At 73.6% G+C, this 55,127-nt stretch carries 51 protein-coding genes and 3 pseudogenes (1 of these 54 running past the window's edge); 24 read left to right on the forward strand and 30 right to left on the reverse strand.

Going from position 1 to position 55,127, the window contains the following annotated elements:
• Window positions 1-402 precede the first annotated feature (402 nt).
• The 4 genes and pseudogenes from IQ279_RS17075 to IQ279_RS17090 form a co-directional block, all read right to left on the reverse strand.
• A complete protein-coding gene (locus tag IQ279_RS17075) occupies window positions 403-777 on the reverse strand; it encodes an ArsR/SmtB family transcription factor (protein ID WP_206349419.1) in 375 nt (124 codons plus the stop codon).
• 19 nt (window positions 778-796) lie between these two features.
• Entirely contained in the window at window positions 797-1,105 is a 309-nt protein-coding gene (locus tag IQ279_RS17080) for a hypothetical protein (RefSeq protein ID WP_241028277.1), read from the reverse strand.
• A 135-nt stretch (window positions 1,106-1,240) separates the two neighbouring features.
• Window positions 1,241-2,050 (reverse strand): transposase, encoded by an 810-nt coding sequence (locus IQ279_RS17085; RefSeq protein ID WP_241028285.1) that lies wholly within the window; start codon window positions 2,048-2,050, stop codon window positions 1,241-1,243.
• A pseudogene (locus tag IQ279_RS17090) lies at window positions 2,024-2,610 on the reverse strand (transposase); the annotation flags it as partial. The gene IQ279_RS17085 and the pseudogene IQ279_RS17090, both read right to left, overlap by 27 nt.
• Before the next feature lie 533 nt (window positions 2,611-3,143).
• On the opposite strand from IQ279_RS17090, the gene IQ279_RS17095 reads away from it, so the two are divergent.
• The 3 genes from IQ279_RS17095 to IQ279_RS17105 all read left to right on the forward strand — a co-directional run bounded on the left by IQ279_RS17095 (window position 3,144) and on the right by IQ279_RS17105 (window position 5,467).
• Window positions 3,144-3,533 (forward strand): ArsR/SmtB family transcription factor, encoded by a 390-nt coding sequence (locus IQ279_RS17095; protein WP_206349420.1) that lies wholly within the window; start codon window positions 3,144-3,146, stop codon window positions 3,531-3,533.
• A 320-nt stretch (window positions 3,534-3,853) separates the two neighbouring features.
• A complete protein-coding gene (locus tag IQ279_RS17100; protein WP_206349421.1) occupies window positions 3,854-4,747 on the forward strand; it encodes a permease in 894 nt (297 codons plus the stop codon).
• A gap of 150 nt (window positions 4,748-4,897) precedes the next feature.
• Window positions 4,898-5,467, forward strand: a complete 570-nt coding sequence (locus tag IQ279_RS17105) for a thioredoxin family protein (RefSeq protein WP_206349422.1) — start codon at window positions 4,898-4,900, stop codon at window positions 5,465-5,467.
• A 243-nt stretch (window positions 5,468-5,710) separates the two neighbouring features.
• On the opposite strand, the pseudogene IQ279_RS17110 reads toward IQ279_RS17105, so the two are convergent.
• The 4 genes and pseudogenes from IQ279_RS17110 to IQ279_RS28940 form a co-directional block, all read right to left on the reverse strand.
• Window positions 5,711-6,109: pseudogene (locus IQ279_RS17110) on the reverse strand (transposase family protein); the annotation flags it as partial.
• Window positions 6,110-6,323: 214 nt separating this feature from the next.
• Complete coding sequence (locus tag IQ279_RS28930; RefSeq protein WP_307792411.1) at window positions 6,324-6,671, reverse strand: transposase; 348 nt, start codon at window positions 6,669-6,671, stop codon at window positions 6,324-6,326.
• Window positions 6,560-6,937 (reverse strand): helix-turn-helix domain-containing protein, encoded by a 378-nt coding sequence (locus IQ279_RS28935; RefSeq protein ID WP_307792401.1) that lies wholly within the window; start codon window positions 6,935-6,937, stop codon window positions 6,560-6,562. Before IQ279_RS28935 ends, IQ279_RS28930 begins: the two co-directional genes overlap by 112 nt.
• Window positions 6,892-7,107 (reverse strand): helix-turn-helix domain-containing protein, encoded by a 216-nt coding sequence (locus tag IQ279_RS28940; RefSeq protein WP_307792402.1) that lies wholly within the window; start codon window positions 7,105-7,107, stop codon window positions 6,892-6,894. Before IQ279_RS28940 ends, IQ279_RS28935 begins: the two co-directional genes overlap by 46 nt.
• Window positions 7,108-7,670: 563 nt before the next feature.
• Between IQ279_RS28940 and IQ279_RS17120 the strand changes: the two genes are divergently transcribed.
• A complete protein-coding gene (locus IQ279_RS17120) occupies window positions 7,671-9,092 on the forward strand; it encodes an MFS transporter (RefSeq protein ID WP_206349423.1) in 1,422 nt (473 codons plus the stop codon).
• 51 nt (window positions 9,093-9,143) lie between these two features.
• On the opposite strand, the gene IQ279_RS17125 is transcribed toward IQ279_RS17120, so the two are convergent.
• The 3 genes from IQ279_RS17125 to IQ279_RS17135 all read right to left on the reverse strand — a co-directional run bounded on the left by IQ279_RS17125 (window position 9,144) and on the right by IQ279_RS17135 (window position 12,586).
• Window positions 9,144-11,102, reverse strand: coding sequence for a helix-turn-helix domain-containing protein (locus IQ279_RS17125; RefSeq protein WP_206349424.1), 1,959 nt, complete (start codon window positions 11,100-11,102; stop codon window positions 9,144-9,146).
• A gap of 100 nt (window positions 11,103-11,202) precedes the next feature.
• On the reverse strand, window positions 11,203-12,051 hold the full coding sequence (locus tag IQ279_RS17130) for a 3-hydroxybutyrate dehydrogenase (RefSeq protein ID WP_206349425.1): 849 nt from the start codon (window positions 12,049-12,051) through the stop codon (window positions 11,203-11,205).
• A gap of 55 nt (window positions 12,052-12,106) precedes the next feature.
• Window positions 12,107-12,586, reverse strand: coding sequence for an NUDIX hydrolase (locus IQ279_RS17135; RefSeq protein ID WP_206349426.1), 480 nt, complete (start codon window positions 12,584-12,586; stop codon window positions 12,107-12,109).
• Between the two features lie 244 nt (window positions 12,587-12,830).
• Between IQ279_RS17135 and IQ279_RS17140 the strand changes: the two genes are divergently transcribed.
• Entirely contained in the window at window positions 12,831-13,808 is a 978-nt protein-coding gene (locus IQ279_RS17140; RefSeq protein ID WP_307792403.1) for an O-antigen ligase family protein, read from the forward strand.
• A gap of 87 nt (window positions 13,809-13,895) precedes the next feature.
• Here IQ279_RS17140 and IQ279_RS17145 read toward each other — a convergent pair whose 3' ends face one another.
• Window positions 13,896-14,687, reverse strand: coding sequence for a glutamate racemase (locus tag IQ279_RS17145; RefSeq protein ID WP_206349428.1), 792 nt, complete (start codon window positions 14,685-14,687; stop codon window positions 13,896-13,898).
• Window positions 14,688-14,766: 79 nt separating this feature from the next.
• Window positions 14,767-16,008: a TerD family protein gene (locus tag IQ279_RS17150; protein WP_206349531.1), complete on the reverse strand. Its 1,242-nt coding sequence runs from the start codon at window positions 16,006-16,008 to the stop codon at window positions 14,767-14,769.
• A 193-nt stretch (window positions 16,009-16,201) separates the two neighbouring features.
• Here IQ279_RS17150 and IQ279_RS17155 point away from each other — a divergent pair, with 193 nt between their 5' ends.
• Complete coding sequence (locus IQ279_RS17155) at window positions 16,202-16,666, forward strand: DUF6643 family protein (RefSeq protein ID WP_206349429.1); 465 nt, start codon at window positions 16,202-16,204, stop codon at window positions 16,664-16,666.
• 37 nt (window positions 16,667-16,703) lie between these two features.
• Entirely contained in the window at window positions 16,704-17,531 is an 828-nt protein-coding gene (locus IQ279_RS17160) for an MOSC domain-containing protein (protein WP_206349430.1), read from the forward strand.
• A 388-nt stretch (window positions 17,532-17,919) separates the two neighbouring features.
• Here IQ279_RS17160 and IQ279_RS17165 read toward each other — a convergent pair whose 3' ends face one another.
• A complete protein-coding gene (locus IQ279_RS17165; RefSeq protein ID WP_206349431.1) occupies window positions 17,920-19,200 on the reverse strand; it encodes a helix-turn-helix domain-containing protein in 1,281 nt (426 codons plus the stop codon).
• 271 nt (window positions 19,201-19,471) lie between these two features.
• Here IQ279_RS17165 and IQ279_RS17170 point away from each other — a divergent pair, with 271 nt between their 5' ends.
• Window positions 19,472-21,850, forward strand: coding sequence for a phosphoketolase family protein (locus IQ279_RS17170; RefSeq protein ID WP_206349432.1), 2,379 nt, complete (start codon window positions 19,472-19,474; stop codon window positions 21,848-21,850).
• An 81-nt stretch (window positions 21,851-21,931) separates the two neighbouring features.
• Here IQ279_RS17170 and IQ279_RS17175 read toward each other — a convergent pair whose 3' ends face one another.
• Window positions 21,932-22,882, reverse strand: a complete 951-nt coding sequence (locus tag IQ279_RS17175; protein WP_206349433.1) for a universal stress protein — start codon at window positions 22,880-22,882, stop codon at window positions 21,932-21,934.
• Between the two features lie 347 nt (window positions 22,883-23,229).
• On the opposite strand from IQ279_RS17175, the gene IQ279_RS17180 reads away from it, so the two are divergent.
• Window positions 23,230-23,814, forward strand: a complete 585-nt coding sequence (locus tag IQ279_RS17180) for an Rv1733c family protein (RefSeq protein WP_206349434.1) — start codon at window positions 23,230-23,232, stop codon at window positions 23,812-23,814.
• Window positions 23,815-23,979: 165 nt separating this feature from the next.
• The gene (locus IQ279_RS17185) at window positions 23,980-26,442 is read left to right on the forward strand and encodes a right-handed parallel beta-helix repeat-containing protein (RefSeq protein ID WP_206349435.1); all 2,463 of its coding nucleotides are present in this window, start codon (window positions 23,980-23,982) and stop codon (window positions 26,440-26,442) included.
• 28 nt (window positions 26,443-26,470) lie between these two features.
• On the opposite strand, the gene IQ279_RS17190 is transcribed toward IQ279_RS17185, so the two are convergent.
• Window positions 26,471-28,948 (reverse strand): hypothetical protein, encoded by a 2,478-nt coding sequence (locus IQ279_RS17190; RefSeq protein ID WP_206349436.1) that lies wholly within the window; start codon window positions 28,946-28,948, stop codon window positions 26,471-26,473.
• Between the two features lie 245 nt (window positions 28,949-29,193).
• Between IQ279_RS17190 and IQ279_RS17195 the strand changes: the two genes are divergently transcribed.
• From IQ279_RS17195 to IQ279_RS17210, 4 genes are all read left to right on the forward strand, one after another.
• Entirely contained in the window at window positions 29,194-30,072 is an 879-nt protein-coding gene (locus IQ279_RS17195; protein ID WP_206349532.1) for a DeoR/GlpR family DNA-binding transcription regulator, read from the forward strand.
• Entirely contained in the window at window positions 30,069-30,539 is a 471-nt protein-coding gene (locus IQ279_RS17200) for an SRPBCC family protein (protein ID WP_206349437.1), read from the forward strand. Before IQ279_RS17195 ends, IQ279_RS17200 begins: the two co-directional genes overlap by 4 nt.
• A gap of 209 nt (window positions 30,540-30,748) precedes the next feature.
• Window positions 30,749-31,108 (forward strand): hypothetical protein, encoded by a 360-nt coding sequence (locus IQ279_RS17205; RefSeq protein WP_206349438.1) that lies wholly within the window; start codon window positions 30,749-30,751, stop codon window positions 31,106-31,108.
• Between the two features lie 185 nt (window positions 31,109-31,293).
• The gene (locus IQ279_RS17210) at window positions 31,294-31,743 is read left to right on the forward strand and encodes an ATP-binding protein (protein ID WP_206349439.1); all 450 of its coding nucleotides are present in this window, start codon (window positions 31,294-31,296) and stop codon (window positions 31,741-31,743) included.
• A 28-nt stretch (window positions 31,744-31,771) separates the two neighbouring features.
• On the opposite strand, the gene IQ279_RS17215 is transcribed toward IQ279_RS17210, so the two are convergent.
• Entirely contained in the window at window positions 31,772-33,004 is a 1,233-nt protein-coding gene (locus IQ279_RS17215) for an ROK family protein (protein ID WP_206349440.1), read from the reverse strand.
• A gap of 419 nt (window positions 33,005-33,423) precedes the next feature.
• On the opposite strand from IQ279_RS17215, the gene IQ279_RS17220 reads away from it, so the two are divergent.
• Window positions 33,424-34,212, forward strand: coding sequence for an AfsR/SARP family transcriptional regulator (locus tag IQ279_RS17220; RefSeq protein WP_206349441.1), 789 nt, complete (start codon window positions 33,424-33,426; stop codon window positions 34,210-34,212).
• Window positions 34,213-34,410: 198 nt separating this feature from the next.
• Here the strand turns inward: IQ279_RS17220 and IQ279_RS17225 are convergent, their stop codons facing one another.
• Window positions 34,411-35,136 (reverse strand): TetR/AcrR family transcriptional regulator, encoded by a 726-nt coding sequence (locus IQ279_RS17225; protein ID WP_206349442.1) that lies wholly within the window; start codon window positions 35,134-35,136, stop codon window positions 34,411-34,413.
• Between the two features lie 172 nt (window positions 35,137-35,308).
• Here IQ279_RS17225 and IQ279_RS17230 point away from each other — a divergent pair, with 172 nt between their 5' ends.
• Entirely contained in the window at window positions 35,309-35,800 is a 492-nt protein-coding gene (locus tag IQ279_RS17230) for a nitroreductase family deazaflavin-dependent oxidoreductase (protein ID WP_206349443.1), read from the forward strand.
• Window positions 35,801-35,837: 37 nt separating this feature from the next.
• Here IQ279_RS17230 and IQ279_RS17235 read toward each other — a convergent pair whose 3' ends face one another.
• Window positions 35,838-37,004: a geranylgeranyl reductase family protein gene (locus IQ279_RS17235; protein ID WP_372445170.1), complete on the reverse strand. Its 1,167-nt coding sequence runs from the start codon at window positions 37,002-37,004 to the stop codon at window positions 35,838-35,840.
• A 358-nt stretch (window positions 37,005-37,362) separates the two neighbouring features.
• On the opposite strand from IQ279_RS17235, the gene IQ279_RS17240 reads away from it, so the two are divergent.
• A complete protein-coding gene (locus IQ279_RS17240; protein ID WP_206349445.1) occupies window positions 37,363-38,727 on the forward strand; it encodes a dipeptidase in 1,365 nt (454 codons plus the stop codon).
• Between the two features lie 46 nt (window positions 38,728-38,773).
• On the opposite strand, the gene IQ279_RS17245 is transcribed toward IQ279_RS17240, so the two are convergent.
• Complete coding sequence (locus tag IQ279_RS17245; protein WP_206349446.1) at window positions 38,774-39,856, reverse strand: NUDIX domain-containing protein; 1,083 nt, start codon at window positions 39,854-39,856, stop codon at window positions 38,774-38,776.
• Between the two features lie 132 nt (window positions 39,857-39,988).
• Window positions 39,989-40,930: an ROK family protein gene (locus IQ279_RS17250; protein ID WP_206349447.1), complete on the reverse strand. Its 942-nt coding sequence runs from the start codon at window positions 40,928-40,930 to the stop codon at window positions 39,989-39,991.
• A gap of 196 nt (window positions 40,931-41,126) precedes the next feature.
• Between IQ279_RS17250 and IQ279_RS17255 the strand changes: the two genes are divergently transcribed.
• Complete coding sequence (locus tag IQ279_RS17255) at window positions 41,127-42,125, forward strand: LacI family DNA-binding transcriptional regulator (protein ID WP_206349533.1); 999 nt, start codon at window positions 41,127-41,129, stop codon at window positions 42,123-42,125.
• Between the two features lie 83 nt (window positions 42,126-42,208).
• Here IQ279_RS17255 and IQ279_RS17260 read toward each other — a convergent pair whose 3' ends face one another.
• The 5 genes and pseudogenes from IQ279_RS17260 to IQ279_RS17280 form a co-directional block, all read right to left on the reverse strand.
• Complete coding sequence (locus tag IQ279_RS17260; protein ID WP_206349448.1) at window positions 42,209-43,171, reverse strand: electron transfer flavoprotein subunit alpha/FixB family protein; 963 nt, start codon at window positions 43,169-43,171, stop codon at window positions 42,209-42,211.
• Window positions 43,172-43,237: 66 nt separating this feature from the next.
• On the reverse strand, window positions 43,238-44,023 hold the full coding sequence (locus IQ279_RS17265; RefSeq protein WP_206349449.1) for an electron transfer flavoprotein subunit beta/FixA family protein: 786 nt from the start codon (window positions 44,021-44,023) through the stop codon (window positions 43,238-43,240).
• Between the two features lie 177 nt (window positions 44,024-44,200).
• A complete protein-coding gene (locus tag IQ279_RS17270) occupies window positions 44,201-44,734 on the reverse strand; it encodes a flavin reductase family protein (RefSeq protein WP_206349450.1) in 534 nt (177 codons plus the stop codon).
• A gap of 127 nt (window positions 44,735-44,861) precedes the next feature.
• Entirely contained in the window at window positions 44,862-45,278 is a 417-nt protein-coding gene (locus IQ279_RS17275) for a TlpA family protein disulfide reductase (RefSeq protein ID WP_206349534.1), read from the reverse strand.
• A 160-nt stretch (window positions 45,279-45,438) separates the two neighbouring features.
• Window positions 45,439-46,638: pseudogene (locus tag IQ279_RS17280) on the reverse strand (RNA-guided endonuclease InsQ/TnpB family protein); the annotation flags it as partial.
• A gap of 188 nt (window positions 46,639-46,826) precedes the next feature.
• On the opposite strand from IQ279_RS17280, the gene IQ279_RS17285 reads away from it, so the two are divergent.
• Together IQ279_RS17285 and IQ279_RS17290 are read left to right on the forward strand one after the other, a co-directional pair.
• A complete protein-coding gene (locus IQ279_RS17285; RefSeq protein ID WP_206349451.1) occupies window positions 46,827-47,234 on the forward strand; it encodes a DUF4395 domain-containing protein in 408 nt (135 codons plus the stop codon).
• Window positions 47,235-47,368: 134 nt separating this feature from the next.
• Complete coding sequence (locus IQ279_RS17290; protein WP_206349452.1) at window positions 47,369-48,088, forward strand: lysophospholipid acyltransferase family protein; 720 nt, start codon at window positions 47,369-47,371, stop codon at window positions 48,086-48,088.
• A gap of 160 nt (window positions 48,089-48,248) precedes the next feature.
• Here the strand turns inward: IQ279_RS17290 and IQ279_RS17295 are convergent, their stop codons facing one another.
• Genes IQ279_RS17295 through IQ279_RS17305 form a run of 3 tightly spaced genes read right to left on the reverse strand, consistent with a single transcriptional unit; the run spans window position 48,249 to window position 51,558 of the window.
• Entirely contained in the window at window positions 48,249-49,364 is a 1,116-nt protein-coding gene (locus tag IQ279_RS17295) for a threonine aldolase family protein (RefSeq protein ID WP_206349453.1), read from the reverse strand.
• The gene (locus IQ279_RS17300; RefSeq protein WP_206349454.1) at window positions 49,343-50,113 is read right to left on the reverse strand and encodes an SDR family NAD(P)-dependent oxidoreductase; all 771 of its coding nucleotides are present in this window, start codon (window positions 50,111-50,113) and stop codon (window positions 49,343-49,345) included. The genes IQ279_RS17295 and IQ279_RS17300 overlap by 22 nt, the downstream gene beginning before the upstream one ends.
• A 32-nt stretch (window positions 50,114-50,145) precedes the next feature.
• Window positions 50,146-51,558: a DUF6421 family protein gene (locus IQ279_RS17305; RefSeq protein WP_206349455.1), complete on the reverse strand. Its 1,413-nt coding sequence runs from the start codon at window positions 51,556-51,558 to the stop codon at window positions 50,146-50,148.
• 301 nt (window positions 51,559-51,859) lie between these two features.
• Here IQ279_RS17305 and IQ279_RS17310 point away from each other — a divergent pair, with 301 nt between their 5' ends.
• Window positions 51,860-52,543: a glycerophosphodiester phosphodiesterase gene (locus tag IQ279_RS17310; RefSeq protein WP_206349456.1), complete on the forward strand. Its 684-nt coding sequence runs from the start codon at window positions 51,860-51,862 to the stop codon at window positions 52,541-52,543.
• Here IQ279_RS17310 and IQ279_RS17315 read toward each other — a convergent pair.
• Window positions 52,515-53,189: a GNAT family N-acetyltransferase gene (locus tag IQ279_RS17315; protein WP_206349457.1), complete on the reverse strand. Its 675-nt coding sequence runs from the start codon at window positions 53,187-53,189 to the stop codon at window positions 52,515-52,517. The two genes, IQ279_RS17310 and IQ279_RS17315, sit on opposite strands and share 29 nt — an antisense overlap.
• 88 nt (window positions 53,190-53,277) lie before the next feature.
• Between IQ279_RS17315 and IQ279_RS17320 the strand changes: the two genes are divergently transcribed.
• From IQ279_RS17320 to IQ279_RS17330, 3 genes are all read left to right on the forward strand, one after another.
• A complete protein-coding gene (locus IQ279_RS17320; protein ID WP_206349458.1) occupies window positions 53,278-53,670 on the forward strand; it encodes a VOC family protein in 393 nt (130 codons plus the stop codon).
• A 162-nt stretch (window positions 53,671-53,832) separates the two neighbouring features.
• Complete coding sequence (locus tag IQ279_RS17325) at window positions 53,833-54,444, forward strand: DUF5134 domain-containing protein (protein WP_206349459.1); 612 nt, start codon at window positions 53,833-53,835, stop codon at window positions 54,442-54,444.
• Window positions 54,445-54,545: 101 nt separating this feature from the next.
• Window positions 54,546-55,127: the 5' portion of a M56 family metallopeptidase gene (locus IQ279_RS17330; RefSeq protein ID WP_206349460.1), read on the forward strand. The gene runs 363 nt beyond the window's last position; only the first 582 of its 945 coding nucleotides appear in the window; its start codon is at window positions 54,546-54,548; the stop codon falls past the right edge of the window.

Here is a 55,127-nt window from a genome sequence, read left to right on the forward strand (position 1 = left end):
ACGAAGCCAGGTTGGAAACAGCTCGCTGGCGTCGGCGGAAGAAGCGGCGGGTTTCGGCAGCGAGTGCGGCATGAGGGCCTCCTGGTCACCAGGGCGGATGAGGCAATCCACACCGAGCCAAGGTCTTCACCCATTTCAAGATCTCTCAGCCGAGAGTTCCGTCACCAGTCTCTGTGGGCAGAACAGCACAACAGCGAACGTCTACCGACACGTTGCCGTCACGCGTGAGGCGAGTCCGTGCACATCGGCCGGCAGTCCGTGTTCGAACCGGGCTCGCGTCGGCGAGCGCGCGAGAGCCGTCCGCCGGCGTTGGTCGAAGGGACGGGGCCGAACCCCGGGACTGGACTATCCGCCGACTCCGTAGAAGACCGACCGGAGGGAACCACCGCCGCGGGGGATGCGTCAGGCTGTCGATGTAGTGGCCAGTAGCTTGCCCATCGCCGCGAGCACGGATGGCTCGATGCGGTAGTAGACCCAGGTGCCACGCCGCTCGGAGGTGAGCAGGCCGGCCACCTTGAGCCTCTTCAGGTGGTGGGAGACGGTCGACTGGGAGACGCCGACATCGGATATGTCGCACACGCACGCCTCGCCGCTCTCGTGCGAGGCGACCGCGGAGAACAGCCGCAGCCGCACCGGATCACCCAGCGCCTTGAACATCGCGGCGGTCCGCTCAGCTTCCTCGGCCGTCAGCGGGCGCTCGGTCAGCGGCGGACAGCACGACACCACGACCCCGGAGGGGCCGGGTTCCAGCAGCGGCGGCACCTTGACGTTCGACATGCACCTATGTTGACACATGTCAAACCAGCGTGGCCAGGTGTTCGAGGTCAGCGCCCGCACAGACGAGCCGCCGGGCGGTGGGCGACGCGGCGGCGTCCCACGCCGATGCCTTGCAAGGAATTGGACCTGTGCGCTTCAAGCCACCGGTGCAGGTTCCGCCCCAACGTGCGCTGCTGGGCGAAACACACCAGGCGATGTGCGGTGAGAGTGGCACGCGGGCGTGCTCGGCCAATTCGACGGCGATCCGCACCGCGGAGTTCCCGGTCCCCACGGCCACTACGCGTTGCCCGGCGAAGGGCTCAGGTGTGCGGTACTCCGCAGCGTGCAATATCGCGCTGGTGAAGTCCTCCGCCCCCGAGGCTGCTATGTCGCGCCAAGCCGCTTGAGCGAGTTATTCGACGTTGCCGAGTCTTTCCGGTCGGGGTGCTCAAGGAGCTTGAAGATCTGGCGGCAGATCACCCGCTCAGGGATCGAGTCGCATCCGGACCATGGTGATCGTGTGCATGGCCCGGTTGAGCTGCCGGTCGCCGCTGCGGTTGAGACGGTGTCGGTTGGTCGGCTCGGACGAAGCAGGGATCGGCGAAACACCGGCGAAGGCGGCTTCCGAGTGGAATCGTCCCTGGTGGGACCATCTGACCAAGATCTGGGCGGCGGTGGTCGGTCCGACTCCGAGCAAGCCGAGAAGCTCGGGGGCCTGCTGCCGCACCAGGGCGAGGATCTCGTTCTCGAGTTCCTTGGCCTCGGCCTGCAGGACCTGGATGCGCTGGGCCGTGGACCGCATGGCTCGCACCGTCATCCGGTGCTCGAGGTCTTGGGTCGGGCGGTCGCGGAACTGAGCGCAGTAGGCGATCTGGGCGGGGGCTTGAGCTTCCGCAGCTCGGCGCGGAAGCTCATCAGGCGCAGAGACAATCAGGGCCTTGAGCCGGTTGATCGCGGCGGTGGAAGCGAGGACCGCTCCGTGACGGATGGCAAGCAGCACCCGCAGTGCCTCGCGTTCGCCACGGAGGCGGGGCTGGATCAGATGCTCGGCGGCCAGGGTCTCCTTGGCGGCCCGGACGGCGTCGAGCATGTCGGTCTTGCGGCCCCCGCGGTTGGCCGCTGGTTTTAGGCGGTAGACCTCAACGACCTGCTCGCCGGCCTGGTCCAGGAAGGCCGCGAGGCCGGCGCCGTAGATGCCGATGCCTTCCAGGGCCCAGCAGCGGCGGCCGGGAACCTGCTGGCGGGCGAAGTCCAGCAGGCGCCGGTGCTGAGCTTGTCGGCGTGGTGTCGTCAGGGTGAGTCCGGTTGCGGCGAGACATCCGTCGATGGTTTCACCGCGGTACTGGAGTTCGCGGAGGGTGCGACGCAGGACGTGCGTCAGGTGGTCGGGATCGGTGAAGGTGGCGTTGTTCTGGCCTCCTGCGCGTCGGACCAGTGACCAGACGCCTTCGATCGGGTTCAGGTCGGGTGCGTAAGGCGGTGGCTGGTAGGCGGTGATCCAGTCGTGGGTGTCGATGAAGGCCCGCAGCCGGGCGTCCCGGTGCACGTTGAGGTTGTCCCGGACGAGGACGAAGGGGGCGCCGAGTTGCCGGTGGGCGGCGGTCGGCAGGCCGCGGTAGTCGATCCGGGTGAAGCTGCGCCGGCGGCGGCGCTTGTGGTCGATGTGCCGCTTGGGCCGGAAGGCCGGGCGTGAGCGCTCGTCCTGCTTGTAGCAGGCCAGGGCGGCGATCGAGAACCGGCGCTGGGAGCGTCCCCTCACTCGGATCACGGGCGTGTGCCCGCGCTTGGCCCAGGTGCGGGAGGTGGGCAGCGTCATCGAGAAGCCGGCTTCGTCCTCGAAGAGGATGTCGCCGCCAGCACCGACGGCGCCCAAGCCCTGCTGCACCCCGGCCCCGTCGTCCACGTCGTCCGCATGCGCGGCCGCATCGCCCATCAGCCGTTGCGCGAGTTCGAACTGCTTACCCTAGTTGGTGATCAACGCCGAGTGCGTCGTCAGCCGTCGGCAGGTACAAGCCCACGTCCGGCTGACCTGGCCCGGATGACGCCGTTACCTTGGCGTCGGAGCTCGTTTATCTTTCGTCTCCTCCATCGATGGACGATGCCACGCGGGGCAGAGTCAGGCGCGGCCTTGAGCCTCCGGGCCCGTTCGGCCTCGGATCCAACTTGACATGCCCGCATCGGACGTCCTCGTCGACCGGATTGATCATCTACAGCGCTCCGGCTTCACTCACTCGCCGAACGTCTCGAACGCTAATTCGAGATAAACCTGCCGCAATAGGCGACGGGAGCGACCCCGGCCTCGACCACCACGGGCAAGGCGGCCAATCGACCCATGCTACCAATGATCGCTGTTGACGCAAGCATTCCCTGTTAGATATTATTCAACCATGACGGGAGAACTGGATGTAAGCCTCTTTGGGGGCGAGGAGTTGTCGGACCGTGACCGGGCGCGTCGACTCGTACCGAAACTCAAGGCGCTCGCCGACGAGAATCGGGTGGTTCTCACCCTGCTTCTCGCCGAGCGCCCCCGGACGGTCAAGGAGCTGGAGAAAGCCACAGGCCTGAGCCAGACGCTCATCAGCCATCACCTGCGGCCACTCCGGGAGCAGGCTCTCGTCAAGGTCATGCCTCGTGGGCGATCGAACGTTTACGCCCTCTGCTGTGAAGAGTTCGGGACTCCGGTCCGCTGGCTCGCGTCGCTCGCGGCACTGACCCCCGAGGGCGCTCAAGCCTGCTGCCTGAGCGAAGAGGAGGATCGGAACGCCGACGAGGCGTGAGATCGCCTGACACATGCGGGGCACTGCGTGCCGCTCTGCTTCCGCACCCATGCACAACCCCGCACAGCTCGCACCAACTCGGCTCGACATCCGGCACTGGCCCCTCAAGGCGGCGGTACCGATCCACCTGGTGAGTCAGGCTTCCGGGCGTCGCGGGTCACGACGCCACCGGAGCGGCGTCCCTCGCGAGCGACGACAACTTTCAGCATTTGCTGTTGACATGAATAGTTACTGTTGATATCAATGGAGCGTGCGAACCGAATCGACTTACGAAGCGCCCCAGGCCTGTCGCCTGAGCGGAGCTGAGGGGGTGCCCTCCGATGCCTGACAAGGCAATCGAGACGATCAAAACCTTCGGGACGATCACCGCTGAACTCGTCGTCCTCTTCCTGCTCGTAGCCTTCCTGGTCGCTCTGATCCAGCGGCGGATAGGCGAGAAACGACTTCAGGCGTGGATGGAGGGTGGGTCAATCGTGGCCCCCCTCAAGGGAGCCCTGCTGGGATCCGTGACCCCTTTCTGTTCCTGCTCGACCCTTCCCATGCTCATGGGAATGATCAAGGCGGGTTCCCCCTTCACGGGTGCCGCGGCCTTCCTCATCGCCTCCCCGCTGCTAAATCCGATCATCCTCGGGGTCATCTGGATCCTCTTCAGTTGGGAGATCATGCTGGGCTATGCGGCGGTTGTCCTCCCGCTGACCATCATCATCTCCTTGCTGTGGGGCAAGGCGGGCCTGGAGCGTTATGTTCGGCGCGTCAAGGTGTCCGCCGAGGGTCATGATGACTCTCCGTGGCAGGGGCTTCGTCGTGAAGTGCGTCCTGCCGCGCGCCAGTCGTGGTCGTACTTCCAGCCGCTGATGATTCCGCTCCTGATCGGCGTTAGCATCGGTGCCGTTATCTACGGAGTGGTGCCCCAGTCCTTCCTGATCTCCGTCGCCGGTGACGGCAGCATTCTCGCCGTTCCGATCGCAGCTCTCATCGGCATTCCTCTCTACATTCGCACCGAGTCGATTCTCCCGATTGGTCTTGCGCTGAGTTCGGCGGGCATGGGTCTGGGGCCTGTGTTCGCTCTGGTCATCGGTGGCGCCGGGGCGAGCATTCCGGAGTTGACCATGCTGTCGGCGATTTTCAAGCCGCGACTGGTGGCGACGTTCGTCGGCTCAGTTCTCGCCGTCGCCATCGCTGGCGGCCTGATCGTTCCCCTCTTCGCCAGCTGACCCGAGGCGTTCGCCGAGCCAGTATCTCCAGGGCATGGTCCACATGGCGCCGCTATCGCACCGCTTTGGTTGCGACCTGAAACATCGGCCGTTCCAGGCCTCCAGACAGGCCCCTCGCTGGGCGTCGTGAAATTGAAAAGGTTATAGAACATGGTGTTCACCAACTCGTTCATGGCGCCCTTGGGTACTCCTGCCCCGCGCTTCTCCCTGCCCTCCATCAACGGAAACACGGTCTCACTGGACGACTTCGCGAGCGCTCGTGCCCTGCTCGTGATTTTTCTGTCCAACCGGTGCCCATACGTGGTCCACGTGGAGAAGGAAATCGGCAGGATCGCCGAGGAATATCGCTACCAGGGCCTGGGGACCGTCGGGATCTGCGCCAGCGATACGGGAAGCCATCCTGAGGACGCTTCGGAGCACCTGGCGGAGCAGGCCCACCGAGCCGGATTCAACTTCCCCTATCTCGTGGATGATTCCCAGGAGGTAGCCAAGGCCTACCGAGCCGCCTGCACACCGGACTTCTTCCTGTACGACGCCGAGCGGCACCTGGCCTACCGCGGTGAACTCGATCGTGCGCGCCCGGGTAACGAGCAGCCCGTCGACGGGAGTTCTCTCCGTACTGCTCTCGAAAATGTACTTGCTGGACGTCTCGTTCCCGAACCGCACGCGCCCAGCGGAGGCTGCAACATCAAGTGGAAGCCCGGTAACGAACCTGTATGAGGGCGGAGGGACATGCGGTCCCGGCCGGTATCTGCTCCGACCCGCTGCTCCGATGAAGATATGCCGTCGCGGGCCTTCCCGATTTGAAACGGGAAGGCCCGCGACGGTGAAAGAGGGCGCCGGTTAATGAAGTTGAACTCGTGGAGCCATGGGGTCTGACGACTTGTCGTCCATGCGGCATCCAGGGATTCGACGTGAAGCCGTGATGTTCTGTTTCTGGTCACAGAGCCCTTTCCATCCTCGTTCTGAGCTGGTCAGATGAAGGGTGAGGATGGCCTGGACGAGGCCGGTGACGCGGGTGGTCGAGCACCGCAGTTTGCGGAGGAGCCGCCAGGACTTGAGGGTGGCGACGGCGTGCTCGACGAGGTCCCGGATCTTCGCGTGAGATCGGTTGACCGCCTTCTGGCCTGCGGAGAGGATCTCCCACCGTCCCCAGCACGGAATGCGAACCGTGCCGCCGGCACCTCGGTATTCTTTGTCGGCCCAGCACTCGATACCGACGTCCGCGAGCATGCGAATAACGCCATGTCCGCGGGCGGCCCGGACGTCGTGGACGGCACCGGGCAGAGCCGGAGAGGCCCCCAGCAGCCGACCGGACGGATCAGCCAGGATCTGCACGTTCATCCCGTGCTTCTTGTGCTTATACGGATGCGCTCTATTGATCAGAAACTCATGGGGTTCTCGTCCAGGACGTAGTGGACGTGTGGGCCGCCGAAGTAGCCGCGGACGACGCGCGGCTGACGCTGGCGTCGGCGGAAGAAGCGGCGGGTTTCGGCAGCGAGTTCGGCCTGGTTCCGGGCCCGGTGCTGCTTGGGCAGGCTGTGCTTGAAGTCCGCGTTGACCAGTTCTTCGGGGTTCAGCTCGGGCGAGTAGGCGGGAGGAAGTGCAGTTCGACGTCGTCGGGGTGGGCGGCGAGCCAGTCGCGGACCTTCTTGGAGCGGTGGGCGGAGTGCCCGCCGACGACGAGATGGACCTTGTGGTCGAAGTGGCCGGCGAGCCGGTTCAGGAAGCGGCACATCACCTCGGCGGTGAAGTGCTCGGTGAAGACCATGAAGTGCGTCCGGCCCCTGGTACTGATCGCCGACATCGCGTTCACCGAGAACCGGTTTCCGCTGCGCCGCACCACGGGCGTCTTCCCCTTCTCGCCCCAGGTGCGGCCGGTGACCTGGTCGGATCGGGTGCCGGCCTGGTCGGCGAAGAGGATCTCACCTCCTCGGCCTTCGCCTGCGCGCGGATCTGCGGCCAGATCTCCTCGCGCCAGCGCCGCAGGGCCTGCGGGTCCTGCTCGACGGCCCGCTGGTCCGGGCACTGGAAGGTCAGCCCCCACCGCTTGAGGTACTTGCCCACCCCCGGTTCGGTCAGCCGCACCAGGTACAGCTTCGCGATCAGCTCGCCCACCAGCCGTCGCGTCCACAACTGCCCGCTCAGACCAGGGTCGCGGGGCCAGTGGTCGAGGACGGCCTGCCGCACGGCGTGGCCTGCTCGGCCTCCCCGAGCACCTGGTGCACCCCGACCGGCTTGCCCCGCGGCTGCGTGACCAGCGATTCCCGGCCGCCGGCCTGCCACTTCGTCCACCAGATGTCGACCGCCTTCAGCGACACCCCGAACAGCGCCGCGACGTCCCCCACCGGATCGCTCACACACCACCAACGGCCCAGAACCCAAACTGTTTCGGGTCAATGTGAGTTGACGCCTTCCCAGAGGCCACGGCGTTCCCTGGCGGATGCGCAATCGGCGGGAGCGGCACAGCGGCGCGAACAGGCATCCGGCCGCACGCCCCTGGAGGGCTCGGTCCGAAACCGCACCGGGGGCGGTGGCGGACGACCGCCGGGATGGCGCCCGGTTCGCGCACCGGGCGCCGATGCCGCCCGTCGGCCGTGGCTCGCGGGTCGCCGGGGATGCGGAGGCTTCCGGTCTGCGGCTCATGCCGGAGTTATACGCGGCGTAGTCAGCACCGAGTCAGCACGGGAGTCGGCACCGCACTCCCGAACCACACCCGAGCAGGGCAACTCGGGCACCCTCCCGCCCGGCCTCGCCGGCGCCCTCGCGGGGCCGGCGGCCGCGCGCCCGCCCCGCGGCATGGCGGGCGCGCGCACCGCGGCGCGCGGAACTGTGGTGTCCCACCACATACGCCCGCGGCCTGCCCTTTCCTACGGTGTGGCGGCACACGAACGTCCCCGTCGAGTGTCAGGAAGTGGTGCCGATGACGTCGCCCGCAAGCGCCCCACCCGCTCCTTCCAACCTCAGGCGCGTGGTCACCGCGTCCCTGATCGGCACCACCATCGAGTGGTACGACTTCTTCCTCTACGGCTCCGCCGCCGCGCTCGTCTTCGACAAGCTGTTCTTCCCCGAGTCCGATCCGCTGGTCGGCACGCTGCTGGCCTTTGTGACGTACGCGGTCGGCTTCGTCGCCCGCCCCGTCGGCGCGCTGGTCTTCGGGCACTACGGCGACCGGCTGGGCCGCAAGAAGCTGCTGGTGATCAGCCTGCTGATGATGGGCGGCGCGACCTTCGCGATCGGGCTGCTGCCCACCCACGCCCAGCTCGGTTCCGCGGCGGCCGTCCTGCTGACCGTGCTGCGGCTGGTGCAGGGTTTCGCGCTCGGCGGCGAGTGGGGCGGTGCGGTGCTGCTGGTGTCGGAGCACGGCGACGCGCGCCGGCGCGGCTTCTGGGCGTCCTGGCCGCAGACCGGCGCTCCGGCGGGCCAGTTGCTGGCCACGGCCGTACTGGCGGTGCTGACGGCGGTGCTGTCGGAGGACGCGTTCGTCTCCTGGGGCTGGCGGGTGCCGTTCCTGCTGTCCGGGGTGCTGGTGCTGGTGGGCCTGTGGATCCGGCTGTCGGTCGACGAGTCGCCGGTCTTCAGGGCCGCGCTGGCGAAGGCCGAGGCCCGCAGGGCCGCCGAGAGCGCCGAGGCCGCGGCGGAGAAGAAGGCGGAGACCATGCCGCTGCTGGCCGTGCTGCGCCACCACTGGCGCGACGTGCTGATCGCGATGGGCGCCCGGATGGCGGAGAACATCAGTTACTACGTCATCACCGCCTTCGTCCTGGTCTACGGCACCAAGCACCTGGACATGGACAGGCAGACGGTGCTCAACGCGGTGCTGATCGCCTCCGCCGTCCACTTCGCGGCGATCCCGGGATGGGGGGCGCTGTCGGACCGGTGGGGCCGCAAGCCGGTCTACCTGCTGGGCGCCGCCGGCATCGGGCTGTGGGCGTTCCCGTTCTTCTGGCTGATCGACACCGAGTCCTTCGGCGCGGTGCTGCTGGCGGTGACGGTCGGGCTGGTCCTCCACGGCGCGATGTACGCCCCGCAGGCGGCGTTCTTCTCCGAGTTGTTCGCCACCCGGGTGCGCTACTCGGGGGCCTCGATCGGCGCGCAGTTCTCGTCGGTCGCCGCCGGCGCCCCGGCCCCGCTGATCGCCACCGCCCTGCTGGCGGACTTCGGCGGCTCGACGCCGGTGGCGCTGTACGTGATCGCCGCCGCGCTGCTCACCCTGCTCGCGGTCGGGGTGGCCAAGGAGACCCGGATGCGGGACCTGGAGCGGATCGGCGAGCCCGAGGAGCCGGGGGGCTCCGGGAGGATCCCGGCTCCGCGCGGCGGTTCGGTGTCCGCGGACGGTCTCTGACATCCGGCCGGGCAAGGCCGCCCGTCGCCCGCCGGCCGCCCCTCCGGGCGGTCAGCGGGCGACGGCGGCTGACATCCGGTACAGCCGCAGCGCGAGCTGCACCTCCAGTGCCCGCTCCGGGCACTGCCAGTCGCTCCCCAGCAGCCGTCCGACCCGCTCCAGGCGCTGGGCCACGGTGTTGACGTGGACGTGGAGCACGTCCTTGGTGCGGGCCGGGCTGGAGCCGGAGGCGAAGTACGCCTCCAGGGTGCCCACCAGATCCGTTCCGCGGCGCTCGTCGTACTCCAGGAGCGGGCCGAGGGTACGGCCGACGAAGCCGTCGACGTCCCGGCCGTCGGCCAGCAGCAGTCCGAGGAAGCCGAGGTCCCCGGCTCCCGCGCCCTCGCCGAAGCGGCCCAGCAGCCGGAGGGTGTCCAGGCAGCGGCGGGCCTCGTCGCAGGCGGCGGCCACCGCCGCCGGGTCGGCGGCGGGCGCGGGTACCGGCGGTGAGGCGCCGACGGTGACGGGGGCGTGGACGGCCGCGCCGAGCTGGGCGGCGACCTGCCGGGCCGTGCCGCCGGGGTCCCCCGGGGCCCCGTCTCCTTTGGGGCCCTCCCCACCGGCCAGCGGCAGCAGCAGGACGGTGCCGCCTTCGCGGGCGGCGGCCAGGCCGTGCCGGGTGGCGGCCAGGTGGGAGGCGGCCGACCACAGCCGCTGCCGGTCGGTGGTCTCCCGCCGCCCCGTGCCGCCGCCGGTGTCCAGGCGGGCGGCGAGGACGACGTGGGGGACGTCGAGGTCGGCGCCGAGCCGGGCGGCGCGTTCGCGCAGCAGACGGGGGTCGCGGTCGGCGGCGTCCAGCAGGTCGTCCAGGAGTTCGCCGCGCACCCGCTGCTCGGCCTCGCCCGCCGAGCGGCGGGCCAGCAGCAGCAGCGAGGTGACCATGGCGGCGCGCTCCAGGGTGCGCTGGTCGGTGGGGTCGAGTTCGCGGTGGCCGCGCAGCACCAGCGCGCCCAGCAGTTCGCCGCCCGCGGAGACGGCCGCCACCCAGGCGTCGCCGTCGCGCACCGCGTGGCCGTCGCGGCGGGAGCGCTCGACGGCCCGGGCGGGCATGCTTCCGCCTCCTTCGGGAAGCTGCGCGAACTCCACTTCCCCGTCCAGGACTTCGGAGACGGCGGCGGCCACCTCGTCCACGCCTTTGCCGCGCAGGACCAGTTCGGTGAGCCGGTCGTGGACCTCGGAGGAGCGTTCGATGGCGGCGCTGCGGTCGCGGATGATGGCGTTGGCGGCCTCCAGTTCGGCCATCGCCTCGCGGGTCTCGGCCAGCAGCCGGGCGGTGTCGATGGCGACGGCCGCGTGGGCGGCGAAGGAGGCCAGCAGCGCGACCTGCTCGCGGTCGAAGACGCGGGGGCGGCGGTCGGCCGCGAAGAGCACGCCGATCACCTCGCGGCCGAGCATCAGCGGCACCCCGAGGATCGCCACAAGGCCCTCGTCGCCGACTCCGGAGTCGATGTTGCGGGTGTGCAGGAAGCGCTCGTCGCGCATGTAGTCGTCGGTGACGTAGGGGCGGGCGGTCTGTGCGACCAGCCCGCCCAGCCCCTCCCCCATGCCCAGGCGCAGCTGCTGGAAGTGCGCGGAGACCGATCCCTCGGTGACGCGCATGTAGGTGTCGCCGGCCTCGGGGTCGTTGATGGTCATGTAGGCGACCTCGGTCCCCAGCAGGGAGCGGGCGCGCTGGACGATGGCGCGCAGCACGTCGTCCAGCTCCCGCACCCCCGCCAGGTCGTGCGCCGTGGCGAACAGCGCCGTCAGTTCCGCCTCGCGCCTGCGGCGCCCCTCCAGTTCGGAGCGAACCCGCAGGGCGAGGAGCCGGGCACGGTCCGCCGCGGGGGAGCCGTCCGGCCGCCCGGGCCGCTCGTACTCCTCGGCGGGCGCGCCTCGGGCGAGGAGTTCCAGGAACGCCAGGGGCGCGGATTCGGCGGCGGGCTCGGTGGCCGGTTCGGTTGCGGGCTCGGCCGCGTGGTGCTCGGACATGGGCACAGGGATACCTGCCGGTGGTACGGGCGCGCCAGGGTCGGTGCGCGGGCGTGTGCGCCCGGCGCGCCGGGGCGTGGGCCGGTTGCCGGGGCGCGGGTCAGTGCGCCGTCCAGCCGCCGTCCATCACCAGGGACGCGCCGGTGACGAAGGACGCCTGCGGACCGCACAGGTAGGCGACGGCCTCGGCGACCTCCTCCGGCTCGATCAGGCGCTTGACGGCGGCGTCGGCGAGCATGACCTCGGAGACCACGCGGTCGGCGGGGATGCCGTGGGCCTCGGCCTGGTCGGCGATCTGCCGCTCCACCAGCGGGGTGCGTACATAGGCGGGGTTTACGCAGTTGGAGGTGACGCCGTGGGCGGCCCCTTCCAGGGCCACGACCTTGGACAGTCCCTCCAGCCCGTGCTTGGCGCTGACGTAGGCGGACTTGTAGGCGGAGGCGCGCAGCCCGTGGACCGAGGAGATGTTGACGATCCGCCCCCAGCCCCGGCCGTACATGTGCGGCAGGGCGCCGCGCACCAGCCGGAAGGGTGCCTCCAGCATCACCGTCAGCACGGTGTGGAAGACCTCCGGCGGGAACTCCTGGACGGGACGGACCAGTTGGAGCCCGGCGTTGTTGACCAGCACATCGGTGCCGGCGGCGGCCCGCTCGGCGGCGTCGAGGTCGGTGAGGTCGAGGTGGACCGGCTCCAGGGCGCCGGGCAGGTCCTCCGCCCGTTCCGCGAGCCTTCGCAGCCCTTCGGCGTCCCGGTCCATCGCGCGGACCTCGGCGCCCGCGGCGGCCAGCCGCAGGGCGCAGGCCCTGCCGATGCCTCCGGCGGCGCCGGTGACCAGGGCGGTGCGACCGGCGAGGTCCAGCGGCACGGCGGGAGCGCCCGGGGCCGGGCCTGAGGCGGAGGCGGGAGCGGGGGACGGGGGGACGGTACGCGGGGTTCGCGGCGCGGTCATGGCCAGCACCCTAGGCAGCGGCCGCTCCCCCACCGATGTGCGTCGCACCCATACTTCACTCCCCCTCGGTGGTCTGGAACCACGTGGGTCCGTCGCTCCCCGCCCGCTCGATGCGCGTCAGCGCGAACTCCTCCAGCGGGGGCAGCTCGTCCGGACCGAACCACCCCACTTCCAGGGACTCCTCGTCGTTGACCCGCGCCCGCCCGCCCACCGCCCGGCAGCGGAAGGTCATGTCCACGAACTGGCAGACGTCGCCGTTGGGGTAGCGGACCGGGGCCAGCGTCTGCACCAGTACCAGCCGCTCGGGCACGGCCCGCACCGCGGTCTCCTCGTACACCTCGCGCACCACGGCGTCGGCCGGCTGCTCGCCGGGCTCGGGGATGCCTCCGATGATCGACCAGTGGCCGGTGTCGGCCCGCCGCACGAGCAGGACGCGGCCCTCGTCGTCTAGGACGACGGCGCTGGTACCGGGCAGGAAGAGCAGCCGTCGTCCCACGTCGGCGCGCAGGTCGCGGATGAAGTCGGGAGTCGCCATGCCGTGAGCCTACGGACCCGCCGACGCCTGGCGCGGGCGACCGTGCGGATCCGGGGCGGACGCGTTCTCGCCGGGGCGTATCCCGGTGTCGGTCCCAGGGGCTACGGTGTGCTCCACGTCACGGCCCGCGGTGTGCGCCCGGAGGATCTCCGGGCCCGGCGCGGCGGCCGTTTGTCTCGGGGGGTCGCAGACGATGGCTTCACCGGCGCTCGGATCACTGTCCGCCGCACCGGAGCGAAGCGGCGTGCCGGATGCCGCCGGCGCCGCGTTACTGGGCTGCTGCGCCGGCTGGGCGCTGCTGTGCGCGGCCGGGCGGGACGCCCGGCCGGAGGGGGTGCTGCTGGCGGTGCTGGCGGTGGCCGCCGGATACGCCTGCGGGCGGATCGGGGGTTCCCTGCTGCCGGCCGCCGCGCCGGCCGGGGCGGCGCTGGCCGGGCTGGGCTCGCTCCTTGCGTCTCCCGCCCTCCCGCTGCCGGATCCGTCGGCCACCGGGCCGGCCGGGCGGGCGGGCGCCGAGGCCGCGCTGGCGGTGCTGGCGGCGGGCGCGGCGTGCTGCGCCGCGTGGGCGGCGAGAAGCGCGCGGCCGCGGCGGCTGCTGCACTCGCTGGCCCTGGCGGTCGCGGCGGCGGCGCTGGCCACCGGCTCGCCCGCCGGGTGCGCCGCGGCGCTCGGGGTGCTGCTGTGCTCTCAGGTCGCGGGCCGGGTGCGCCGCAGACTCCCGGCACTGGCCGCGCTGGCGGCGGTGGCCGCGGCCGTGGCGGGCGCCGTCTGGGCGGTGGCCGGCGGCACGGGGCCGCAGGCGCTGGAGAAGCCGCTCCGGGAGACACTCACCTCACAGCGGATCGTGCTGTGGCGGGAGGCCGCGGTGCTCGCGGCGGAGCATCCGGTGCGCGGCGCGGGGCCCGACCGGTTCGGCGCCCTGAACCGGGCCGTCGACCAGGGCGCCGCCCCGGACGGCAAGCCGCACTCGGCGCCGCTGCAGACGGCGGCCGAACAGGGGGTGCCCGGTGTGCTGCTGATGGGCGCGGCCTTCGGCTGGGTGCTGCTCGCGCTGTACCGGTCACCGCGCCCGACACCGGTGGTGCTGACGGCGGGCGTGGCGCTCACGGGCCTGGCCGCGGTGGCGAGCGTGGGCAACGCCCTGAGCTTCAGCCAGGTCACCATGGGCGCGGGGCTGCTGGTGGGGCTGGCGACCGCCGGGGAGCGCTGGGACGTCCCGTAGGAGGACCGGGTGGTGGGCCGGGGGCATGAGGGGCACGGTGGGGCGGGTGGGTGGCGGACGTTCGGCCGCCCGGCTCGGCCGCCCCGCTCAGCCGGTCCGTACGGCGCGCTCCACCACCAGCAGCCGCCCCTCGGCGTAGCCGCGCGCGGAGCCGGACAGCTCGGTGGGCCTGCCGCTGTGGAGGACGGTCAGGGCGCCGGTGGAGGGCGCCTTCGGGTCCGGTTCCGCCCCGATGCGCCGCAGCGCCTGGGCGGCGACCGCGGCGGCCGAGCCGTACAGCACCGGCTCGGGGGCCAGTGGGGAGCGGACGGCGGCGCGGATGCGCTCGGCGACCAGTTCGTAGTGGGTGCAGCCCAGCACGACGGACCGCACCGCGCGCGGGGTGAGGGCGGCGGCCGCGGCGACGGCCGCGGCGACGGCGGCCTCGTCCCCCTTCTCCACGGCGTCTGCCAGCCCGTGGCAGGGCACCTCGGTGATCTCGGTGCCGTTGCCGAACCGGTCGATGAGGCGGCGCTGGTAGGGACTGCCGGTGGTGGCGGGGGTGGCCCAGACGGCCAGGGGGCCGCCCTCGGCCGCGGCCGGCTTGACGGCCGGCACCGTGCCGACGACCGGCACCGCCGGCTCCAGTTCGGCGCGCAGCACCTCCAGGGCGTGCACGGAGGCGGTGTTGCAGGCGACGACGAGCGCGTCGGGCCCGTACGCGGCGGCCGCCCGCGCACAGCCCAGGGCGCGGGCGGTGATGTCGTCGGCCGTCCGCGGCCCCCAGGGCATTCCGTCGGGGTCGGAGGACAGGACGAGATCGGCGTCGGGTCTCGCACGCCGTACCGCGGCCGCGGCGGCCAGCAACCCGATCCCGGAGTCCACAAGCGCGATTCTCACGGGTCACAGCGTACGGGCACGGGCGGGCGCGGCGCCCACCGGACGGCCCGGCCGGCCCGCGCGGGAGGCCGCCGGGGGTTCACTTGCGGCCGGGTGTCCACCGCATGCCCCAGCCGTAGGCCTGGTCCACCGTCCGCTGCGGGCTCGTCCCGCGCTCGGGCACCAGGAAGCGCGACTCCCGCCGGACGACGAGGTCGCCTCCGTGGTTGGTGATCAGCGCCAGGGCGCAGACGGTGGAGGGGAGGTCGCACTCGTCGAGGGAGAAGCCGACGGGCGCGCCGTGCTGGGGTGTGAGCGTCACCGTGGCGTTGAGGCCTGCGAAGCTGCGGGCGCCCTCGTAGATCGTGACGAAGATCAGGATCCGTCGGATCCTCTCCTTGTGGTCGAGGTTGATCGTGAGGTTCTCACCGGTCTCCACGGCGCCGGTGCGGTCGTCGCCGTCGAGGTGGACGTACGGCGGCCGGTGCAGCGCGCCGAAGGCGTTGCCGAGTGCCTGGACGACTCCCTTGGTGCCGTCGGTGAGCTCGTACAGGGCGCACAGGTCCAGGTCGAGGCCGGCCTGGGGCGCCAGGGCCCGGCTCAGTCTGCTCCCCCAGCCCCCGGGCTGCCTGCGGGTGCGCCAGTCGAGGTTGACGCGCATCGCGCCGGAGGTGCCGCCCTGTTTGGCCAGGGAGACCGTGGGTGCCTCCTTGGTCAGGGTGACCTTGCTCAGCCGCACCGGCTGAGGCACCGACGGCGGCGAGGGGGCGGCTGCGGGGGCCGGCGGCCGTGACGCGGCGGCGGGGGCCGCCTGCGTCCGCGGCTCGTCGACGGTGATCCCGAAGTCGGTGGCGAGGCCGGCCAGTCCGCTGCCGTACCCCTGCCCGACGGCCCGGAACTTCCAGGCGCCCTGCCTGCGGTAGAGCTCGCCGAGCACGAAGGCGGTCTCGACCGTGGCGTCCCGGCTGTCGAACCGGGCGAGTTCGGCCCCGCCGCCCGCGTCGAGCACCCGTACGCACAGCCCCGGCACCCGGCCGAAGTCCCCGCCGTCCGCGGAGGCGGCCACCACGATCCTCTCGACGGCGGGCTCGACGCGGACGAGGTCCACGGCGAGGGTGTCGGTCACGGCGCCGCCCGCTGCGCGCTTGCCCTCGTGGCGCACGGCGCCCGAAGCGTGGTGCGCCTGGTTGTAGAAGACGAGGTCGTCGTCCGAGCGGACCCTGCCCGATGAGGCCAGAAGCAGCGCCGAGGCGTCCACGTCCGGCACTCCGGGGCCGGCGCGCCACCCCACCTCGACCCTGACCGAGTCCGCGGGGACCGGGACGTTGGCGCCTTTGAGCATCGTCATGCTTCCCTCTTCCGTGCCCGGGCCTCCGCGCCCGCCTTGCTCCGCCGGTCTCCCGGCCCCCATGGAGGCGGGATGACCGCATTTCTTCGCCTTTGGCCGCAGCCGCGGCCGATGACCGCGCAGAGCCCGTCAAATGACCTTCTTTTCGCTCTCCCCAACCAGCACATCGTGGGCTTAACTTATGAGTATGACGTCCCCCCGCAGCACCTATGGCGGTGGCTACTACAGCGCGCCGTCCTTCGCTGACACCCCGATCTACGACAGCCTGGTCGCCGAGCGGGGCACCCCTCAGATCGCGCCCATACGCGTTCCGGCGTCCCCGTACGAGACCTCGGACCACCTGCCCGCCCTCCCGGCCGCGCTGCCCGCGCTGCCGTCGGGGCCCTCCTACCAGCCGCAGCCGGCGCGGGGTTACCCGGCCCCGGCGTACCAGCAGCCCGCACCGGTGCAGCAGCCCGCGCCGCTGCAGCAGGCGCCCGCGCCGTACATCCCGCAGCAGGCGCCCGCGCCGCGCGGCGGGTACGGCTACCCGCAGCAGCCGCAGCCCCAGCAGATGCGCCCTGTCGCGGCCCGCCCGGCGCCCGCCCAGAGCGCGTACCCCGGCTCCTACGACGAGCCCTACGGCCACTCGTACCAGGGGCGTGGTTACTGACCCGCCGACTGTCCGACCCGGGTGGCAGGATGGGCTCATGACCACGTCCACGCTGGCCGCGCTCAACCTCTACCCGGTGAAGTCGTTCGCGGGCGTCGGCACCGCCCGTGCCGTCGTGGAGCCATGGGGGCTGTCGGGGGACCGGCGCTGGATGGCGGCCGGTCCCGACGGCGCACCGCTCACCCAGCGCGGGCACCCGAGCCTCGCGAAGGCCGCCGCCGAGCCACTGCCCGGCGGCGGCCTTCGGCTGTCCGCCCCCGGGATGCCGCCGCTGACCGTCGAGGTGCCCGACCCGGCCTCGGGCACCGACGTGTTCGAGGTGTGGAACACCAAGGTCGAGGCGGTGCCCGCGTCCGGCGAGGCGCACGGCTGGCTGACGGAGTATCTGGGGACACAGGCGAGGCTGGTCCACATGGACGCGCCCGGGCACCGGCGCCCGGTCACCTCCTCGCACGGCCGCCCGGGTGAGACGGTGAGCCTCGCCGACGCGTTCCCGGTGCTGCTCACCACGGTGTCGTCGCTGGACGCCCTCAACCTGCTGATAGAGCAGGGGGACCATCCGGACGAGGGTCCGCTGCCGATGGACCGCTTCCGGCCCAACGTGGTCGTCGAGGGCACCGCGCCCTGGTCCGAGGACGGCTGGCGCCGCATCCGGATCGGCGAGGTGTCATTCCGGGTGGCCAAGCCCTGCGGCCGCTGCGTGGTGACCACGACCGACCAGGCCACGGCCGAGCGGGGCAAGGAGCCGCTGCGCACCCTGGCCAGGCACCGCCGCTTCGGCGACCGGCTGCTGTTCGGGCAGCTCCTCGTCCCCGAGAACCCCGGCACCCTGCACACGGGCGACCCTTTCGAAGTCCTGGACTGACCGGGCACGGGCGGCACGACGGGGCGGGACGGGGCCCCGCGTCCGCGAGGTCCCCGCCGGGCGCCGTTCGTCCTGCTCGCCGTCAAGCAGGCCGTGCGGCCCCGCCGTGCCACCCTGGCCGTCCCGGGAGAGGAGCGCCGCTCCACGCCCCGCTCCCGGGTGCGCACCGCCCGAGCGCGGGCGGCTCCTCCCGGCGCCGGCGGCCACGGGGCGATCGGCCCGGGCAGGGCCCGGACGCCGCCGGGCGGCCGGGAGCCTTTCCGAAGGCGTCCCCATGGAACGGAACACGGAGGGCTCCGCCGCACCGGTCCGCCCGCGGGCGGCCGAACGGCGAAGGCGCAGCGCCACGTTAGACAACGGGGGGTTGCGGAAACGTTGCGCCCGGGCGTCACGGGACGCCCGGGCCCCGCGGAGGGGCGATCCCGCAGGCCTCCCGCAGAGCCCGCAGCCGGGCGCCGGGCACCGCCCTGGCAGCCGGGGGCAGCGCACCGACCAGGGCCTCCCAGACCTCCAGGTCCTCCTCCCCCCAGGGGGTGCGCACCCAGGTGTCCAGCAGTTCCGGGTCCCGGCGGACGATCAGCGCCCTCCGCAGCCGGTCCTCCAGCATCCGCCGTATCCGCGCCACCCCGGGCGCCTCGGACAGCGGCAGCAGCGGACCGCGGTAGGCGGCCAGCGCGGTGGGCAGGTCGCCGGTGTCCAGCGCCTCGGCGACCGTGTCGCAGTCTGTGCGCATCCGGGCGGTCAGCCGGTACGGGCGGGAGGCCAGCAGCGGGCCCAGCATCCCGCGCAGCCGGGAGAGTTCGGCGCGCAGGGTGACGGGGCTGACGTCGCGTTCGCCGTACAGCTCCAGGGCGAGCCGGCCGCCGGAGAGCCCGTCGGGGTGGGAGGCGAGCAGCAGCACGATCTCGCTGTGCCGCGCCCCCAGCCGTACCGGGGCCTCGGACCGGCCGGTGTGGAGCAGGGCGCCGTCGCGGCCGAGGACCTCCAGCAGGCGGACCGGAGCGGCGGCCGGGAGGAGGGAGGCGAGCTGGGCCTCGGCGGCCCGGGCGGTGGCCTGGACGAGGGCGAGGCTGTGCGGTGAGGCGAGGTGGTCGCCGCCGGTGATGTCCACGGCGCCCAGCACCCGGCGGGTGCGCGGGTCGTGTACGGGGGCCGCCGCGCAGGTCCAGGGCTGGACGGGGCGGCAGTAGTGCTCGGCGGCGAAGATCTGCACCGGGTGTCCCAGCGCGAGCGCGGTGCCGGGGGCGTTGGTCCCGGCGTGGGGCTCGGACCAGCGGGCGCCGGGGACGAAGTTCATCCGCTCCGCGCGCCGTCTGACGTCCGCGTGGCCCTCCACCCACAGCATCCGGCCCTGCTCGTCGCAGACCGACAGCAGGTGGGCGCCGTCCTCGGCGATGCCGCCCAGCAGTTCCCGGAACAGCGGCATGACCCGGCCCAGGGGGTGCTCCCGGCGGTGGGCGGCCAGGTCGTCGTCGTCGAGGTCCACGGAGGCCGTGTGGTCCACCGCGACCGACGCCCTGGCCGAACGCCGCCAGGAGTCGGCTATCAGACCGCGCACGGGTGCGCCGACCGCTCCCCCGGCCAGGAACGCCTCGTGGGCGCGGCGAACGGCTCCGGCCCGTTCGGCCGGGTCCGCGCCCGTCTCCAGCGCCAGCCACTGTCTGAACACGCCGCCATCGTGCTGCCGGGGGGGGCGCCGCGGCAACCGGACGGCGGGGCGCGGAGTGTCGCGTGCGGAGGCTCGCCACGGCGCGCGGCCCCGGCCCGGGCGGCGTGTACGGGTGTGGCCGACCGCGTGCAGGGGACACGGGCCACGGGCGCCGTATGTCCCGCGGAGCTTCGAAGCCTCTCGGGGCCGGCCGGTCCGCGAGCCGGGCGGCGGCCCGAGTGACAGCCCGGGCGGCGGCCCGGACCACGACCGAACCACGACCGGAGGTTCCATGCAGACGCACCCCCCGCTCGCCGACCGCGAGTGCGCCGAGCTGGACGCGCACTGGCGCGCCATGAACTATCTGGCCGCGGGTCAGCTCTATCTCCGGGGCAATCCGCTGCTGCGCGAGGAACTGCGGCCCGAGCACGTCAAACCGCGGCTGCTGGGCCACTGGGGCACCTGTCCGGGCCTGGCCCTGGTCTACACCCATCTGAACCGGGCGATCGGCGCCCGCGACCTGGAGGCGCTGTGCGTGTGGGGGCCGGGCCACGGCGCGCCCGCGGTGCTGGCGGGCAGCTGGTTGGAGGGCACCTTCGGGGAGCTGTGGCCCGGTATGGGGCGCGACGAGGCGGGGATGGCGCGGCTGTTCGAGCGGTTCTCCTCTCCCGGCGGACTGCCCAGCCACACCTCCCCGGTGGTGCCCGGCTCGATCCAGGAGGGCGGAGAGCTGGGGCACTGCCTGTCCCACGCCTACGGGGCCGCCCTGGACAACCCGGACCTGGTGGCCTTCTGCGTCGTCGGGGACGGTGAGGCGGAGACGGGGCCGCTGGCCGCCTCCTGGCACTCGAACAAGTTCCTGGACCCGGTGCACGACGGCGCGGTACTCCCCGTCCTGCACCTGAACGGCTACAAGATCGCCAACCCGACCGTGCTGTCCCGCATCCCCCACGAGGAACTGGACGCCCTGCTGCGCGGCTACGGCCACGAGCCGCTGTACGTGACGGCCGCCCCGGACACCGGTGCGGCCGAGGTCCACCGCGCCCTGGCCGCCGCCCTGGACACGGCGCTGGAGAAGATCGCCGCGATCCGGCGGGCGGCGCGTGAGGAGGGGGCGGCCGGGCGGCCCCGCTGGCCGGCGATCGTGCTGCGCACCCCCAAGGGCTGGACCGGGCCCCGGGAGGTGGACGGCGACCCGGTGGAGGACACCTGGCGTTCCCACCAGATCCCGGTGAAGGACGTGCGCGACGATCCCGGCCGGCTGCGTGTGCTGGAGCGGTGGCTGCGCTCGTACCGGCCCGAGGAGCTGTTCGACGGTTCCGGCCGCCCCCTGCCCGGCGTGCTGGCGCACGTACCGCGCGGGGAGCGGCGGCTGGGGGCCTCCAAGCACGCCGACGGCGGCCGGCTGCGGCGGCCGCTGCCGCTGCGCGGCCCGGATGCCTTCGCGGTGCCGGTGGACGGACCCGGTGCGTCCTCCCACGAGCCGACACAGGTGCTGGGCGGCATGCTGAGGCAGGTCTTCGAGGACACCGCCCGGCGGCGCGACTTCCGGCTGACGGCCCCGGACGAGGCCGAGTCCAACCATCTCCAGGACGTTCTGGAGGCCACACCCCGCGCCTGGCAGGGCGACTCGCTCGCGACGGACCGGAGCCTCGGCGGCCACGGCCGGGTGATGGAGGTGCTCTCCGAGCACATGTGCCAGGGCTGGATGGAGGGCTACACCCTCACCGGCCGGCACGGGCTGTTCACCTCCTACGAGGGGTTCTCCACCATCGTGGCGAGCATGGTCACCCAGCACGCCAAGTGGCTGCAGAGCGCCCGCGAGGTGCCCTGGCGTACTCCCGTACCGAGCCTGAACTACCTGCTGACCTCGCATGTGTGGCGGCAGGACCACAACGGCTTCTCCCACCAGGATCCCGGTTTCGTCGACCATGTGCTCACCAAGAGCCCCGACGTGGTGCGCGCCTACTTCCCCCCGGACGCCAACACCCTGCTGTGCGTGGCCGACCATGTGCTGCGGACGACGGACACGGTGAACGTGGTCGTCGCCGGCAAGCAGCCCTGCTTCGACTGGCTCGGGCCGGAGCAGGCCCGCGAGCACTGCGAGCGCGGCGCCGGGGTGTGGGAGTGGGCCGGGACCGAACGGCCGGGACGGGAGCCGGACGTGGTGCTGGCCTGCGCCGGGGACGTGCCCACCCAGGAGGCGCTGGCCGCAGCCTCGCTGCTGCGCGAGCACCTGCCCGAGCTGGCGCTGCGGGTGGTGAACGTCGTGGACATCGCCCGGCTGATGCCCGCCTCGAAGCACCCGCACGGGTTGCCGGACGCGGAGTTCGGCGCGCTGTTCACCCGTGACCGGCCGGTGGTCTTCGCGTATCACGGCTATCCGTGGCTGGTCCACCGGATCGCCCACCGGCCCGGCCTCCACGACCGGCTGCATGTGCGCGGCTACCGGGAGAGCGGGGCGACCACCACCCCGTTCGACATGGTGGTCCGCAACGACCTGGACCGCTACCGGCTGGTCATGGACGTGATCGACCGGGCTCCGGGGTTCGCGGAGCGGGCCGAGGGGCTGCGCGAGTCCGTGCGGGAGGCGCGCGAGCGCCACCACGGCTGGATCCGCGAGCACGGCACCGATCTGCCCGAGGTCGCCGGCTGGAGCTGGCCGGGCTGACGCGCCGGTGCCCGGCACCGGCCGGCCGCCGCCCCCAAACGCCCGGGGGTGGTGTGGAGCGGTACGGGGCGGCACGGGCGGTCAGGCCGCCGTGGGGACGAGCACCACGGGGCAGTGGGCGTGGTGCAGCACCGCGTGGGTGACCGGGCCCAGACGCATGCCGAAGAGGCGGTGGCGGCGGTGCGCGGCCAGGACGACCAGGTCGGCGGCCGCGCTGGCCTCGACCAGCGCGTGGCCGGGCCCGGCGTACACCGTCTCGGCCCGGGCGTCGACGTTCGGGTACGCCTCGCGCAGCCCGGCGACGGCGTCCACCGGCACGCTCTCCTCGTAGCGGGCCTGCTCCTCGGCGATCTCCTCCAGCACCCGGGTCGGCGGCGGCACCATGACGCCGGGGTAGACCGGCAGCTCCCAGGCGTGCAGTACGAGCAGTGCCGCCGCCCGCCGCTCGGCCTCCTCGAAGCCGTAGCGCGCCGCGCCGGTGTCCGTCCCGTACTCCACGCCGACGACCACGGTGTGCCGGGGGCGCTCGTTGTCGCCGCGCACGACCATCACAGGGCCCTCGGTGTGTGCCGCCACCCGCAGGCTCACCGAGCCCAGCAGCAGCCCGGTGAAACCGCCGTGGCCGCGGGTGCCGACCACGGTGAGCGCGGCCCGGCGCCCGGCGCGCACCAGCGCGGCGACGGCGTTCTCCTCCGCCGCCGACGGCCTGACCTCCAGCCCCGGGGCGCTCTCCCGGGCCCGCTCGGCGGCCGACTCGGCGATCCGCCGGGCCTGCCGGGCCAGCGCCCGCCGGTGCTCCTCGCCGGCCGTGCGGGCCGCCTCGGTCTCCCCGGCGGCGTCGGAGGCGCCGGGAGCGCCGCCGGGAGCGCCGGGAGTTCCGCCGGGCGCGAGCCGGTGGGCGGACGCGCCGCACAGGACATCCAGCGGCGCGCCCCTCAGTACGGCCTCCTCCACCGCCCGGTCCAGGGCGCGCAGGGAGTGGTGCGAGCCGTCGACGCCGACCACGACGGGGAGCTGGACGGAACGGTTCACTGTCCTCACGTCTCCCTGGGCGGGCGGTCCGCGCGGACCGCGGCGGGTGTGCCGGGCCCGTTCCCCCGCCGCGGGCGGGCCGGGCCCCGGTGCCCCCGAAGGGCGCCATACCGGTCGGGGGGCGCCCGGGTACCCTCTCCACCTCCTTCTTTCACTCCTTCCGGGCCTGCTGGGCGGCTGTGCAGTGCGCTTCGGTGCCGATAAGCTCGGCCGTGGAAGAGAGACGGCGCCACCGGCTGCCCCGGCCTGCGGCCGGCGCGGTTCTTCGCGCCGTCGTCCTCTCCCCGTCCACCCGCTGCCGCGCGAGACCGGGCGGGCGGCGACCGGCGGCGAGGGGGTGAGCGATCGTGCGAGCGATCGCCGGGCTGTGGCGGTGGCGGGGAAACCCGCTGTACCGGACCACCGACCGTGTGGAGGGCTGGCTGGCGCTGGCCGCCGTCCTGCTGATGACCGTGGGCACGCCCGCCGCCGCGCTGTGGGGCACCCGGACCGCGCACGAGACGCTGATGGGCGTCGTGCGCGAGCAGCAGCGGCAGCGGCACCAGGTGTGGGCGACGGTCGCCCAGAGCACCCCGCCCGTGGCCGACGGCCCCGAGGCCGAGTCCGGTCACCGGGTGAACGCCACCTGGACCTCGGTCGACGGCCGCACCCACTCGGGCACGATCGTCGCCGACCGGCAGACCGAGCCCGGTGACCGGCTGCGCGTGTGGGTGGACGCCGGCGGCGGGATCGCCGCACGTCCGATGGACGCCGCCACCGCCTCCTCGCACGCCGCTCTGGCCGGATTCGGTACGGCGGTGGCCGCGGCCGGTCTGGTGGAGAGCGCACGGCGGCTGCTGGTGCGGCGGCTGCTGGCCCGTCGCTACGCGCGCTGGGCGCAGGAGTGGGCCCGGGTGGGCCCCGACTGGGGGCGTACCGGAAGGTCGAACTGACGCCGTCGCCGCCCGAGTCCGGCCAGGGCAGGCACGTGGCGGGCCCGCCTGTGCCGTGGCGGGCGGACCGGTCATCCCATCGGTCCGGCACACGCTACGGTGGTGCATCCGGATGCGCGCGGCAGCGCGATCGAGGTTCGCACGAGGTTTGGGGCAAGGCGGTCCATGGCACAGGGCTCGGTCCAGGTGACGCACACCAGCTCGTCGCGGTGGCGGCGCCGAACGGGAGACTACGCCACCATCTCCGCAGCCCTCCTCGCCGCCGGTGACGGCGATGTGCTGACCGTCGCCCCCGGCACCTACCGCGAGAACCTGGTGCTCGAACGCGCCGTCACCCTGCGCGGCCCCGAGCGTTCCGACGGCGGCTCGGTGCGCCTGGCCCCCGCCGACGGGGTGGCGCTGACCGTACGCGCCGCGGCGGTCGTACGCGATCTCCAGATCGAGGGCCAGGACGCCGCGGCGCCCGCGCTGCTGGTCGAGGACTGCGTGGCCGAGCTCTCCGGGCTGCGGGTGGTGACGCGGTCGGCCTCCGGCATCGAGGTGCGCTCCGGGGCCCGGCCGACCCTGCGCCGCTGCACGGTGGACAACCCGGCCGGGGTGGGCATCGGCGTCGGCGGGGGCGCGGGCGGGCTGTTCGAGGAGTGCGAGGTGGTCGCGGCCGGGCAGTCGGGCATCGCGGTGCACGAGGGCGCCCATCCCCGGCTGGAGCGCTGCCGGGTCCACCACGCCTCGGGCGCGGGGCTGTCGCTGTCCGGGGAGGGCAGCGCGGTGGACGCCGTGGGCTGCGAGGTGTACGAGATCAAGGGCGCGGGGGTGCGGGTCGCCTCCCGGGCGGTCGGGAACCTCACCGAGTGCCGGGTGCACCGCACCTCCGCAGACGGCGTCACCCTGGACACCGACGCGGTGCTCACCCTCGCCGACTGCGAGATCCACGACATCCCGGAGAACGCGGTCGACCTGCGCTCGCGCTCGGTGCTGACGCTGACCCGCTCCGCGGTGCGCCGCTTCGGCCGCAACGGCCTGTCGGTGTGGGATCCGGGCACCCGTGTGGACGCCAACGGGTGCGAGATACAGGAGAGTACGGGCGACTATCCGGCGGTGTGGGTCAGCGACGGCGCCTCGGCGCTGCTGGACTCCTGCCGGGTCCACGACGTGCCGGACGCACTGTTCGTCCTGGACCGGGGCTCGCGGGCCGACGTCCTCGACAGCGATCTGGCGCAGGTGCGCAACACGGCGGTGTCGGTGAGCGACGGCGGGACGGTCCAGCTGGACGACTGCCGCATCCGGGAGGCCGCCACCGGCGCCTGGTTCCGCGACCACGGCAGCGGCGGCACGCTGGCCAACTGCACGATCGACGCCGCCGGTACGGGGGTGATCGTCACCAAGGGCGCCGATCCGGAGATCGACCGCTGCACCGTGACAGACCCGGCGGAGGCGGGCTTCTACGTCTCCGCCGAGGGGCGCGGCACCTTCTCGAACTGCCGGGTGACCGGCTCCGGCGGCTACGGCTTCCATGTGATCGACGGCTGCCGCACCACACTGCGCCGCTGCCGCACCGAGCGCTGTGCGCGCGGGGGTTACGAGTTCGCCGACGGAGGTCCACTCGTGGAGGACTGCACCAGCGACCGGAGTTCCGCGCCGGTCACGTCCGAGCCCGAGCCGCCCGCCTCCCCCGCCGTGCTGACCGCGGGGCTGCTGGGCGGCATACCCCAGCAGTCGGCCGCCACGGCGCCCCCCGCTCCACCGGCCTCCGCGCCCACGGCCGGTGGGGCCTCCCCCGGCGAGGCGCCCGGCGGGCCGGCGAAGGAGGCGCGGCCGGCCAAGGAGGTGCTGGGCGAACTCGACGCGCTGATCGGTCTGGAGAGCGTCAAGCGGGAGGTGCGGGCCCTCATCGACATGATCGAGGTGGGCCGCAGGCGCCGCGAGGCCGGTCTCAAGGCCGCCTCCGCGCGCAGGCATCTGGTGTTCACCGGGTCCCCCGGAACAGGCAAGACCACGGTCGCCCGGCTCTACGGGGAGATCCTGCACTCCCTCGGGGTGCTGGAGCGCGGTCACCTGGTGGAGGTCTCCCGGGTGGATCTGGTCGGCGAGCACATCGGCTCGACGGCGATCCGCACCCAGGAGGCGTTCGACCGGGCGCGCGGCGGCGTGCTGTTCATCGACGAGGCGTACGCCCTCTCCCCCGAGGACTCCGGCCGGGACTTCGGCCGGGAGGCGATCGACACCCTGGTGAAGCTGATGGAGGACCACCGCGACGAGGTGGTCGTCATCGTCGCCGGCTACACAGCGGAGATGAAGCGCTTCCTGGAGACCAACCCCGGTGTGGCCTCCCGGTTCTCACGGACCATCACCTTCGGCGACTACAGCTCCGAGGAGCTGCTGCGGATCGTCGGGCAGCAGGCCGAGGAGCACGAGTACCAGCTCGCCGACGGCACGGCGGACGCGCTACTGGCCTACTTCACCGAGCTCCCCAAGGGGCCGGCGTTCGGCAACGGCCGCACCGCGCGGCAGACCTTCGAGTCCATGGTCGAGCGGCACGCGGGCCGGGTAGCCCAGCTCGACGACCCGGACACCGACGATCTGACGCTGCTCCACCCCGGGGATCTGCCGCAGGAGCCGCGGCACTGACCTCTCCGGCCGGGCCGGGCCTGTACGGCTAGGACGCCGCCGGACCGGCTCCGGCGCGCCGCTCGGGCCCCTGTTCGGGCCGCCGTTCGGCCTGGGCCGGCACGCAGGACGGCTCGCCTCCCTCGGCCAGCCGGTCCAGGCGGTCCAGCAGGGCCGCGCGCTCGGTGTCGAAGGCGGGGTCGGCCTGGTAGTCGCCGTGGCCCAGGATCGGCGCGGGCAGCGGGTGCTCGGGGGTGCGGCCGTAGTGCAGCGGATCCCTGAGCGGGCCGCGGTCCACCTCCTGTCCGCCGTCCTCCCCCGGCATCACCGGACCGCCGATCGGATCGGTCAGGCGCCACAGGTTCCGCCAGCAGTCCACCTCCTCGCCGAGCGCGCGCATCGGGGCGGGGCCGAAGCAGGCCGGGAACCAGCGCCCGTAGAGCCGCTCCAGCGGGGAGCCGTAGGTGAGCAGGGCGACCCGGCCGCGGGTGTCGGGGTCGAGCTGCCAGACGGCGGCGGCGGCCAGCACGCTGCCCTGGGAGTGCCCGGAGATCACCAGCCGGCCGCCGGTGCGCGCGGTCCAGGTGCACATCCGCCAGGTGAGGTCCGGTACCGCGCGCTCGGCGTAGCAGGGCGGTGCGAAGGGGTGGGCGGCACGCGGCCAGAAGGTGCCCACGTCCCACAGGATGCCGACGGTGCGGCGGGCGGCGGCGTCCCGGTAGGCGCGGCGGCCCATCGCCACCAGCAGCACCACCATGGCGCCCATCAGCCAGGAGCCGAGTCCCTGGACGGCCTGCGCCAGGGCGGGCAGCGGGCCGGGCCAGGCGGCCGCGGCCGGCCCCGGGGGCAGGCCGGTGCGGGCCGCGCCCGCCAGGGCGCCGGCGCCCAGCAGCACGGTGGCGACGGTGACGGAGGCGATCAGGGCCGGCGCTAAGTCGGTCAGCCGCGCCCAGGCCACGACGCGGGCGATCCGGCGGCTGCGGGACTCCAGTTCGCGGGGCTCACCCTCGTAGGAGTCGACGATCCGGGGTGTGAGCCGTCTGCGCGTCCGCCCCGCCCGTACCGCGGCGCCCAGCAGGAAGACCACAACGACCAGCAGCAGGACGGGGATCGCCGCCGCCTGCCAGCTCAGCAGCACCGGCGGCCCCGCTATGGCGCCGCCGGCCACGCCGGGGGTGCCGCCCTTGTCCAGCCAGTCCGCCACGCGCTGGGCCACCCCTCCGGTGAGCACTCCGCCGAGCGCGCAGGCCAGTAAGGCGACCGCGGCGCCGCCCAGCCCGCCCATGGCGCACCGTCCGGCGCACGAGCCCGGGGGCGAGGCCCGGTGCAGGACGTAGGCGGTGACGGCGATGGCGGCGGCCAGCGCGCCCTGGAGGAGGGCGAGCCAGGCGAACACGCCGGTGCCCGGCAGTTGGGCGGAGGAGGTCCAGCCGGGGCGCGGCCAGGCGGCGTACACGGCGGTCAGCGCCAGCGCGCCCAGCGCGGCGCCCGGCAGGGCCCTCGAGGCCCACCGGTCGATCCGCTCGTCCGGCTCGGACTCGGTTCGGCCCTTGCGGACCGCGACCAGCACGGTCGCCGCCCAGCCCGCCGCGAGGACGGCGGCCAGCGCGCGTCCTGAGACCTCCGGCGCCGTGCCGCCGCCGGGGCGCAGGTCGTGGGCGGCGGCCGCGGCCAGCAGGGCGGTGGCGACGGTGAGCAGCCCGGCCGCGGTGTGGGCGGCGCGCAGCCGGGAGACCAGGCGGCGGCCGTACCAGAAGCCCGGCAGGGAGAGCGCGGGCCTCTCCCCGCCGGGCAGCGGCCGGGCCGGGCCCGGCGGGCGCGGGGGCGGCGAGGCGGACTCGTAGGCGCTCCAGGTGCGGTGCGACAGCCACCACAGCAGGGCGGTCAGCGCGGCGGGCACCAGCGCGGCCAGGACCAGGCGGCGCCCGGGCGCCGCCCACCAGCCCTCGGTCAGCGGCCCCAGCCAGGACTTGCCGCGCGCGCAGCGCTCGGAGGCGGCGCACTGCCAGGCCGCCAGGTCGAGCGCGACCTCGCAGGCCGCGGCGGTGAGCAGCACGGTCAGGGAGAGCGCCAGCAGCCGCACCAGGACGTCGTAGACCCGCTGGCCGCGGTGGCCGGCGGGAGCGGCCGGTCGCATCCAGTGGGCGAGGTTGGCGATCATGAACGGCAGCAGGAGCAGCCACAGGGCGCGGGCGCCGTTGCCGGAGGTGAGGTTGGACCAGCAGTACGCCTCGGGGATCGGCCGCTGCCGGGCGCGGTCGGCCGACGGCCCGGTGCGGGGGTCGGCCGACCGGTCCGCGGTCATGCCGCCGGAGTACCCGTACTCCCCGAAGCGGCTCTCGGCGTCCGCGTCGTCGGTGCGGCGGTGGATGCCGGCGGTGTCGTCGCCGGTGATCCGCACCGTTCGCGGGTCGCCGAGCATCTCCTGCGGCGTGGTGCCGCCGACTCCGTGCACCAGGAGTTCCAGCGCCGGTTCCCCCTGGTCGCCACGCTGTCCCGCCGGCGGTGCCGGCCGGTTCTCGGGCATGCTGCGCTCCCCCGATCCGGTGTGTCCCCGTTTCCCGCGGGAGTACCCCGCGGCGGCATCCAGGATGGCGGTTGCAGGGCTCCGCGCGCAGCCCGACCGGCCCGCCCGGGCGTCACGATCGTGCTTCGGGACGCGCCGCGGCCGCGTGGAAGGATGGGACCGAACAGATGCCCGTATCCGCGCACACGGCCGCGCGGGCGATCACGTGCGCGGCCGCCGGTGGACGAGAAGGGACGGACCAGCAGGTGGGCGACAACCAGAACCTCCTGGCGGAGCAGCGGCGCGCGCTCATCCTGGAGGAGGTCAGGCGCCGCGGCGGGGCGCGGGTCAACGAGCTGACCCGCAGGCTCAACGTCTCGGACATGACCGTGCGCCGCGATCTGGACGCGCTGGCGCGGCAGGGCGTGCTGGAGAAGGTGCACGGCGGGGCGGTGCCGGTGTCGGGGGCGAGCACGCACGAGCCGGGTTTCGAGGCGAAGTCGTCGCTGGAGCAGCACGCCAAGGAGGACATCGCGCGGGCCGCCGCGGGGATGGCGGCCCCGGGCGGCGCGATCGCGCTCTCCGGGGGCACGACGACGTACGCGCTGGCCCGGTGCCTGCTGGACGTGCCGGACCTGACGGTGGTGACCAACTCGCTGCGGGTCGCGGACGTCTTCCACACCGCGCAGCGCGCGGACGCCTCGCGGGGCGGCCGCCCGGGTGCGGCGACGGTGGTGCTCACCGGCGGGATGCGCACCCCTTCGGACTCCCTGGTGGGACCGGTGGCGGACGCGGCGATCGGCTCGCTCCACTTCGACGTGCTCTTCCTCGGCGTGCACGGCATATCCGCCGAGGCCGGGCTGTCCACGCCCAATCTGGCCGAGGCGGAGACCAACCGCCGTCTGGTGCGTTCCGCGCGGCGGGTGGTGGTCGTCGCCGACCACACCAAGTGGGGGACGGTGGGACTGAGTTCGTTCGCCTCCCTGGCGGAGGTGGACACACTGGTGACCGACGGCGGCATGCCGGAGCGGACGCGTGCGGAGATCCGCGAGGCGCTGCCGGAGCTGGATCTGGTGGTGGCGGACGGGGAGCCCGGCGAGTGGGACGGGCGCCACGGGGGGGACCTTCGAAAGGAGCGCCCATGACACGCGAACTGGAGCGGGTCGGCGTCGGCTTCGCCCGCACCGCCCCCGTGCGGCTGGTGTTCACCGCGTGGGCCGCCGCGCCGCCGGAGGCCGTCTACGCCGTGCTGGCCGACACCGAGGGCTGGCCGCGGTGGTTCAAGGCGGTGACCGGTGCCCGGCCGACCGCGGACGGTCTCGGCCGGAGGATCGCGTTGCGCGGCGGCGGCCGCTTCCTGGAGACGGTCGTGGCCGCGGAGCCCGCCGGGCGCTACGCCTACCGCGTCGACGCGGCCAATGTACCCGGCGTGCGGGCGATGCTGGAGGAGTGGCTGCTGGCACCGGAGGGCTCGGGCACCCGGGTCCGGTACACGATGGCGGCCGACGGCACTGCCGTCCTCCGCGCCGCGCTGCGGCTTGCGGGACCGGCTCTCGGGCGCTCCTTCCGCGGCGCGGTGCGCGGGCTGAACCGGCAGGCCGGCCGCGCGTAGCGCTTGCCGCGCAGCGCTCGCGGGGCGCGTCGCGCGTACCGCAGTGCGCGTAGTGCGTTACGCGCACCCTGGCGCGTCGGACCCGGCGGGTGCAGACTTCATGACAGGGCAGGACAGGACGGACAGGGCAGCACCCGGTGGGGGTGGCGCCGGTGACGGCCCGGCCGTGGCGGCGGGCCGGCGGTGACGAAGGTGGGAGGCGTTGCGCTGTGGCGGAGCCCGAGTTCAGTGCCACCGGGGTGCGGATAGCGCGGTGGCTGCGGTCCCTCACCCGGGCCGGGCAGATCGTCGTCCGCGACGGGCGGATGGTGCTGATGACCAGTTACGGCCGGGAGATCGACAGCGCGCCGGTCGAGCAGGTCCGCGTGAGCGAGCCGTGGTACGCCGCGCGCGGACGGGCCCTGGCGGCCGTCAACGGCACCTGGTACGCGCTGCGCCTGAAGGGGCAGACGAGCGACGGCCTGGTGGCCGCGCTGCGCGGTGCCCGCGCCCGGTCGAGCAGGGCGCCGGGGAGGCCCGGTACCGCAAAGATCGCGGCGGAGCGGCGCCCGGCCCCGGCCGACGGCTGAGGCACCCGGGCCCGCAGGCCGGGCCCGGGTGCGCTCGCGGGGCGCACCCACTCGGAAAGAGTGACTGATTTGCACCTTTTGCCCATCTGAATCACGCTGAAGTCTGTGCCGTAGCGGCAGTCAGTGCGTCTGACGCTCTCTCCTCCGTCGTCCGGACACCCCGACTCTCCCAGGGAGCCGCAGTCGTGATCAGTCACCCCAGCACGTCCGGCCGGCAGCGGACGGTGGAGTTCCAGGCCCTTCCCTCCCGGGCCGGTCAGATCCGCCGCATCGTGTCGGCCCTGCTGCGTTACTGGAAGCTGGACCCCCTCGTCGGCCCGGCGGCCGACGGCGTCGCCGAACTGCTGGCGGGAGCCCGCCGACAGGCCGGCGCGGACGAGCGCTGCACCGTGGAGATCGCGCTGCTGCTGGACCGGCTGACGATCTCCGTGCGCGACCACCCCCCGCGGCTCTCCCCCGCCCACACCGTGGGGGCACTCCCGGCGGGCGGACCGCGGCCGGCGCCGGGCGGCCTCGCCGCCGGCGGCGAGGCCGCCCGGATCACCCTGCCCGTACCGGCACCGGCCGCACCGGCCCCGGGGGCGGCTCTCCCACCGGACCGCCCGGCCCGGCCCGAACCCCTGCAGCACGCCTGACGGGCGCCGGGGCCCCGGAAGACGCGGATCAGCCCCGCGCCACCGTCATGGGGTCGTCCAGGACCGGCTGCCAGGCCAGTTCGGCGGCGCCCACCAGGCCGCTGTAGTCCAGTTCGCAGGCGAGTACCGGCACCTTGCCGCTGCGCCCCCACAGACTGCGCTCGGCGATGACGGTCCGCAGCCGCTCGGCGTCCGCCTCCAGCAGCGCGCGGTGCAGCCCGCCGAGGATGATCCGGTCCGGGTCGAGGATGTTGACCAGACCCGCCAGGCCCAGGCCGAGCCGGTCGACGAGCAGGTGTGCGGCGTCGCGTACGGCCGGGTCGGTGGCGTACTCGGTGCGCAGCAGCTCCAGGGCGCGCTTGAGCAGGCCGGTCTCCGGACCGGGCTCCCGGCCGGCGGCTTCCAGGAAGGCCAGCGGGTCGGTCTCCACGTCCAGGCAGCCGCGCCCGCCGCAGTGGCAGGGCCTGCCGTCCGGGTCGACGGTCAGATGGCCGACCTCCAGGGCCAGTCCCGAACTGCCGGTGTGCAGGCGGCCGTCGAGGACGAGCGCGCCGCCGACTCCGCGGTGCCCGGTGGCCACGCACAGCAGGTCCCGGGCACCGCGGCCCGCGCCGTGGCGGTGCTCGGCCAGAGCCATGAGGTTGACGTCGTTGGCGGCGAAACCGGTCGCCGGCGCGTCGGCGGACGGCCCGGTGACACCGGCCCCGGCCAGGCAGCGGGTGAAGATCTCCCGCACCGGCGCCCCCGGGGACCAGGCCAGGTGCAGCGGGTTGAGGGCGGTGCCCTCCGGCTCGGCGACGGCGGAGGGCACCGCCAGGCCTGCGCCCAGACATCGCCGCCCGGTCTCGCGCAGCAACCCGGCCCCGGCGCCGACGACCTCGGTGAGGACCTGAGCCGGATCGGCCTCCACGGTCACGGCGCCGGGCACGGTGGCGACGATCCGGCCGCCGAGCCCGACGAGAGCGGCGCGGAACCCGTCCGCGTGCACCTGGGCCGCCAGGACCACCGGGCCCTCGGGATCGACCGACAGCCGGTGGGAGGGACGGCCCTGGGAGCCGGCGGCGACGGCCGGCCGGGAGTCGACGGTGATCAGTCCGAGCGCCTCCAGTTCCGCGGCCACGGCTCCGGCGGTCGCCCGGGTCACACCGAGCTCCGCGGTGAGCGCGGCGCGGGTGGGCGCGCGTCCGGTGTGCACGAGTTCCAGCGCCGGGCCGAGGGCGCCGCGGCCTCTCTCCAGCTTTGCAGTACGCGTCGGGGTCACCGTCCCATTCTGGCTTTGTATCCATGGCGAACAAAGCCGGGTGGTCCGACCGCCGGAGACGGACCGGAGCACACCCTGGCACACTGCCTCCAGCCGGGTGTGTTCCACCCTCCCCCGCGTCCTGTGCGCGGCGGAGACGGGGTCCGCCCCGCGGGCCCCGTCTCCGCCGGCGAACGCGTGGCCGCCCGGGGTCTTGGCTCCCTTACCCGGTGCTGTCCCGCGCGGCCCCGCACCGCCTCGCGCCGCGGCTCCGGCAGCCGTACGGGAGCGGTCACCGCCGGGGGCGGGGCGCGCCCCGCCCGCCCGCGGCACACCGTCTCCACCGCCCGGCGGGGTGGCATGGAACACCGGCCTTCGCGGGAAGATCCACTGGAACGCCGTCCAGGACGTAGGCTCATTGGGGCGGTGAGGGAGGGCACATGGCTGAGGGTCTGCGATTCGAACTGCTCGGTCCGCTGCGCGCCTTGCGCGGGGGAGACGAGGTGCCACTGGGGCCGCCCCGGCAGCAGGCGGTGCTCGCCGTCCTGCTGCTGCAGGAGGGGCGGCCGATGTCGTACGAGGCGCTGGTGAGCGCGGTCTGGGGCTGCGAACCCCCGTCGCACGTACGGAACCTGGCCCAGAAGTACGTCTCCGGCCTGCGCCGGGCCTTCGCCGCGGCAGGCGGGGGCGGCTCGTCCCCGGAACTGGTGTGGACCGGCAGCGGCTACCGGCTGGAGAACGCCGGGATCGACGATCTGGCGGAACGGCGGACACTGCTGCGCGAAGCGCTGTCCGCGCGCGAGTCGGGCGACCTGCGCCGGGCGGGCGCGCTGGCGAGACAGGCGGAGGAGCTGTGGCGCGGCGAGTTCGCCGAAGGGCTGGCCGGCCCCTATCTCGACGGTGAGCGGCGCCGCTGGGCGGAGAAGCGGCTGATGGTGCTGGAGACCCGGCTGGAGGGCGACCTGGAGCTGGGCCGGTACCGCGAGTGCGTCCACGAGCTGGCGCGGCAGGTGGCCCGGCATCCGCTGCGCGAGCGGCTGGTCGGGCTCTCGATGCTGGCGCTGTACCGCTGCGGCCGTCCCGCGGAGGCGCTGGCGGCCTACGAGGAGGCCCGGTGCCGGCTCATGGAGGAGCGCAGGGCAGAGCCCGGCCCCGCCCTGCGTGAGCTGCACGCGCGGATCGTGCGCCAGGACCCCTCGCTGCTGCCGGAGTCGGCGCTGGCGTCCTGAGCCCGGCACGGCCCGCTGCCGGGAAAGAGAGGGAGCGGGAGCCCCGGCCGCCCGCGGCCGGGGCCGTGTCGGCCGGGGTCCGCCCGGTGGCGAGGTCCCCGGCTTCGCCGGAGGTGCCCCCGGGCCCGCGCGGATCGCAGGGTGGCCCGGAAACCGCGTGCGGTCTGTCCTGCCCGGGCTTTCGGCCGGCGCAGGACGCTAGGAGCCTCCCTCGGAGCCGGTCAGTCCGACGGCGGCGGCGAGCCGGGTGACGGCGTGATCGAAGAACTCCTCGCGGGCGTTGACCAGTTGGTTGAACTGGCCGAACACCTCGAAGCCGATCAGGCCGAACAGCTGGGCCCAGGCCGCGATGAGCCTCGCGGTCACGGGGGCGGGCAGGTCGAGGCCGAGCAGCTCAGTGAGCCGGTCGGCGTCCTCGGTGACGGGCCCGGGGACGGCCGGCGCGCACGCGCCGTCGGCGGGTTCGCCCAGGGCTCCGGCCGCCCGGGCGTCGCGGACGACGACGATCAGGGCGAGGCCGACGCGCGAGGCGGGGGCGACGGTGCTCCGGGGCGCCGAGTAGCCGGGCACGGGCGAGCCGTAGATCAGCGCGTACTCGTGGGGACGGGCCAGGGCCCACTGCCGTACGGCCCGGCAGACCGCCCGCCAGCGGGCGACCGGCGCGTCGCGGTCCGCGGCGGCCAGGGCGCGTTCGGCGGTGGAGCCGATGGCGTCGTAGGCATCGATGATCAGCGCGGTCAGCAGGTCGTCGCGGCTGGGGAAGTACCGGTAGAGCGCGGAGGAGACCATGCCCAGTTCGCGGGCGACCGCGCGCAGCGAGAGCCGGGCGGCACCCTCCTCGGCGAGCTGTCTGCGCGCCTCTTCCTTGATGGCGGCGGTGATCTCGGCGCGGGCCCGTTCCCTGGCTCCTCGGATCGCGTTCATGGGGTCAGTCTGCCAGCTCCGGAAGCACCGCACGGAAGAGAGAGCAGCGCTCTTGCGTGGATGCGGACGTCGTGTGACACTGCTCCAAGGAGAGAGCACCGATCTCACATTGGAACGCTTCTCCCGCCCTTGTCGCCCCGCACGATCCGGAGCTCTCACCAGGAGGCGGAGCATGACCGCACAGCCGCACAGCGGATCACAGCCGGCACCCCGCACCGCGCCGCACTACAGGAAGACCGGCGTGCTCACCGACCATGTGATCAACAGGCTGGTGGCCTGGCTGATCCGGCGGGGCGTCGGCCCCGCCGGATCCCGGACCCTGGCGGTGCGGGGGCGCAAGAGCGGCGAATGGCGCACCACTCCCGTCAACCCTCTGGAGTTCGAAGGCGCCCGGTACCTCGTCGCGCCGCGCGGGCACACCCAGTGGGTGCGCAATCTGCGCGCGGCCGGCGGCGGGGAGCTGCGCATCGGCCGGCGCGTGGACCGGTTCACGGCCGTGGAGCTGCCGGACGAGGAGAAGCCGGCCGTGCTGCGGGCCTACCTGAGAAAGTGGAAGTGGGAGGTCGGCGCCTTCTTCGACGGCGTCGGGCCGGCCTCGAGCGACGGGGAGCTGCTGGCCGTGGCCGACCGGCACCCCGTCTTCCGGATCACCCCGGAGGGATGAACCGGTGACCGGAATGCCGGGAAGCGGCGCTCGGCACTCAGCGGTCCATCCGCTCCAGGGCCCGCTGGGCCAGGGGGTGGGTGCGGACGAGCTCCCCGAGGGTGGTCGTCCCCCGGGTGATCCTCGTGAAGGCGTTCCACGCCGGGCGGAAGCCGGTGAGTACCGCGTGCAGCAGCTTCGGACGGCGGGCGAAGACGGCGTGCATCCGGCTGCCCACGCCCATCTCCACGCCCAGCCCCGACTTGACGGCGAAGGCGTAGTTGAGGGCCTGGCGGCGGGCGTCCACCGCGTCGTGCGCCTCGGCGACCCGCACCGCCCACTCCCCCGCCAGCCGCCCGGAGCGCAGGGCGAAGGAGATGCCCTCTCGTGTCCAGGGCTCCAGCAGCCCGGCCGCGTCGCCGCACACCAGGACCCGGCCACGGGTCAGCGGGGAGTCCGCCGAGCGGCAGCGGGTGAGGTGACCCGAGGAGATCGCGGGCTCGAAGCCGGCGAGCCCGAGGCGGGCGATGAAGTCCTCCAGATAGCGCTTGGTCGCCGCGCCCTCGCCGCGGGCGGAGATCACCCCCACCGTGAGCGTGTCGCCCTTGGGGAACACCCATCCGTAACTACCGGGCAGCGGGCCCCAGTCGATGAGGACGCGGCCCGCCCAGTCCTCGGCCACCGACGGCGGCACCGGGATCTCGGCCTCCAGTCCGAGGTCCACCTGGTCGACCTTCACTCCGACATGGGCCCCTATCCGGCTGGCGCTGCCGTCCGCGCCGACCACGGCTCGGGCCAGGACGGTACGGCCGTCCGCGAGGACCACGGCCACGGTACGCCGGTCGGGGACGGCGGGGCCGTGCTGCTCGACGCGGGCGACGGCGACTCCCGTCCACAGCTCCGCGCCGGCCTTCTGCGCGGACTCCACCAGAGCGTGGTCGAACTCGGGCCGGTTGACCAGCCCGAACAGCATGTTCCGGGAGCGCCGGGTACGGGCGAACCTGCCGTCCAGCGAGAAGGTCACCGCGTACACCCGGTCGCGCAGGGGCAGTTCGAAGCCAGGTGGCAGGGCGTCCCTGGAGGGCCCGATGATGCCTCCGCCGCAGGTCTTGTAACGGGGGAGTTCCGCCTTCTCCAGGAGCAGGACCCGGCGCCCGGTGACGGCCGCTGCGTACGCCGCGGAGGCTCCGGCCGGGCCCGCCCCCACCACCACCACGTCCCACACCGAATCCTGCCGGTCCGTGCCCTCGGCGCCCTCGGCGCTTTCCCTGCTCACGTGTGTTACCGCTCCCGCTCGGCCGCTTCCGGTTATCGCCGCATCCTAGTGCCGCGTCCGCCAGGGTTCACCCCGCTCGCCGCCTCCCCCGGCCTCCGGCCTGGTGGTGCCCCAGGCATGCACTCCCCGGCCGGAGGCCGGGATGCCGGGGAGGGGAGCCTCGCCACCGGGCAGACCCCGGCGGACGCGGCACTGGGCGCCGCGTCCCCCGGACCCCCTGTGGGATCATCGGCACCACACATCCGCCTGTACGTACGGTGATCCCGCCCACAGGCGCACAACGCAGCACCACGAAGGAGCGTTCCCCATGGCGCACGACGCATTGGCAGCCACCGTAGCCTCGCTGATGCCCCGGGCCCGTACCGAGCTCGGCGAGCTGGTGGCCTTCAAATCGGTCGCCGACCCTGCCCAGTTCCCGCCCGAGGAGTGCGCGGGGGCGGCCCGGTGGGTGGCGGACGCGCTGCGCGCCGAGGGCTTCACCGACGTGGCGCTGCTGGACACCCCGGACGGCACGCAGTCGGTCTACGGTTTCCTGCCCGGCCCGGCCGGCGCCCCCACCGTGCTGCTGTACGCCCACTACGACGTGCAGCCGCCGCTGGACGAGGACGCCTGGCTCTCCCCGCCGTTCACGCTGACCGAGCGCGACGGGCGCTGGTACGGGCGCGGCGCCGCCGACTGCAAGGGCGGCTTCATCATGCACCTGCTCGCACTGCGCGCCCTGAAGGCCGACGGCGGGGTGCCGGTGAACGTCAAGGTCATCGCCGAGGGCTCCGAGGAGATGGGCATGGGCGGCCTGGAGCTCTACGCCGAGGCGCACCCGGAACTGCTGACCGCCGACGCCATCGTCATCGGGGACTCCGGGAACTTCCGCGCCGGGCTGCCGACCGTCACCGCGACGCTGCGCGGGATGACCATGCTGAAGGTCCGGGTGGACACCCTGGAGGGCAATCTGCACTCCGGGCAGTTCGGCGGCGCCGCCCCGGACGCGCTCGCGGCCCTCATCCGGATGCTGGACTCGCTGCGCGCCGAGGACGGCTCGACGACCGTCGACGGACTGTCCTGTGACGCCTCCTGGGAGGGCCTGCAGTATCCGGAGGAGGACTTCCGCGGGGACGCCAGGGTGCTCGACGGGGTGGAGCTGATCGGCTCGGGCACCGTCGCCGACCGCATCTGGGCCCGCCCCGCCGTCACCGTGCTGGGCATCGACTGCCCGCCCGTGGTCGGCGCCACCCCGTCGGTGCAGGCGAGCGCCCAGGCGCTGATCAGCCTGCGGGTTCCCCCGGGCACGGACGCCGCCGAGGCCACCGGGCTGCTCACCGCCCACCTGGAGTCCCACATCCCCTGGGGCGCGCGGCTGGCGGTGGAACAGGTGGGCCAGGGCCAGCCGTTCAGCGCGGACACCACCAGCCCGGCGTACACCGCGATGGCCGAGGCGATGCGCGAGGCTTACGACGGCGCCGAGATGGCCACCGCCGGCATGGGCGGCTCGATCCCGCTGTGCAACACCCTGGGCAGGCTCTACCCCAAGGCGGAGATCCTGCTGATCGGCCTGAGCGAGCCGGAGGCGCAGATCCACGCGGTCAACGAGAGCGTCTCCCCGGACGAGCTGCGGCGGCTGTCGGTGACCGAGGCCCTGTTCCTGCGCAAGTACGCCGAGGCCGCGCTCGGCTGACCGGCCGCAGGCGCCGGGCGGCCGGGCCCCGCGCGGGTCCCGGCCGTCACGCGCCGACCGGTGTACCCGCCTCCAGGTTGAGCGTGACGCCCCGCTCGCGCGCCCGCAGCGCCCAGCGCAGCCGCTCCATCCGCACCGGGGGCAGCATCCGGGCGGCCTCCCGCTCGGTGGCGAAGCGCCAGCCGCGCAGTTCCGAACCGGGCAGCAGCAGGTCTCGGGCGGCCGCGGTGGTCAGCCGGCCTCCGTCGAACAGCAGCCGCAGACCGCCGTAGCCGGGCGGGCGGGGCGGCTCCCAGTCGACGACGAGCAGCCGCAGCGCGGTGTCCAGGCGCAGCCCCAGTTCCTCGGCCACCTCGCGCAGCCCGGCACGGGCGGGCGGTTCACCGGGTTCGACCACGCCGCCGGGGAACTCCCAGCCGGGCTTGTAGGTCGGGTCGACCAGCAGCACCCGGTCCGCCTCGTCGAAGAGGAGGACCCCGGCCGCCACGGTCTCCGCGGTCGGTTCCGGGGTCTGCACGATGTCGCAGGCGCCTTCCCCGGCACGTACCGCCTCCGCCACCTTCTCGGCGGTCTGCCGGGGGGTGAGGAAGGTGGCGTCGACGGTGTGCGCGTCGGCCCGGAGCCAGTCCGGCACCCGGTGGCGGACCGCCGGGTGCCGGACCGGCTCCGGGCACCGGCCGTCCGCCGCGGTGTCCGGGGCGTCGAAGGCGCGGCCCTCGCCGCTCCCGTCGTCCCCGGCTGTTTCCCCGGCCTCCCCACGCCGGGCGGCCCGCTCGCGGAGGATCGTTTCCTCCACGTCCAGGAGCACATGACGCACAGGAACGCGGCGGGCCGCCAGTCCGCCGAAGACCTCGTCGCGGTACTCCTGCCGCAGCAGCGTCATCGGCACCACCAGGGTGCCGCCCACCTCACCGTGGACGGCGGCGGCCGTGTCCACCACCAACCGCCGCCAGGCGGGCAGGTCCTGGTAGTCCGGCACCTCGTCCAGGCGTTTGCGCGGCAGGAGCGCGCGCAGCCCCGCGCCGATCAGGCCGGGGTCGAAGAGGTGGCTGTCCGGAAGCAACTCGACCAGCTCACGGGCCGTCGTGGTCTTGCCCGCGCCGAAGGCGCCGTTCAACCAGACGATCACGGTTCCCCCCATTTCCGTCGTCCCCGGTTCACTGCCCGCTCCACCCCGGCCTGGAAACGCGCCCCCGCGCCCCGCCCCACGCGCCGTCCCACGCGTTCTGCCCCGCACGCCCGCCCCACCGGGCCGGACCCCTCACACGGGCCGGCCCAGCGCCTCCCGGCAGGCCGCCGCGGCCCCGACGAGGCCGGCCCCGGTGCCCGTACCGGCGGGGACGACCTCCAGCCCCCGGACGAAGGAGAGCGCGGCGTACTCCCGCAGCGCCCGGCGCAGCGGGGCGAACAGCACCTCGCCGGACTGGGCCACTCCTCCCCCGACCACCGCGATATCGATCTCGGTCAGTGTCGCGGTCGCCGCGATCCCGGCCGCCAGGGCCCGTGCGGCGCGTTCGAAGGAGGCCACGGCCACCGGGTCCCCGGCCCGCGCGGCGGCGGCCACCCCGCGGGCGCTGGTGTCGCCGTCCGGTCCGGGCCGCCAGCCGCCGGCCAGGGCCCTGCGGGCGATGTTGGGTCCGCTGGCCAGGCCCTCCACACAGCCGCGCGCCCCGCACGGGCAGGGGTCGCCGTCGAGGTCCACGCTGATGTGGCCGATGTGGCCGGCGTTGCCGGTCGGTCCGGGGTGGAGCCTGCCGTCCAGAACCAGCCCGCCGCCCACCCCGGTGGAGACGACCATGCACAGGGCGTTGTCCCGGCCGCGCGCCGCGCCCTGCCAGCGCTCGGCGGCGGTGATCGCCACTCCGTCTCCCACCAGTGTCACGGGCATCCCCCCGACGACCGCGCGCACCCCCTCCACCAGCGGGTAGTCCCGCCAGCCGGGGATGTTGACCGGGCTCACCGTGCCCCGCCGGGCGTCCACCGGCCCGGCACTGCCGATCCCCAGGGCCGCCACACGCGGCCACTGGGGCGCCGCCCTCAGTTCGCCGAGCACCTCGGCCACCGTCCGCATCACGCCGTCGCCCGGCTCCCGCGCCGGGGTGGGCCGCCGGGTCCGCCGCAGCAGCCGTCCGCCGCCGTCCACCAGCGCGCCTGCGATCTTGGTTCCGCCGATGTCGAGGGCGGCGAGAAGATCCTGATCCATGGGCGGAGAGTCTCACCTATCTCTGACAACGTTGTCCACTCCATCGGCCGGCTCTATGCTCTGAGGCCACCGACGCACGGGGACGTGCCGTACGGCACCCGTGTCACCGACCGCCGACGACAGGACGAGACCTCAAGTGGCCGACACCGCCCGACCCGCCCGCAGCTCCCGGCGCCGCTACGGGCTGCGGCCGACGATGAAGGACGTGGCCGCCCGCGCCGGGGTCGGCCTCAAGACCGTCTCCCGGGTCGTCAACGGCGAGCCCGGTGTCACCCCCGACACCGAGCGCCGGGTGCGGGAGGCCATCACCGCCCTCGGCTTCCGCCGCAACGACAGCGCCCGCATCCTGCGCAAAGGCCGTACCGCGAGCGTCGGACTGGTCCTGGAGGACCTCGCCGACCCCTTCTACGCCCCTCTCAGCCGCGCCGTCGAGGAGGTCGCCCGGGCGCACGGAGCGCTGCTGATCAACGGCTCCAGCGCCGAGGACGGCGAGCGCGAGAGGGAGCTGGCACTGGCCCTGTGCGCCCGGCGCGTGGACGGACTGGTGATCATCCCGGCCGGCGACGACCACCGCTACCTGGAGCCGGAGATCTCCGCCGGGGTCGCCACCGTCTTCGTGGACCGCCCCGCCGCCCGCATCGAGGCCGACGCGGTGCTCTCCGACAGTTTCACGGGCGCGCGCGAGGGCGTCGCCCATCTCATCGCCCACGGTCACCGCAGGATCGGTTTCATCGGCGACCTGCCGCGCATCCACACCGCCGCCGAGCGGCTGCGCGGCTACCGGGCCGCGATGGCGGAGGCGGGGCTCGCGGTGGACGGCTCGTGGGTCGCGCTCGGCCCCACCGGCCCCGGGCGCGTACGGGCCGACGCCGAGCGCATGCTGGTGGGACGGGGTTCGGCCGCGGGGCCGGTCACCGCGCTGCTGACGGGCAACAACCGGGTGACCGTCACCGTGGTGCGGGTGCTGGCGGGCCTGGAGCGGCGCGTGGCGCTGGTGGGTTTCGACGACTTCGAACTGGCCGATCTGCTGACCCCGCCGGTCACCGTCGTCGCACAGGAACCCGCACTGCTGGGCCGCAGAGCCGGCGAGTTGCTGTTCCGCCGGCTGGAGGGCTCGGGCGAGGAGCCGCGGCGCGTGGTGCTGCCCACCCGGCTGATCCCGCGCGGTTCGGGAGAGGTGCCCCCGCACTCCTGAGCACGCCCGGGAAGCGCCCGGCGGGCGCCGGAGCCGGTACGGGCGCGGCCCCGGCCGCTGTCGTACGCCCTCCGCGGAGGGTGTCAGCCCTTGCGGGCCTTGATCTCCTCGGTGAGCTTGGGGAGGACCTCGAAGAGGTCGCCGACCACGCCGTAGTCGACCAGGTCGAAGATCGGGGCCTCCTCGTCCTTGTTGACGGCCACGATGGTCTTCGAGGTCTGCATGCCGGCCCGGTGCTGGATGGCGCCGGAGATGCCCGCCGCGATGTACAGCTGCGGCGAGACGGACTTGCCGGTCTGGCCGACCTGGTGGGTGTGCGGGTACCAGCCCGCGTCCACCGCGGCGCGCGAGGCGCCGACGGCCGCGCCGAGGGAGTCGGCGAGGTTCTCGACGACCGAGAAGTTCTCGGCCCCGTTGACGCCGCGGCCGCCGGAGACCACGATCGCGGCCTCGGTCAGCTCCGGGCGGCCGGTCGACTCGCGCGGGGTGCGGGAGACGACCTTGGTGCCGGTGGACTTCTCACCGAAGGTCACCGACATCTGCTCGACCGTGCCCGCGGCCGGGGCGGCCTCGGGGGCGGCGGAGTTGGGCTTGACGGTGATGACCGGGGTGCCCTTGGTGACGCGGGACTTGGTGGTGAAGGCCGCGGCGAAGACCGACTGGGTCGCCACCGGGCCGGAGTCACCGGCCTCCAGGTCGACGGCGTCGGTGATGACACCCGAGCCGATGCGCAGTGCCAGGCGGGCCGCGATCTCCTTGCCCTCCGCGGAGGAGGGGACCAGCACGGCGGCCGGGGAGACGGCCTCGTAGGCGGCCTGGAGCGCGTCCACCTTCGGCACGACCAGGTAGTCGGCGAACTCGGGGGCGTCCGCGGCGAGCACCTTCACCGCGCCGTACTCGGCCAGCGTGGCGGCGGCGCTGTCGGCGCCGGCGCCCAGGTGCACGGCGACCGGGTCGCCGATGCGTCGGGCCAGGGTCAGCAGTTCGAGGGTGGGCTTGCGGACGGCGCCGTCCACGTGGTCGACGTAGACAAGGACTTCAGCCATGGGAGTTGCTCTCCTGCGAGGATTGCGAGGGCGGAAAGGAGTGAGGGGTGCGACGGGCCTTCGGGCTCAGATGAACTTCTGGCCCGCGAGGAATTCGGCGAGCTGCTTGGCGCCCTCGCCCTCGTCCTTGACGATCGTGCCCGCGGTGCGGGCCGGGCGCTCGGCGGCGTCGTCGACCTTGGTCCAGGAGCCCTCGAGGCCGACCTCGTCGGCGTCGATGTCCAGGTCGTCCAGGTCCAGGGACTGAACCGGCTTCTTCTTGGCGGCCATGATGCCCTTGAAGGAGGGATAGCGCGCCTCGCCGGACTGGTCGGTCACGGACACGACGGCCGGAAGCGCGGCCTGAAGCTGCTCGGTGGCGGCGTCGCCGTCGCGGCGGCCGGTGACCTTGCCGTCCTCCACGGAGATCTCGGACAGCAGGGTGGCCTGCGGCACGCCCAGGCGCTCGGACAGCAGCGCGGGCAGCACGCCCATGGTGCCGTCGGTGGAGGCCATGCCGCAGACGACCAGGTCGTAGCCGGTCTTCTCGACGGCCTTGGCCAGCACCAGGGAGGTGCCGATCGCGTCGGTGCCGTGCAGGTCGTCGTCCTCCACGTGCACGGCCTTGTCGGCGCCCATGGACAGCGCCTTGCGCAGCGCGTCCTTGGCGTCCTCGGGGCCCACGGTCAGCACGGTGACCTCGGCGTCGTCGGCATTCTCGGCGATCTGCAGGGCCTGCTCGACGGCGTACTCGTCGAGCTCCGACAGCAGACCGTCCACGTCCTCGCGATCGACGGTCAGGTCATCGGCGAAGTGCCGGTCGCCGGTGGCGTCGGGCACGTACTTCACACAGACAACGATCCTCAAGCTCACGCCGGCTCTCCTACATGCGTCGTCATTACTGGCTGCCTTGTCTCACAGGCAGCATAGGCGCCTGATCGGGCGGAATCCGGTCCGGTGGGGCCGGCTCTCCATCCAGGATATTACTCGTCAGTACACCCAGGCCCTTACCCGGAGGCAAGGCCGGTGAACTGTGACCTTTCCAACGGCTCAGGAGGGCACAGTGCCCTCTCCCAGCGCGTTGTAACGCCCCGCGTGGTACAGCAGCGGGCGGCCCGCGCCGGAGGAGTCCCCGGCCACCAGCTCCGCCAGGACCACCCGGTGATCGCCGGTCGGCACCCGGGCCACCACCGTGCCCACCGTCCAGGCGAGCACGCCCTCCAGCACCGGCACCCCGTACGGCCCCCGGCGCCAGCGGGTGGGCGGCGCGAAGCGGTCCGCTCCCGGGCGGGCGAAGGTGGCGGCCAGCTCGCTCTGGTGCTCGCCCAGTATGTGCACCCCCACGTGCTCCGCCCCGGCGACCACCGGCCACACCGAGGAGGCCGTGGCGATGTTGAAGGAGACCAGCGGCGGTTCGGCGGCGACGGAGGCCAGCGATGTCGCGGTGAACCCGGCGGGACGGCCGTGCCCGTGGGCGGTGATCACGGCGACCCCGGCGGCGTGCCGCCGGAAGACGGCGCGCAGCAGCGCGGAGCCGGCTTCGGCCGTCTCCGGTGCCTGCTGGGTGCCGTTCGGTGCGCTCATATGAGATCCCCTGCTCACGGCAGGCCAGGCTGTCCACCGCGGGCGGCCCGCGTCAAGTTCGCCCGCGCGGATGGGACCAGGGTCACGCGGCCGGCGCCCCTGCCGGCCCCAGGGGCCCTCCCGGCCCTCACACGGCCTCCCCGAGCGCGGCGATGACATCGGCCCTGCGCGGCTGTCCGCTCGCCCGCCGGGCTATCCGGCCCCGCGCGTCCAGCACCAGGACGGTGGGGGTGCGCATGATCCCCAGCCGCCGCACCAGATCCAGCCGGGACTCGGCGTCCACCTCCACGTGGACGACGCCCTCGACCATCTCCGCCACCTCGGCCAGGATCCGCCGGGTCGCCCGGCAGGGCTGGCAGAAGGCGCTGGAGAACTGCACCAGCGTGGCCCGCTCCCCCAGCCGCTCGGCGCCCACCTCCCCGGCGGTCAGCCTCTCCTCCGCGTCCCGTCCGCGCACCGTCATCCTTCCGTTCCGTCTGCTGTGCGCCATCCCGAAGGCGCCGGCCAGCGCCAGCACCGCCAGACACACGACCAGACCCGTCATCCCCGTCGTCCCTGTCATCTCCGCCGCCCCTGTCACCCCGCCGCTCCGCCCGCCTCGTCTCCCACAGCGCCCGGGGCCATGCCGCCGATTCCCGCATCCGGCCCCCGGCGCCCCACGGGGTGCGGAATGCTGTCGCCTTGACTTCCTCCCTCGCCCAAGGGCGGGGGAGTCCAGCGGTCGCCCGCTGGGGTTCCTGCTTCGCCGACTGCTGCCCCGTCCGGGAGGTCTCCCGTTGAGGTCTTACACCGTCTCCACAGGCTGCTGCCGCCAGCCCGGCGGCCAGGGTGTTGCGTGCCGCGTTGGTGTCGCGGTCATGGGTGGTGCCGCAGTGCTCGCATGTCCAGGTGCGGACGTTCAGCGGCAGCTTCTCACGGACCGTGCCACAGGCCCCGCACAGCTTGCTGCTGGGGAACCAGCGGTCGACCACGACGAGGTCGCGCCCGTACCAGGCGCACTTGTACTCCGGCATGGAGCGCAGTTCCGTCCACGACGCGTCGGAGATGGCGCGCGCGAGGCGGCCGTTCTTCAGCAGGTTGCGGACGGTGAGGTCCTCGATCACGACCGTTTGGTTCTCACGGACGAGCCGAGTGGTGAGCTGGTGCAGGTGGTCGCGGCGCCGGTCGGCGATCCGCGCGTGCACGCGGGCCACTTTCCGGCGGGCCTTGGCCTGGTTGTTCGATCCCGGCGCCTTGCGCGACAGCTCTCGCTGTGCGCGGGCCGGGCGGGCTCGGTCGCGCCGCTCGTGCCGGGGGTTGGTTACCTTCTCCCCGGTCGACAAGGTCACCAGGGACGTCAGGCCGGCGTCGATGCCGACCGCGTTCGTGGTGGCCGGAGCCGGCGCGACGGTGTCCTCGCACAGCATGGAGACGAACCAGCGCCCGGCGCTGTCGCGGGAGACCGTCACCGTGGTCGGTTCCGCACCCTCGGGCAGCGGACGGGACCAGCGGATGTCCAGCGGCTCGGACATCTTCGCCGGCTCCAGCCGCCCGTCACGCCACATGAAGGCGCTGCGGGTGTACTCCGCCGACGCCCGCGACTTCTTCCGGCTCTTGAACCGCGGGTACTGGGCGCGCTGGGCGAAGAAGTTGGCGAACGCCGCCTGAAGGTGGCGCAGCGCCTGCTGGAGCGGGACGGAGGACGCCTCCTTCAGGAAGGCCAGTTCCCCGGTCCTCTTCCACTCCGTCAGCATCGCGGAGGACTCCGCGTAGGAGATACGGCACTGCTCGCCGTACCAGGCCCGGGTGCGCTCCTGAAGCGCCCTGTTGTACACCAGGCGGACACAGCCGAACGTGCGCGACAGCTCCGCTGCCTGCTCGTCCGTGGGGCAGAAGCGGTACCGATACGCCCGCTTGACCTGCCGCGCCGTCCCTCACGTCCTACCGGCTTCCGTGTGAGCAGCGGGTATCGGCCGGCGGCCGCAGACACCGAACCGCCCCGGCGGCGGTTCGCCTCTCCCTGCCCCGCTCCGCAGGGACTTGGTTTCTCCCCCGCAAGCGGGAGGCACCCCCACCCCCAACTGAAGCCGGGGGCATCCACGAAGGAGACACAATGAGGGTCGACATACGGGGAACGAGGTTCGCCGCCGCCGTGACCACCGCGGTCCTGGCCGCCGTGCTGGTCGGCGGGAGTTCCTGGCTGCTGGCCGCGCAGGCGCTGGTGTTCGCCGCCGGGGCGGTGCTCGGCGTGGCGCGCTCGCCCTACGGGCTGGTCTTCCGCCACCTGGTCCGGCCCCGGCTGGGACCGCCGGCCGGAACGGAGGACGCGGCGCCGCCCCGCTTCGCGCAGGCCGTGGGTCTGGCCTTCGCCCTGGCGGGCCTGGTCGGGTACGCTGCCGGGCCCCTGTGGCTGGGCATGGCCGCGACCGCGTGCGCGCTCGCGGCGGCCTTCCTCAACGCCGCCTTCGGCTACTGCCTGGGCTGCGAGATGTACCTGGCACTGCGCCGGGTCGCGGGGTGAGTCTCCGGGTCGTGTCCGAACGTGACGAGGATCTCCCGTCCCCGGAATTGGCCAGGGAAGTTACGGCAGCGTAGGTTCGGGTAGATCCGCCGGGAGAACCCTCCCCAGGCAGCTTCCCAGAAGGGTCCTCCCAGATGGCAGAACTGGTGTATCCGCCCGTGATCGGCGCAGCCCGCACCCTGTTCAGGGCGCTCGACCTGCGCTTCGACATCGACGGCACCGAGCACGTCCCGCGGCGCGGCGGCGCCGTGCTGGTCAGCAACCACATCGGCTACCTCGACTTCGTCTTCGCCGGGCTGGCCGCCCGGCCCGCCAAGCGGCTGGTGCGCTTCATGGCGAAGGAGTCGGTCTTCCGGCACAAGGTCTCGGGGCCGCTGATGCGCGCGATGAAGCACATACCGGTGGACCGCGCGCAGGGTGAGCACGCCTACCGCCACGCGCTGAAGGCGCTGCGCTCGGGCGAGATCATCGGCGTCTTCCCCGAGGCCACGATCTCGCAGTCGTTCACCCTGAAGAACTTCAAGACCGGTGCGGCCCGGATGGCGCAGGAGGCGGGCGTGCCGCTGCTGCCCGTCGCGCTGTGGGGCACACAGCGGCTGTGGACCAAGGGCCACAAGCGGGACTTCGGCCGCAACCACTTCCCGGTCACCATCCGGGTCGGCGAGCCGCTGCGGCCCGCCGAGGGCGAGTCGGCGGCCAAGCTCACCGAGCGGCTGCGCGACCGTGTGCAGGAGCTGCTGGAGGCGGCCCAGCGGGCTTACCCGGTGCGGCCCAAGGGGCCGGACGACACCTGGTGGATGCCCGCGCACCTGGGCGGCACCGCCCCGACCCCGGCCGAGGCCGGTTCCCTCTAGGGCGGGCCGGGGACCGCGCGCGGCCGGAAGGCGACTCCGGCCGCGCGCGGTCCCCTGTCCTCTCCAAGACCGGCTCTCCCCGCTTCCGCGGAGACCCGCGAAGGCATGCAGAAGCGGCCCGCCACCCCCTTTCCGGCCGGCGGGCCGCCCGCACGCGCGGTCAGCGGGCCATCTCCTCCCGCAGCGCGGCGACGAAACCGTCGACATCCTCCTCCGTGGTGTCGAAGGAGCACATCCAGCGCACGTCGCCGGCGGCCTCGTCCCAGAAGTAGAAGCGATAACGCTTCTGCAGCCGCTCGCTCACGTCGTGCGGAAGCCGGGCGAAGACGGCGTTGGCCTGGACGGGGTGGAGGATCTCCACCCCGTCGACGGTGCGCGCGCCGTCGGCCAGCCGCGCGGCCATGGCGTTGGCGTGGGAGGCGCTGCGCAGCCACAGGTCTCCGGCGAGCAGCGCCTCGAACTGCACCGAGACGAACCGCATCTTGGAGGCCAGCTGCATCGACAGCTTCCGCAGGTGCTTCATCGCCCGTACCGCGCCGGGGTTGAGCACGACGACGGCCTCGCCGAAGAGCATGCCGTTCTTGGTGCCGCCGAAGGAGAGCACGTCCACGCCCGCGTCCGTGGTGAACGCCCGCAGCGGGACGCCCAGCGCGGCCGCCGCGTTGGCGATGCGGGCGCCGTCGAGGTGGACGGCCATGCCGCGCTCGTGGGCCGTCTCGCAGATCGCCCGGATCTCCTCGGGCGTGTAGACGGTGCCCAGTTCGGTGTTCTGGGTGATCGAGACCACCTGCGGCATCGCCCGGTGCTCGTCGTCGAAGCCGTACGCCTCGCGCTCGACCAGCTCGGGGGTGAGCTTGCCGTGCTCGGTGGGCACGGTCAGCAGCTTCAGCCCGCCGACCCGTTCGGGCGCGCCGCACTCGTCCACGTTGATGTGGGCACTGTCGGCCGCGATGACCGCGCCCCAGCGGTCGGTTAGGGCCTGGAGGGCCACGACGTTGGCGCCGGTGCCGTTGAACACCGGGAAGACCTCCGCCGCCGGCCCGAGGTGGGCGCGGAAGACGTCCTGGAGGTGGGTGGTGTACTCGTCCTCGCCGTAGGCGGTCTGGTGACCGCCGTTGGCGAGGGCGAGCGCCGCCAGGATCTCCGGGTGCGCGCCCGCGTAGTTGTCGCTGGCGAAGCCTCGCACCCGCGGGTCGTGGCGGCGCCGGGCGTCCGTCGGAGGGGATGCCGGGGGTGCCTCGGTCGGATGGGCCTCTACGGTTGCGGGGTCAGCCACAGGCGGTGTCCGTTCACTTCCTCGGCGGACTTGTCCCAGACACCGGCGATGGCCTCGGCCAGCTCCCCGACGTCGGTGAAGCCCGCGAACTTGGCGTTCGGGCGCTCGGCGCGCATCGCGTCGTTGACCAGCGCCTTGACCACCAGGATGGCAGCAGCGGCCGGAAGCCCCGCATCCGCCCCCTTGCCCGCCTTGCGGAAGGCGTCGGCCAGGGCCAGCGTCCAGGCCTCGGCCGCGGCCTTGGCCGCGGAGTAGGCGGCGTTGCCGGCGGTGGGGCGGGTGGCGCCGGCGGCGCTGATCAGGACGTAGCGGCCGTTTCCGCTGCGGCGCAGGGCTCCCTCGAAGGCCAGGGAGGTGTGCTGCACGGTGCGTACCAGCAGCTTCTCCAGCAGGTCCCAGTGGGACAGGTCGGTCTCGGCGAAGGCCGCCGAGCCGCGCCAGCCGCCGACCAGGTGCACCAGCCCGTCGACGCGGCCGTACTCCTTCTCGGTGCGGGTCGCCCACTCGCGGGTGGCCTCCAGGTCGAGCAGGTCGACGGTGTCGCCGGTGACGGCGGCGCCGCCGTGCGCGAAGCGGGCCCTGTCGACGGCCTCGGCCAGCCGTTCGGCGTCCGCGTCGGCGGCGACGACGGTGGCGCCCCGTTCGGCCAGGCTCAGCAGCGCGGCCCGGCCGGCGGGTCCCGCCGCGCCGGCGACGGCGACGACGGCGCCGTCCAGGGGGCCGCCGTTGCCGTTGGATGTGCTGGTCATGGTGGTGATCGCCTCTCTGTGACGTCCGGTGGTCACGCCGCGGCCGGGACGGCGGACTCGGCGGTGATGCCCTTGGTCGATGCGATCACGTTACGCAGCTTCTTGGCGAGGGCCTCGTAGAACATGCTCAGCGGGAACTCGTCGGGGAGCACCTCGTCCACCAGCTTGCGCGGCGGCAGGCTCAGGTCCAGGGCGTCGGGGCCCTTGGCCCAGGTCGAGCCGGGGTGCGGGGCGAGGTAGGTGGAGACCAGCTCGTAGGCCTTGAACCAGTGGACCAGCTTGGGGCGGTCGATGCCCTCGCGGTAGAGGGTCTCGATCTCCTCGCGCAGATGCACGGTCACCTCGCGGGCCCGCTGCCAGTCGATGCTGAGCTTGTTGTCCGTCCAGCGCAGGGCGTCGTGCTTGTGGAGGTAGGCGAACAGCAGCTGGCCGCCCAGCCCGTCGTAGTTGCGGCTGCGCTCACCGGTGACGGGGAAGCGGAACAGCCGCTCCAGCAGCACGGCGTACTGCACGTCGCGGCCCTGCTCGAAGCCGTCGGCCTCCAGCTTCACGGCCTCGTGGAAGGCGGTGAGGTCGCAGCGCAGCTCCTCCAGGCCGTACATCCAGAACGGCTGGCGCTGCTTGATCATGAACGGGTCGAAGGGCAGGTCGCCGTGGCTGTGGGTGCGGTCGTGGACCATGTCCCACAGCACGAAGGTCTGCTGGGCGCGCTTCTGGTCGGCCAGCAGCCCCCGGGCGTCCTCGGGCAGCTCCAGCTTGGTGACCTCGCAGGCGGCGTCGACGACGCGGCGGAAGCGGGCGGCCTCCCGGTCGCAGAAGATCCCGCCCCAGGAGAACCGCTCGGGCGCCTCGCGCACGGCGACGGTCTCGGGGAAGAGGACCGCGGAGTGGGTGTCGTAGCCACTGGTGAAGTCCTCGAAGGTGATGCCGAGGAAGAGCGGGTTGTCGTAGCGGGTGCGCTCCAGCTCGGCCAGCCAGTCCGGCCAGACCACACGCAGGACGACGGCCTCCAGGTTGCGGTCGGGGTTGCCGTTCTGCGTGTACATCGGGAAGACGACCAGATGCTGGATCCCGTCGGCGCGGTGGGATGCGGGCCGGAAGGCCAGCAGGGAGTCCAGGAAGTCGGGGACGCCGAAGCCGCTCCCGGCCCAGCGGCGCAGGTCGGCCACCAGGGCGCGGTGGTACGCCTCGTTGTGCGGGAGCAGCGGTGCGAGCTCCTCGACGCAGGTCACGACCTGCTCGATGTGCCGCTCGACCTCGGCCCGCGCGGGGGCGCCCTCGGCCTCGAAGTCGATGGAGCCGTCCTTGGACTGGGCGGGACGGACGGCCTCGACGGCCTCCTTGAGCACCGCCCAGGCGGGGTGCTCCACCACACGGCCGGCGAACGAGCCGCCGGCGGTCGGAGCGCCACTCGTCACTACCGCGGGCGAAAGGATTTCCGTCATCACTACCCCTCCACAGAAGAAACTCTCGTAGCAGCACCGTAGCTGCGCAGACTTCCCCGATCAACCCGAGAGGGAGAAAGTTCTTCTGCCGACCACCCGCTACGCAGGTGTTTTTCCTGCGATCACCCCTGTTAAACGGAAGAGAAGGCCTCATGAGCGCCGAGGAGGCCGATCCGGCGTGCTCCGCGCCCGCCGCCGGACCCCACCGGCGCCCCGCGCCCCGGGCGGTGATCGTCCGCGGCTACTCTTGCCGCGCGTACGCACCGCCGCTTCGAACACCGCAGGAAAGCGAGAACGCGCCGTGCCACTGCTGACCGTCGGCCACCGCGGGGTGATGGGCGTCGAGCCCGAGAACACCCTGCGCTCCTTCGTCCGGGCCGACCGCGAAGGCTTCGACGTCATCGAACTGGACCTCCACCTGAGCCGGGACGGGGCACTGGTGGTGATGCACGACGCCGACGTGGACCGCACCACCGACGGCTCCGGCCCCATCGCGGACAAGACCCTCGCCGAGCTGCGCGAGCTGGACGCCGGCCTCGGCGAGCGCGTCCCGGTCTTCGAGGAGGTCGTGGAGGCGGTCTCCGCGCCGCTCCAGGCCGAGATCAAGGACCGCGCCGCGGCGCGGGTGCTGGCGGAGGCCGTCGAGCGGCTCGGCCTTCACCGGCGGGTCACGGTGATCTCGTTCCACGACGACGCCCTGCGCGAGACCCGCAAACTGCTGCCGGACATCCCCATCGCCCTGGTCAGCGGCTCCTCGACACCCACCGTCCCCGAGCGCGCCGTGGACCTGGGGGCCCCGATGGTCTCCTGCGAGCTGCGCCGGCTGGACGCGGACGTCGTCGGGCGCTGCCGCGCCGCGGGCCTGAAGGTGATCTCCTGGACGGTCAACACCGGCCAGGACCTGGCCCGCGTCCGCGAGCTGGGGCTGGACGGCGTGGTCACCGACCTGCCCGGTGTCAGGAGGGCGGTCGGCGAAGCGGCTTGACCAGCAGCTCGAACTCCAGGTCGTCGCGGAGCGGGACTCCGAAGCGCTCGTCGCCGTACGGGAAGGGGCTGGTGCGCCCGGTCCGGAGGTAGCCGCGGCGCTCGTACCAGGCGATCAGATCGGCCCGGGCGGTGATCACCGTCATGTGCATCTCACGGGCGCCCCAGCGCTCCCGCACCGTCCGCTCGGCCTCCGCCAGGACCGCCCTGCCCAGCCCGCCGCCCTGGAGGAGCGGGCGGACGGCGAACATCCCGAAGTACGCGACGGTCTCGCCCGCCCCGCCCTCGCGGCGCTCGAGCTGGCAGCAGGCGACCGGCTCCCCGTCCCGCTCGGCGACCAGCATCAGGCTGCCGGGGGCACGGACGACGTCGGCGACTCCCCCGGGGTCGGTGCGCTGCCCGTCCAGCAGGTCCGCCTCGGTGGTCCAGCCCGCCCGGCTGGCCTCGCCCCGGTACGCCGACTCCACCAGGGCGACCAGCGCGGGGACGTCGTCCTCGCCAGCGGTCCTGAAGCTCAGGCCGGAGCCGGTCTCGTCCTCGCCCGCGGTCCTGAAGCTCAGGCCGGAGCCGGTCTCACGGGCGCTTCCGGAGGCGGTCGGGGGGATGGTGCCGGAGGCCGCGGAAGCGGGGGCGTTCGGGGCGTTCATGGGGCCGAGCCTAAACCTCCGCCCGTACGTCCCGGCCGCTCGGCCCGTATACCGGACAGGGCCCCGGACTCGGCCTAGGCTCGGTGCCATGGTTCACGTACTGAGCAGCCGGACCCTGCTGCGCCCCACCGACCCGGACCGTTCACGGGCGTTCTACGGCGGGGCCCTGGGGCTGGCGGTGTACCGGGAGTTCGGCACCGGGCCGGAGCGCGGGACCGTCTACTTCCTGGGCGGTGGCTTCCTGGAGGTCTCCGGCCGGTCCGAGATCCCGCCCGCGCCCGGCCTGAGGCTGTGGCTCCAGGTCGCCGACGTGTCCGAGGCCCGTCGGGAGCTCACCGGCCGTGGTGTGGAGGTGCTGCGGGAGCCCAGGCGCGAGCCGTGGGGGCTGGTGGAGATGTGGATCAGCGATCCGGACGGGGTGCCGATCGTCCTCGTCGAGGTCCCCGAGGACCATCCGCTGCGCCACCGGCCCGGTATCTGAGACCCCCGCGCGTTTTCGGGGGCGGCGCCACGTCCCGCGAGCACGCGCTCCGGTCGCGCTCCCCCACTGCCTCCGCGCGCTCCCGTACACGCGTCCGACGCCGGGCATCCTCCCCGCGGAACCGGCCGGAGCGGCCGGCCGGGGAAGCCGCGGGGAGGCGGGGTGCACGGACCGGAGCCGGTCGGCTGGATGCTGGTGGTCCTGTGCGGCGCCGTGGGCGTGTACTGCCTGCGGCAGACGCGCGGCGGCACGCCCGGGCAGCGGCGGGAGGCCGCCGGCGAGGCGGTGATGGGACTGGGCATGGCCGTGATGGCGCTGCCCGCCTCGGCGGTGGACCCACTGCCGCCGGCGGTCTTCGCGGCGCTCTTCGGCGCCGCCGCGGTGTACGGGCTGGCGCTGGTCCTGTTCGACGGGGAGCACCGGCTCCACCATCTGCACCACACCGTCGGCGCCCTGGCCATGCTCCACATGGCGCTCGCCATGGCCGCCGCCCCCGCCCACGGACACCATGCGGCGCCCTCCGCCCAGCCGGCCCCCACCGCGGCGCTGACCGGAGCGCTGCTGGTCTACTTCGCGCTGTACGCACTGCTCGCGGGAGCCCGGCTGGCGCCCGCGCCGGGCCCCCTGAGTCTCCCGGCCGCCGCCTTTGGCGTCCGTACCGGTCGCGGTGGTCGCGACGGTCGCGGCGACGGGCCGCGGCGGGCACCGGAGGTGGCCGCCGCCTGCCGACTGGCGATGGGCATCGGGATGTTCGCGATGCTGCTCACCTCCTGATCATTCGCGGGGACCCGTGAAACACCGCGCCGGTGAGGCGTGCGTCACTTCCCGTTTCCCTCCGGACGCGCAAGCCGCCTCCGGCTCATAGGCTGTTCCTCATGATGGTCGCGCTCGCACTGATCGTCCTGGGCGCACTGATCGCGGCGACGGCGCCGCGCGTGCTGGCCCGCGGCTCCTGGCCGGACCGCGAGCCGGTGCTGGCGCTGCTGGTGTGGCAGTGCGTGGTGGTCGCCGTGCTGCTGTGCTGCGTGCTCGCCATGGCCCTGTCCGGCGCGGCGGCCTGGCAGGCCGTGCGCGGCCACGTCTTCGCCCCGGCTCCGAGCCGGGTCGTCGAGGCGTACGGGCTCAGCGCGTTCGGCGAGTCCTGGCCGGCGGTGGTGGCGGTGGTGCTCGCCTGCGGCGGCCTGTGGACCGCCGCGATGCTCACCCGGGAGATCCGCCACGCGCGCGCCCGGCGGCGCGCCCGGCGCGCCGAGCTCCTCGCCCGCGCGCCGCTGCTGCCCGGCGAGGAGCCGGCCTCCGGGGAGCGGCTGGTGGTGCTGGAGAGCGACCGCCCGGACGCCTGGTGGCTGCCGGGGAGCACGCCCCGGCTGGTGGTCACCACCGCGGCGCTGCGCCGGCTGGGAGGACGCAGGCTCGACGCCGTCCTCGCCCATGAGCAGGGGCATCTGCGGGCCCGT

It is taken from the genome of Streptomyces verrucosisporus, from assembly GCF_017114865.1.
Taxonomy (GTDB): domain Bacteria; phylum Actinomycetota; class Actinomycetes; order Streptomycetales; family Streptomycetaceae; genus Streptomyces; species Streptomyces fenghuangensis.

What these genes read in the sequence shown, in the direction of transcription:
- IQ279_RS17095 (WP_206349420.1), top strand. Translation starts at nt 3,144, where the DNA reads ATGACGGGAGAACTGGATGTAAGCCTCTTTGGGGGCGAGGAGTTGTCG.
- IQ279_RS17185 (WP_206349435.1), top strand. Translation starts at nt 23,980, where the DNA reads ATGGCACAGGGCTCGGTCCAGGTGACGCACACCAGCTCGTCGCGGTGG.
- IQ279_RS17290 (WP_206349452.1), top strand. Translation starts at nt 47,369, where the DNA reads ATGGCAGAACTGGTGTATCCGCCCGTGATCGGCGCAGCCCGCACCCTG.
- IQ279_RS17230 (WP_206349443.1), top strand. Translation starts at nt 35,309, where the DNA reads ATGACCGCACAGCCGCACAGCGGATCACAGCCGGCACCCCGCACCGCG.
- IQ279_RS17160 (WP_206349430.1), top strand. Translation starts at nt 16,704, where the DNA reads ATGACCACGTCCACGCTGGCCGCGCTCAACCTCTACCCGGTGAAGTCG.
- IQ279_RS17275 (WP_206349534.1), bottom strand. Translation starts at nt 45,278, where the DNA reads ATGACGGGTCTGGTCGTGTGTCTGGCGGTGCTGGCGCTGGCCGGCGCC.
- IQ279_RS17135 (WP_206349426.1), bottom strand. Translation starts at nt 12,586, where the DNA reads ATGGCGACTCCCGACTTCATCCGCGACCTGCGCGCCGACGTGGGACGA.
- IQ279_RS17200 (WP_206349437.1), top strand. Translation starts at nt 30,069, where the DNA reads ATGACACGCGAACTGGAGCGGGTCGGCGTCGGCTTCGCCCGCACCGCC.
- IQ279_RS17105 (WP_206349422.1), top strand. Translation starts at nt 4,898, where the DNA reads ATGGTGTTCACCAACTCGTTCATGGCGCCCTTGGGTACTCCTGCCCCG.
- IQ279_RS17250 (WP_206349447.1), bottom strand. Translation starts at nt 40,930, where the DNA reads ATGGATCAGGATCTTCTCGCCGCCCTCGACATCGGCGGAACCAAGATC.
- IQ279_RS17240 (WP_206349445.1), top strand. Translation starts at nt 37,363, where the DNA reads ATGGCGCACGACGCATTGGCAGCCACCGTAGCCTCGCTGATGCCCCGG.
- IQ279_RS17170 (WP_206349432.1), top strand. Translation starts at nt 19,472, where the DNA reads ATGCAGACGCACCCCCCGCTCGCCGACCGCGAGTGCGCCGAGCTGGAC.
- IQ279_RS17150 (WP_206349531.1), bottom strand. Translation starts at nt 16,008, where the DNA reads ATGCTCAAAGGCGCCAACGTCCCGGTCCCCGCGGACTCGGTCAGGGTC.
- IQ279_RS17320 (WP_206349458.1), top strand. Translation starts at nt 53,278, where the DNA reads ATGGTTCACGTACTGAGCAGCCGGACCCTGCTGCGCCCCACCGACCCG.
- IQ279_RS17225 (WP_206349442.1), bottom strand. Translation starts at nt 35,136, where the DNA reads ATGAACGCGATCCGAGGAGCCAGGGAACGGGCCCGCGCCGAGATCACC.
- IQ279_RS17220 (WP_206349441.1), top strand. Translation starts at nt 33,424, where the DNA reads ATGGCTGAGGGTCTGCGATTCGAACTGCTCGGTCCGCTGCGCGCCTTG.
- IQ279_RS17260 (WP_206349448.1), bottom strand. Translation starts at nt 43,171, where the DNA reads ATGGCTGAAGTCCTTGTCTACGTCGACCACGTGGACGGCGCCGTCCGC.
- IQ279_RS17130 (WP_206349425.1), bottom strand. Translation starts at nt 12,051, where the DNA reads ATGACCGCGCCGCGAACCCCGCGTACCGTCCCCCCGTCCCCCGCTCCC.
- IQ279_RS17255 (WP_206349533.1), top strand. Translation starts at nt 41,127, where the DNA reads ATGAAGGACGTGGCCGCCCGCGCCGGGGTCGGCCTCAAGACCGTCTCC.
- IQ279_RS17305 (WP_206349455.1), bottom strand. Translation starts at nt 51,558, where the DNA reads ATGACGGAAATCCTTTCGCCCGCGGTAGTGACGAGTGGCGCTCCGACC.
- IQ279_RS17270 (WP_206349450.1), bottom strand. Translation starts at nt 44,734, where the DNA reads ATGAGCGCACCGAACGGCACCCAGCAGGCACCGGAGACGGCCGAAGCC.
- IQ279_RS17100 (WP_206349421.1), top strand. Translation starts at nt 3,854, where the DNA reads ATGCCTGACAAGGCAATCGAGACGATCAAAACCTTCGGGACGATCACC.
- IQ279_RS17125 (WP_206349424.1), bottom strand. Translation starts at nt 11,102, where the DNA reads ATGTCCGAGCACCACGCGGCCGAGCCCGCAACCGAACCGGCCACCGAG.
- IQ279_RS17155 (WP_206349429.1), top strand. Translation starts at nt 16,202, where the DNA reads ATGACGTCCCCCCGCAGCACCTATGGCGGTGGCTACTACAGCGCGCCG.
- IQ279_RS17075 (WP_206349419.1), bottom strand. Translation starts at nt 777, where the DNA reads ATGTCGAACGTCAAGGTGCCGCCGCTGCTGGAACCCGGCCCCTCCGGG.
- IQ279_RS17190 (WP_206349436.1), bottom strand. Translation starts at nt 28,948, where the DNA reads ATGCCCGAGAACCGGCCGGCACCGCCGGCGGGACAGCGTGGCGACCAG.
- IQ279_RS17120 (WP_206349423.1), top strand. Translation starts at nt 7,671, where the DNA reads ATGACGTCGCCCGCAAGCGCCCCACCCGCTCCTTCCAACCTCAGGCGC.
- IQ279_RS17285 (WP_206349451.1), top strand. Translation starts at nt 46,827, where the DNA reads ATGAGGGTCGACATACGGGGAACGAGGTTCGCCGCCGCCGTGACCACC.
- IQ279_RS17315 (WP_206349457.1), bottom strand. Translation starts at nt 53,189, where the DNA reads ATGAACGCCCCGAACGCCCCCGCTTCCGCGGCCTCCGGCACCATCCCC.
- IQ279_RS17300 (WP_206349454.1), bottom strand. Translation starts at nt 50,113, where the DNA reads ATGACCAGCACATCCAACGGCAACGGCGGCCCCCTGGACGGCGCCGTC.